Here is a 40,541-nt window from a genome sequence, read left to right as displayed (position 1 = left end):
GATTGAAGAGGACATGCTTTACGACAAGAATGAGGCGTCTTCGCCTCTGCCACTGGCCACACCCCTCCCGCCTGCGGGAGGGGTGTGGCCAGTGGCAGAGGCGAAGACGCCTCATTCTTGTCGTAAAGCATGTCCTCTTCAATCCTCCCCATCGTCAGATGGGGAGGGGGACCATGCGTAGCATGGTGGAGGGGCAGGCAACGCTGGTGAGGACACCTGCCCCTCCACCACCGGGCTGCGCCCGGCGGTCCCCCTCCCCAAGCCGAGCTTGGGGAGGAATGGGACTCAATTCTTGTACAGCGCGTCCAGTCGCTCGCCGTAAACCTCGCGCAGGACGTGCCGCCGGATCTTCAGCGACGGCGTCAGCTGCTGGTTCTCGATCGCGAAGGGTTCGTCGGCGATGATGAAGCGGCGGATGCGCTCGGTCACCGACAGGTCGCGATTGACCCGGTCGATCGCCGCCGAGATCGCGCCCCGGAAATCCAGATCGTCGTCCAGCGCCGCGCGGTTGCAGCCCGTGCCGGACTTCGCGCACCATTCGGCGGTCCACTCCGCATCGGGCACGATCAGCGCGACCATATAGGGGCGGCGGTCGCCCGCGATCATCGCCTGGCCGATCTCGGGCTGGAGGGTCAGCATCCCCTCGACCTTCTGCGGGGCGACATTCTCGCCCTTGTCGTTGATGATCAGGTCTTTCTTGCGGTCGGTGATGCGCAGGCGGCCGGCGGCGTCGAACTCGCCGATATCGCCGGTGTGCAGCCAGCCGTCCTTCAGCACCCGGTCGGTCTCGACCGGATTGCGCCAGTAACCGTGCATGACCAGCTCGCCGCGGACCAGGATCTCGCCATCCTCGGCGATCTGTACCTCGGTGTCGGGCAGGGGCGGCCCGACCGTGTCCATCCGCACGCCCGTCTTGGGGCGGTTGCAGGCGATGACCGGCGCGGCCTCGGTCTGGCCATAGCCCTGGAGCAGGGTGAGGCCGATCGAGTGGAAGAACAGCCCGATTTCCGGGTTCAGCGGCGCACCGCCCGACACCATCGCCTTCAACCGCCCGCCGAAGCGCTTGGCGATCTTGGGCTTGAACAGCGTCTTGACCGCCAGCTGCGCCGGGCGGTCGATCAGGCGCAGGCGGCCGTCATAGCTGCGGCGGCCCAGCACCAGCGCCTGGTCGAGCAGCTTGGCTCCCAGCCCGCCCTTCTTCTCGATCGCCTTGGCGATACGGGTGTGCAGCACCTCGAACAGGCGGGGCACGACGAACATGATCGTCGGCCCGACTTCCTCCATATTGGCGGCGAGCTTGTCGAGTCCCTCGGCATAATAGATCTGCCCGCCCAGCGAGATGGGGAAATGCTGGCCGCCGGTATGCTCATAGGCGTGGGAGAGGGGGAGGAAGGACAGGAACACCTCGTCCCCCCAGCCGAAATCCTCCTCGATGATCGCGCTGCATCCGGCGCAATTGTGCAGGATCGCACCGTGATGCTGCATCACCCCGCGCGGTGCGCCGCCGGTGCCCGAGGTGTAGATGATGCAGGCCAAGTCCTCGCGGGTGAAGTCGGCCTGTGCCGCGATCGACTCCGGCGGGGTCGGATGCTCGGCGATCAGCGTGTCGTAATGGCGACAGTCGATCTGGGACGGGCCGAGCCTCAGCGGCTCGAACCCGATCACCGTCTGGACATGGTTGGAGCGCAGCGCGGCGGGCATCAGCGTCGTCGCCAGCTTCTGGGTCGACACGATGATCGCGCGGGCACCCGAATTCTCGATGATATGGGTGTGATCGCGCTCGGTATTCGTCGTGTAGGTCGGCACGGTGACGCAGCCCGCCGCCATGATCGCCAGGTCGGCGATGCACCATTCCGGCCGGTTCTCCGACACCAGCATCACCCGGTCGCCGCGCTGCAGGCCGGTCGCCTTCAACCCTGCCGCCAGGGCCGCGACGCGGCGTGCGGTGTCGGCCCAGCTGATCGCGCGCCAGGCGCCGTCCTGCTTGCGCCAAAGGAAGGGGGCGTGGCCCTTCTCTGCGGCGCGGGTGAAGAACATGGTGACGAGATTGGGGAAATATTCGAGCGTACGCATGGTGCCTCTCCCACCGGCCCGTGTTGCGCGACGTAACGCGCGACCGGGCTCTTTGTTTTCGTGTCGTCCGGGGGCGGCCTTTATTCGGCGGGCCGTCCGGGCTTGTCGCCGACGCGGCGGATAGCGGTCGTCCGGCCGCTTACGTCGATCGCCACGCCCTCGCTGCGGGGATCGGCCGCGCCGACCCAGTGGCCGCCGACACGCTCGATGGCATTGGCTTTCAGCCCCAGCGGCGCGACGACCACCGTCTCGCCCAGCGCCTGAAGGCCGGGGACGAGGTCGACCAGCGACGTGCCCTGTTCGACCGTCGCCACCTTGTACGGCGCGAAGAGCAGGCCTTGCGCGATCGCATCCTGCGCACTCATCTTCCAGTCGATCACGCCGATGATCGCCTTGGCGACCTGGGCGATGATGGTCGAGCCGCCCGCCGCGCCGATCGCCAGGTGGACCTGGCCGTCGGGACCATAGACGATGGTCGGCGACATGGAGCTGCGCGGGCGCTTGCCGCCCTCGACCCGGTTGGCGACCAGATCGCCGTCCTTGACCGGCACGATGTCGAAATCGGTCAGCTCGTTGTTCAGCATCGTGCCGTCGACCGACAGGCCGGAGCCGAACGACCCCTCGATGGTGGTCGTCACCTCGGCGACGTTACCGGCGGCGTCGACGGTGACGAGGTCGGTGGTGCCGGGCACCTCGCTGACCGGCGCGCGCACCCGCGCCGGCGCGCCGGGCGGCGTGCCGGGCGTGACCGTCGCCATCGTGCTGTCAGGCGAAATCAGCGCGGAGCGGCTGGCGATATAGGCCGGGTCGAACAACCCCTTCAGCGGCACGCGGACATAATCGGGATCGCCCAGATACGCGTCGCGGTCGGCATAGGCCAGGCGCGAGGCCTCGGCGAACAGGTGCCAGGCCTGTGGGGAATCTTTGCCCAGCTTACCCATGTCAAAGCGTTCGAGCAGCTTCAGGATCGACAACATGGTCGAGCCGCCACCCGAGGACGGGCCCATGCTGCAAATCCTGTAGCCGCGATAGGTCGCGCACAGCGGCGGGCGCGGCTTGGCCGAGTAGGATGCGAGATCGCCCATCGCCATCTTCGACGGATTGCGCGTCGCGCCGTTGACCGTCGTCACCAGCTTCTGCGCCTGCGGGCCGACATAGAAGCTGTCGGGGCCGAGCCTGGCGATCCGTTCCAGCAGGGCGGCCTGTTCCGGGTTGCGGATGGTGCTGCCCAGGGGGAGCACCTGTCCATCGAGTCCGGTCAGCCGCGCGCGGGTGGCGGCGTCGACATGGCCGCCATAGCGGGTCAGCGCGGTCTGGAGGCGCGGGGTCAGCTGGAACCCGTCGCGCGCCAGCCGGATCGCGGGCTGGAACAGCCGCGCCCAGGGCAGCTTGCCGCCCTGGGCATGCGCCATCGCCATCCCGCGCAACGCGCCGGGCACGCCGACACTGCGTCCGCCCGGCACGGCATCGGCATGGCTGAGCGGGCGGCCATCGGGGCCGTAGAACCAGTTCGGCGTCGCTGCCATCGGCGCGGCCTCGCGCGCGTCGATCGTGGTCGTGGCGCCGCCCTGCGCCTCATGGCGTACCCAGTAGCTGCCGCCGCCGATGCCGGAGCTTTGCGGCTCGACCACGTTCAGCGCCAGCATGGTGGCGATGGCGGCGTCGGTCGCGCTGCCCCCGGCGCGCAATATCTCCACCCCGGCGGCGGCCGCGCGTGGGTCGGCGGCGCTGACCATCCCTTCGCTTGGTGCAGCCTTGGGGGCGGGGCCGCGCGCTTGGGCGGATGCGACGAGCGGCAGCGCAAGCGCCGCGACGGACAGGAGCCAGTGCTTCATAACGCCAACCCTAGCGGCAAGCCTTGCCCCACGCCAAGCCGTAACGTCAGGCGCCGACCGCCTCCGCGACGCTGGCAAAGCCGTCACGTGCGAGCAGCGCGTCGAGATCGGCCAGGATGCGGGCGGCGAGGCCGGGCCCTTCATAGACCAGCGCGGAGTAAAGCTGGACCAGGCTCGCCCCAGCCCGGATGCGGGCATAGGCCTCCGCACCGGAGTCGATGCCGCCCGCCGCGATCAGCGTCATCGCCGCCCCGGTGGCTTTCCGGAAATCGGCCAGCCGCGCCCGCGCCAGCGGGGCGAGCGGGCGTCCCGACAGCCCGCCGGTCTCGGCGGCGTTCGCGCTCTTCACCGCCGGGCGGGTGATGGTGGTGTTGCCGATGATGATCGCGTCCAGCCGGTGGTCGATCGCCGCACGCGCGATCTCGTCGATCTGGGCGGGCTCCAGGTCGGGGGCGACCTTCAGGAACAGCGGCACCGTCCCCGCCGCCTCGCGCGAGGCGGCCAGCAGCTCGGCGAGCGCCGGCCCGTGCTGAAGGTCGCGCAGGCCCGGTGTGTTGGGGCTGGAGATGTTGATCGTGACGTAATCGGCGATCGGCGCAGCCTGGGTCACGCCGTGGCGATAATCGGCGATCCGGTCGGCGGCGTCCTTGTTGGCGCCGACATTGATGCCCAACACGCCCTTGCGCCTGGCGGCCTTCGCGCGCGCCAGCCCGGCGTCCAGCCCGCCATTGTTGAAGCCATAGCGATTGACCACGCCCTTGTCCTCGACCAGCCGGAACAGGCGGGGCTTCGGGTTGCCGGGCTGGGGCTTGGGCGTCAGCGTGCCGATCTCAACCAGGCCGAAGCCCAGGCCGAAAAAGCCGTCGATCGCCTCGCCATTCTTGTCGACCCCCGCCGCGAGCCCCATCGGATTGGCGAAGTCGATCCCCGCCACCTTCGTGGCCAGGCGCGGATAGCGTGCCGGATCGCCCCCCAGCGGCGCCCCCAGCGATCCCCAGCGCGACAGCATCGCGACCGTCAGACCATGGGCGCGCTCGGCATCGAGGGCGAATAGGAGTGGGTGATAAAAGGCCATGTCGGCCCGGTTAGCGGATTGATGGGGGAGGGGGAAGCGGGGCGGGTGCCTCCGTCTGCCTCCCTTCCGCTTTCTCTGCTCCCCCTCCCGCAGGCGGGCGGGGCGTGCGTGGGGCGGGCCGCCAGCGCCATCGCGGGGAACGCTATCACCCAACATGGGTTGGTGGGGCTTGCAGGGAGAGCCCCAATGAAACCCCCCGTCCATTTCACCCCCCAGGTCGAAGACGTGAAGCCCGAGGAAGGCGAAACCGTCGACCAGATGAAAGAATCCTTCGCACATATTCTCGACACCACGTCTAAGGACTATGGCCACGGCGTCCGCGCCGTCCATGCCAAGGCGCATGGCATCATCCGCGGCAAGCTGACGGTCCATGACAATCTCCCGCCTGAGCTGGCGCAGGGGCTTTTCGCGACGCCGGGCGACTATGACGCGGTGGCACGCATCTCGACCAATCCGGGCGATATATTGGACGACGCCATCGCCCTACCGCGTGGGCTGGCGCTGAAGGTCATCGGGGTCGAGGGCGAGCGCTTGCCGGGCTCGGAAGGCGACGCGACGCAGGATTTCGTCATGGCCAATGCGCCGGTCTTCACCGCGCCCACCGCCGACGCCTTTGCCAAGAACCTGAAGATGCTGGCCTCCACGACCGACAGGTTCGAGGGCGGCAAGAAGCTGCTGTCCGGAATCCTGCGCGGAATCGAGGCGACGCTGGAGACGGTCGGGGTAGAGAGCGCGACGCTCAAGACGCTGGGCGGGTCGAAGCAGGTGCACCCCTTAGGCGAGACCTATTACAGCCAGACGCCGTTCCGCTACGGCGACCATATCGCCAAGTTCGGCCTGTTCCCGGTCAGCCCTGCGCTGACCCAGCTGACCGGCGACACGGTCGACACCCACGACCGCCCCGACGCGCTGCGCGAGGTGGTGCGCGAGGTGATGATCGAGCAGGGCGGCGCGTGGGAGCTGCGAGTCCAGCTGAACCGCGATCTGGACGCCATGCCGATCGAGGACGCGACCGCCGAATGGAGCGAAGCGGACAGCCCGTACATCACCGTCGCGACCTTTACGGCCGAACCGCAGATCAGCTGGCAAGACGGCCAGACCAATGCGATCGACGATGCGCTGTCCTACAGCATCTGGCACGGCCTGGCCGCGCACCGGCCGCTGGGCAATATCAACCGGGCCCGCAAGGATACCTATCGCTTCTCGGCCGAGTATCGCGGCCGGGTGAATGGCTGTCCGCTGCACGAGCCGCGTGCGATGGCCGAGTTGCCGTGAGGCGGATGGGCAGTTTAGGACGGGCGGCATGATCCGCCTGTTTCATGTCAGCGACGTGCATTTCGGTGCCGAGGACCCCGCCGCGCTCGCCTGGTTCGCCGAGCGGGTCGCGGCGGAAAGGCCGCATGCGGTCATCATGACCGGCGACCTGACGATGCGTGCGACCAAGCGCGAGTTTCAGGCCGGGGGTGCCTGGCTGCAATCGCTGGGCGTGCCGGTGACGGTCGAGGTCGGCAATCACGACATCCCCTATTATTTGGATCCGTTCCGGCGGCTGTTCGCGCCGTACCAGCGTTATGCCGCGATCGAGCGGATGATCGAAAAGCCGCTCGACCTGCCCGGTGTGACGGTGGTGCCGCTGAAGACCACCGCGCGCGCCCAGTGGCGGTGGAACTGGTCCAAGGGGCGGGTCAGCTCCGGCTCGCTCCGCCGGGCGCTGGCGCTGATCGCGGAGGCGCCCAAGGACCATCTGATCCTGGTCGCCGCGCATCATCCGCTGATCGAGGGGCCGACCAAGGGCACCGCCAAGACCCGCAACGGCGATGCCGCGTTGACCCAGCTGGCGGCGGCGGGCGCCCATGCGGTGCTGAGCGGCCATGTCCATGACCCGTTCGACGTGCCGGTCGACCGCGATGGCCGGATCATCCGCATGATCGGTGCGGGCACGCTGTCCAAGCGGACGCGCAAGACGCCGCCCGCGTTCAACGAGTTGCGGATCGAGGGCAAGGGATTCCAGACGCTGGTCCGCACGTTCGGCGAAACCGCGCCGCATGTGATTACCGAGGATATGCGGGCGGGGTGATCGGATAGCGCGGGGCGTGGCCTTCGACTTCGCTCAGGCTGAACGGAGGTAGGGGCCGTTCCTATACAAACAGCCGTTCAGGCTGAGCGAAGTCGAAGCCCACGCCCCGGACTTACCCCCGCATCACATGCGGACGCGCGGCGACCTGGTCGTACATCCGCCCCGGCTGGTCAAGCCAGATCGGCGACAGCTTGGTCGAATCGACGCGTTCCAGGCCGACCGCATAGGCGCAGCGCGCGACGCCCCAGTCGGTATGTGCGGCAGCGGACAGGATCGGTACGAACATCGGCCGACCGGCCGCGTCGATGACATGGATCGCTTCGCGCGGCAGGGCGGTGACGCCGCGCACGGTGCGGCTTTCGCCCGGTGCCAGCGCGAAGGCCGGAACGATCGGACGGCCCTGCGGCTGGCGCGCCAGGTCGATCAGCTCGCCGTCCAGCCCGGCATGAGCGCTCAGCAGGCGCAGGTCGACCGCGACCCGGCCGATCGGCGTCGCGCCGGTGTTGTGCACCGTCACCTCGGCCTCGATCGTCGCGGTCAGCATGTTCAGTCCGACCCGCAGCGGGCGTGCGTCGACCGACAGGAAGCTGGGCTCCGGCGGCAGCGCCGGTGCGGCGGGCTGTGGCGCGGCGGCGGGCGTGGTCGCGCGGGTCCCGGCCTCGGGCATGGCGGTCGGCGTCGGCTCCGGCGTTGCGCCACCCTCGGTCGGGCGGGGCGAGGGCGCTGGCAGCGCAGGCATGCGGCGGCTTCGACGGCCCAGCCAGATGCCGACCGCCAGCGCCGCCAGGCCGGTGCCGATCAGCAGCGGCCAGAAGGGCAGGCCCCGATCGCCCTCGTCCTGGACCTCGGGTGCGGTCGTGCCAGGGGCGGCGATCGCCGGATTGGCGCCCTGACCATTGGTGATGGTCATGCCGTCCACCCCGACCTCAGACGGGGCGGGGACCGCCGGCTCGCGATCGGGCAGGCGCGTCGCGGGCGGCTCGGGCGAGGCCATGGGCGTCGGCTCGGCGACGGACGTCGGACTGGGCGTCGGCGTGGGCGTCGCACGCGGGGTGGGGCGCGGCGTCGGGCTGGGCCGGGGCGTCGGAGCGGGGGTCGGCGTCGCGGCGGCAGGCGTGCTCTGGCCGGGCAGGACGATGCGCGGTGCAGGCGGCGTCGGCACCGGCGTCTGCGACCCTTGCGGGGTGGCGGCGCGCGGGCTCAGGCTGAATCCGTCCAGTCCGCTCGTCGTGGGACGGGCGGCATCGTTATCCTGCGACGAGGTCTGGAACGGCACCGCGACCGCAGGCATCGGCGCGAGCACCGGCGCCAGCGTCAGGGCGAGAAGGCGCGCGACGCGGCGCGGCCCGGACGATGTCATGAAATCCATTCCTCGCGGTAACTATACTCTTCCGGCCGTTCGGACCACCGGCCCGAACACCCCAGCCGTGCCCGGTGGCCGGAAGGGATGCAACCCCTTGTGTAACGCCATATGCGGCCAATATATGGCAGACATGACCGGAAGAGGAACTTTCCCGTCATGTGCGCGTGGCGCTGTTTGACACCGGTGCCTCGCGTGCTTATATCGCTTTCGCTCACCAGGATCTTCGGGAAATGATGCGCCTTCGCGCAGCGTGTCGGTCGAATGGAAGATTGCTGGTTCAACGGACGCCGAATGCCGCCGCATATTGATGCGAGCGGCCTTTCGGCGTCTGTCGTTGCGTCTGGTCCGGAGGCATCCGGGCAGTGATTTACGGCTGACGAGGCAGATAGACCCATGGCAACCAAGGCGATCGACAGCGGCTCCGCCCCGCGCAAGGGCGATGGCGGCACCGCCAAGCGGCGTATCCGCAAGGTATTCGGCGACATCCACGAAGTGGTGCAGATGCCGAACCTGATCGAGGTTCAGCGCGAAAGCTACGAGCAGTTCCTGCGCTCGGACAAGTCCACGGGCCATGTCTCGGGGCTGGAAAAGACGCTGCGCAGCGTCTTCCCGATCCAGGATTTCGCGGGCACCGCCTATCTCGACTTCGACGATTACGTCCTCGAGGACCCGAAGTTCGACGTCGAGGAATGCCGCCAGCGGGGCATCACCTATGCCGCGCCGATGCGCGTCACGCTGCGCCTGACCGCGTTCGAGGTCGATCCCGATACCGAAGCCAAGTCGGTCATCGATATCAAGGAGCAGGACGTCTACATGGGCGACATGCCCCTGATGACGGAGAACGGCACCTTCTTCATCAACGGCACCGAGCGCGTCATCGTCAGCCAGATGCACCGTTCGCCGGGCGTGCTGTTCGACCATGACCGCGGCAAGACCCATGCCTCGGGCAAGTATCTATTCGCCGCGCGCGTGATCCCGTATCGCGGCTCATGGCTGGACTTCGAGTTCGACGCCAAGGACATCGTCAACGTCCGTATCGACCGCAAGCGCAAGCTGCCGGTGACGGCGCTGCTCTATGCGCTGGGCATGAACTCGGAAGAGGTCCTCAACTATTTCTACAACCGCCTGACCTTCGTTCGCGGCGATGGCGGCTGGAAGATCCCGTTCCAGGCCGAGAACTGGCGCGGTGCCAAGCCGATGTTCGACATCGTCGACGCCAGCTCGGGCGAGGTGGTGTTCCCGGCCGGTCAGAAGATCAGCCCCCGCGCTGCCAACAAGGCGGCCAAGGACGGCCTGTCGCAGCTGTTGATCCCGACCGAGGAAATCTTCGGTCGCTATTCGGCCTATGACCTCATCAACGAGCAGACCGGCGAAATCTACGTCGAAGCCGGTGACGAGATCAGCGCCGAGAATCTTGAAGCGCTGGACAAGGCGGGCGTCGACACGATCGAGCTGCTCGACATCGACCATGTCGCGACCGGTCCGTGGATCCGCAACACGCTGAAGGCCGACAAGGCCGAAGAGCGCGAGCAGGCGCTGTCGGACATTTATCGCGTCATGCGCCCCGGCGAGCCGCCGACGCTGGAGACGGCGGAGTCGCTGTTCGCGGGCCTGTTCTTCGATCCCGATCGCTATGACCTGTCGGCCGTGGGTCGCGTCAAGCTGAACATGCGCCTCGACCTCGATTGCCCGGACACGGTGACGACGCTGCGCACCGAGGACATCCTCTCGGTCGTCAAGACGCTGGTCGACCTGAAGGACGGCAAGGGCGAGATCGACGATATCGACAATCTCGGCAACCGCCGCGTCCGTTCGGTGGGCGAGCTGCTGGAGAACCAGTATCGCGTCGGCCTGCTGCGCATGGAGCGTGCGGTCAAGGAGCGCATGTCGTCGGTCGACGTGTCGACCGTGATGCCGAACGACCTGATCAACGCCAAGCCCGCGGTCGCCGCGGTGCGCGAGTTCTTCGGTTCGTCGCAGCTGTCGCAGTTCATGGACCAGACCAACCCGCTGTCCGAAGTGACGCACAAGCGTCGCGTCTCGGCGCTCGGGCCGGGCGGTCTGACGCGTGAGCGTGCGGGCTTCGAAGTCCGCGACGTTCACCCGACGCACTATGGCCGCATCTGCCCGATCGAAACGCCGGAAGGCCCGAACATCGGTCTGATCAACTCGCTGTCGACCTTCGCCCGCGTCAACAAGTACGGCTTCATCGAGACGCCGTACCGCAAGGTGATCGACGGCCGCGTCACCGACGAGGTCGTGTACCTGTCGGCGATGGAGGAACAGAAGCACACCGTCGCCCAGGCTTCGGCCGCGACGGATGCGGACAATCGCTTCACCGAGGATCTGGTCTCGGCGCGTCAGGCGGGCGAATTCCTGATGGCGCTGCCCGATCAGATCACCCTGATGGACGTCAGCCCCAAGCAGCTCGTCTCGGTCGCCGCCTCGCTCATTCCGTTCCTGGAAAACGACGACGCCAACCGCGCGCTCATGGGCTCGAACATGCAGCGTCAGGCCGTGCCGCTGGTGAAGGCGGAAGCGCCCTTCGTCGGCACCGGCATGGAAGAGACCGTCGCGCGCGATTCGGGCGCGGCGATCGCCGCCAAGCGTGCAGGTATCGTCGACCAGGTCGACGCCAGCCGTATCGTCGTGCGCGCCACCGGTGACGTGGACGCGGGCAAGTCGGGCGTCGACATCTACACGCTGATGAAGTTCCAGCGTTCGAACCAGTCGACCTGCATCAACCAGCGTCCGCTGGTGAAGGTGGGCGACGTCGTGAAGGCGGGCGACGTGATCGCCGACGGCCCCTCGACCGAGTTCGGCGAGCTGGCGCTGGGCCGCAACGCGCTCGTCGCGTTCATGCCCTGGAACGGCTACAACTATGAGGACTCGATCCTCATCTCCGAGCGGATCGTGAAGGACGACGTGTTCACGTCGATCCATATCGACGAGTTCGAAGTCATGGCGCGCGACACCAAGCTCGGGCCGGAAGACATCACCCGCGACATCCCGAACGTGGGTGAAGAGGCGCTGCGCAACCTCGACGAGGCGGGCATCGTCTATGTCGGGGCCGAGGTGGAGCCGGGCGACATCCTGGTCGGCAAGATCACGCCGAAGGGCGAATCGCCGATGACGCCGGAGGAAAAGCTGCTCCGCGCGATCTTCGGTGAAAAGGCCAGCGACGTGCGCGATACCTCGCTGCGTCTGCCGCCGGGCGTGGCCGGTACGATCGTCGACGTGCGCGTCTTCAATCGTCACGGCATCGACAAGGACGAGCGCGCGATGGCGATCGAGCGCGAGGAGATCGAGCGTCTGAAGAAGGACGCCGACGACGAGCGCACGATCCTCAACCGGGCGACCTGGAGCCGCCTGCGCGAGATGCTGCTCGACCAGACCGCCACCGCCGCGCCCAAGGGCGTGAAGAAGGGCATCGTCATCGATGCCGAGGTGCTGGAATCGGTCGATCGTCACGAATGGTGGAAGTTCGCCGTTGCCGACGACGCGCGCCAGAGCGATCTGGAAGCGGTCAAGGCCCAATATGACGAAGCCGCCAAGCGGATCACGGACAAGTTCCATGACCGCCGCGACAAGCTGGAGCGTGGCGACGAGCTGCCGCCGGGCGTGCTGAAGATGGTCAAGGTCTTCGTTGCGGTGAAGCGCAAGCTGCAGCCGGGCGACAAGATGGCCGGCCGTCACGGCAACAAGGGCGTCATCAGCCGCATCCTGCCGCAGGAGGATATGCCCTTCCTCGCGGACGGTACGCCGGTCGATCTCGTGCTGAACCCGCTGGGCGTGCCGTCGCGCATGAACGTCGGTCAGATCTTCGAGACGCATCTGGGCTGGGCGGCGCGCAACCTGGGTATGCAGGTCGCGGCGCAGCTGGAGGATTGGCGCGAAGCCAATCCTGACGCCAAGCCGGGCGCGGTGCCGGAAGCGGTGAAGTCGCGGCTCGTGGAGATCTACGGCGATCATTATGCCGAAGACATCCAGAACCGTGACGACGAGGAAGTGGCCGAGCTGGTCCAGAACATCCGCACCGGCGTGCCGATGGGGACCCCGGTGTTCGACGGCGCGCGCGAGAGCGACGTGTCGGAGATGCTGGAACTGGCGGGCCTCCACACCTCGGGCCAGTCGGACCTGTTCGACGGGCGCACCGGCGATCAGTTCGACCGCAAGGTGACCGTCGGCATCATCTACATGCTGAAGCTCCACCACCTGGTCGACGACAAGATCCACGCGCGTTCGATCGGGCCGTACTCGCTCGTTACCCAGCAGCCGCTGGGCGGTAAGGCGCAGTTCGGTGGCCAGCGCTTCGGGGAAATGGAAGTGTGGGCGCTGCAGGCTTATGGCGCGGCGTACACGCTCCAGGAAATGCTGACGGTGAAGTCGGACGACGTGGTCGGCCGCACCAAGGTCTACGAAGCGATCGTCAAGGGCGACGACACCTTCGAGGCGGGCATCCCGGAGAGCTTCAACGTGCTGGTCAAGGAAATGCGCTCGCTGGGTCTCAACGTCGATCTCAAGTCGATGGAAGAGAGCCAGGACGACGGTCTGGCCGAGGCGGCGGAGTAAGACAGGTCAAGCCGGTGGGGCAATCTGCCTCACCGGCACCTTCCTTCTCGCCCGATGAATTTTCCCTCCCTGTGAGGAAAGCAAAATGAACGAACTGACCAACTTCGCCAATCCGGTGGCCAAGCCGGAAACCTTCGACCAGATTCAGATCGGTATCGCGTCGCCCGACAAGATCCGTTCCTGGTCGTTCGGCGAGATCAAGAAGCCCGAGACGATCAACTACCGCACGTTCAAGCCGGAACGTGACGGCCTGTTCTGCGCGCGCATCTTCGGTCCGATCAAGGATTACGAATGCTTGTGCGGCAAGTACAAGCGCATGAAGTACAAGGGCATCGTCTGCGAAAAGTGCGGTGTCGAAGTCACGGTGTCGAAGGTCCGCCGCGAGCGGATGGGCCATATCGAACTGGCCGCGCCGGTCGCGCACATCTGGTTCCTGAAGTCGCTGCCGTCGCGCATCGGCTTGCTGCTCGACATGCAGCTGAAGCAGCTCGAGCGCGTGCTGTACTTCGAAGCCTATATCGTCATCGAGCCGGGCCTGACCCCGCTGGAGAAGTATCAGCTTCTCACCGAGGACGAACTGCTCGACGCGCAGGATGAATATGGCGAGGACGCCTTCTCGGCCGGGATCGGCGCCGAGGCGGTCCGCATCATGCTCGAGAATCTCGACCTGGAAGGCGAGAAGGTCGCGCTGCTCGAAGAGCTGGCCACGACCAAGTCGGAGCTGAAGCCCAAGAAGATCATCAAGCGCCTGAAGGTCGTCGAGAGCTTCCTGGAATCGGGCAACCGTCCCGAATGGATGATCCTGGAAGTCATTCCGGTCATCCCGCCCGAGCTGCGCCCGCTGGTGCCGCTGGACGGCGGTCGCTTCGCGACCTCGGACCTGAACGACCTGTATCGCCGCGTCATCAACCGCAACAATCGCCTGAAGCGCCTGATGGAGCTACGTGCGCCGGACATCATCGTCCGCAACGAAAAGCGCATGTTGCAGGAAGCGGTCGACGCGCTGTTCGATAACGGCCGTCGTGGTCGCACGATCACGGGTGCCAACAAGCGTCCGCTGAAGTCGCTGTCCGACATGCTGAAGGGCAAGCAGGGCCGCTTCCGTCAGAACCTGCTCGGCAAGCGCGTCGACTATTCGGGCCGCTCGGTCATCGTGACCGGCCCGGAGCTGAAGCTGCACCAGTGCGGCCTGCCGAAGAAGATGGCGCTCGAGTTGTTCAAGCCGTTCATCTATGCCCGTCTGGACGCCAAGGGTCTGTCGATGACCCTGAAGCAGGCCAAGAAGTGGGTCGAGAAGGAGCGCAAGGAAGTCTGGGACATCCTGGACGAGGTGATCCGCGAGCACCCGGTTATGCTGAACCGTGCGCCGACGCTTCACCGTCTGGGCATCCAGGCGTTCGAGCCGGTGCTGATCGAGGGCAAGGCGATCCAGCTTCACCCGCTGGTCTGCTCGGCGTTCAACGCCGACTTCGACGGCGACCAGATGGCCGTGCACGTTCCGCTGTCGCTCGAAGCGCAGCTGGAAGCGCGCGTCCTGATGATGTCGACCAACAACATCCTGTCGCCCGCCAACGGCAAGCCGATCATCGTGCCGTCGCAGGACATGGTGCTGGGCCTGTATTACCTGTCGCTCCAGAAGGAGAAGGAACCGGGCGAGGGCATGATGCTGGCGGACATGGAGGAGGTCCATCAGGCCCTCTTCGCCGGTGCCGTCACGCTGCATACCAAGATCATCAGCCGCGTTCCGCAGACCGATGAGCAGGGCAACCAGTACCTGAAGCGCTTCGAAACGACCCCGGGCCGCATGCTGCTGGGCGAGACTTTGCCGAAGAGCCACAAGGTGCCCTTCGACATCGTCAACCGCGTCCTGACCAAGAAGGACGTCGGCGAGGTCATCGACGAGGTGTATCGTCACACCGGCCAGAAGGAGACCGTGCTGTTCGCCGACGCGATCATGGCGCTGGGCTTCCGTCACGCGTTCCGCGCCGGCATCTCGTTCGGCAAGGACGACATGATCATCGCGCCGGACAAGGATCGTCTGGTCGACGAGACGCGCGAGCAGGTGAAGGACTTCGAGCAGCAGTATCAGGACGGCCTGATCACGCAGCAGGAGAAGTACAACAAGGTGATCGACGCGTGGAGCCGTTGCGGCGACCAGGTCGCGAACTCGATGATGAACGAGATCAAGGCGGTCCGGCATTACGAGGACGGCCCGATGGTCGGCCGCGAAAAGCCGATCAACTCGATCTACATGATGGCCCACTCGGGTGCGCGTGGTAGCCCCGCGCAGATCAAGCAGCTTGCGGGCATGCGCGGCCTGATGGCCAAGCCGTCGGGCGAGATCATCGAAACGCCGATCATCTCGAACTTCAAGGAAGGTCTGACCGTTCTTGAATACTTCAACTCGACCCACGGCGCGCGTAAGGGCCTGGCCGACACGGCACTGAAGACGGCGAACTCGGGTTACCTGACCCGCCGTCTGGTCGACGTCAGCCAGGACTGCGTCATCATCGAAGAGGATTGCGGCACGACCCGCGCCCTGGAGATGAAGGCGATCGTGCAGGGCGGCTCGACCATCGCGTCGCTCGGCGAGCGTATCCTGGGCCGCACCACGGCCGAGGACATCGTCAACGCCAAGACCGGCGAAGTCATCATCGCATCGGGCGTCCTGCTCGACGAGCCGATGGTGGCCAAGATCGAGGCGGCGAACACCCAGTCGGTCAAGATCCGCAGCCCGCTGGTCTGCGAATCGAAGGTCGGTGTCTGCGGCAAGTGCTATGGCCGTGACCTCGCCCGTGGTACGCCGGTGAACATCGGCGAAGCAGTCGGCGTCATCGCGGCGCAGTCGATCGGTGAGCCGGGTACGCAGCTGACCATGCGTACCTTCCACATCGGTGGTGCGGCGCAGCTGAACGAGCAGTCGAACCTGGAAGCGGCGGTGGACGGTGTCGTCCAGTTCCGCGACCTGCGCCTGATCACCGACCAGCGTGGCCGCCGCGTGGTGCTGAGCCGTTCGGGTGAGATCGCGATCGTCGACATGGACGGCCGCGAGCTGTCGGTCGACCGTATCCCTTACGGTGCGTACGTCCTGTTCGACGATGGTCACATCGTGTCGAAGGGCGACCGCATGGCCGAGTGGGATCCGTTCACCATGCCGGTGATCACCGAAAACCCCGGTACGGTGAAGTTCCAGGACCTGATCGAGGGCAAGACCCTGACCGAGCAGGTCGACGAAGCGACGGGTATCGCCCAGCGCGTCGTCACCGAATATCGCGCCTCGACCAAGTCGAAGGAGGATCTGCGTCCGCGCATGACCCTGCTCGACGACAATTCGGGCGAGGCCGGCCGCTACATGCTGGCGCCGGGTGCGACGCTCTCGGTCGAGGACGGGGCGCAGGTGCAGGGCGGTGACGTTCTGGCCCGTGTCGCGCGCGAATCGGCCAAGACCCGCGACATCACCGGCGGTCTGCCGCGCGTCGCCGAGCTGTTCGAAGCGCGCGTTCCCAAGGACTCGGCGATCATCGCCAAGGTCTCGGGCCGTGTCGTGTTCGGCAAGGATTACAAGGCGAAGCGCAAGATCGGCATCCAGCCCGAGGATGGCGGCGAGGTCGTCGAGTATCTGGTGCCCAAGTCGAAGGTGATCGACGTTCAGGAAGGCGACTACGTCAAGCGTGGCGACAACCTGATCGGCGGTTCGCCCGATCCGCACGACATTCTGGAAACGATGGGCGTGGAGCCGCTGGCCGAATATCTGGTCAGCGAAATCCAGGAAGTCTATCGTCTCCAGGGCGTGAAGATCAACGACAAGCACATCGAGACGATCGTTCGTCAGATGCTGCAGAAGGTCGAGATCACCGACGGCGGCGACACCACGCTGCTGAAGGGCGAGCAGGTCGATCGCGAGGAAATGGACGCGATCAACGACAAGCTCGACGCGAACCAGGTCCGTGCGCAGGGCAAGCCCGTCCTGCTCGGCATCACCAAGGCGTCGCTGCAGACCCGCAGCTTCATCTCGGCGGCGTCGTTCCAGGAAACCACCCGCGTCCTCACCGAGGCAGCGGTCCAGGGCAAGCAGGACACGCTGATGGGCCTGAAGGAGAATGTCATCGTCGGCCGCCTGATCCCGGCGGGTACGGGCGCTGGCATGAACCGCCTGCGCGTGGCGGCTTCCAGCCGCGACGCCGCGCTCCGCGCGCAGCAGCGCAAGCTGGCCGAGGCGATCATCGCACCGGTCAGCGCCGCCGAAGAGCGGGCCGCCGAGCAGGCGCGTTCGGTGCGTGATGCGGGCGGTGTCGGCAACGATCCGCTGGCCGAGGTCGCACCCTCCGGCCACGGCACCGACGCCGATGCCGGTGAGTATCTGAACGACTGATCCGTCTGACGGATTGGAATCAAAGAGCCGCCGTCCGGGCAACCGGGCGGCGGTTTTTTGCGAACGGCGCTTTGTCCTTTGAAGTAGACGTGATGCCTTGCCTGCGGGCAGGGGGGCGTTGCGACGAAAACAACGGATTTGCGTCGAATGGAGGGGGCTCAGGGCCGTCCGGCGGGAACCGAACCACCTTCCCAACCATATACGAACATTGGAGAAGATCCCGGATGCGCGCGGGTTGTTGGCGCGCCGATGGGACCCCGGAGACCTGAAATGACGTCGCCTGAGATTGACGAAGACTATTTCTACCAGCGTGCCGAAACCGAACTCGAACTGGCCCAGAAGGCGACCCATCCCGCAGCCGTCCGAGCGCATTACATCATCGCCAACCACTATCTCGATCGTGTCTACAGCCAGTCCGAAGACGGAGGCGTGATCGAGGCGGCGGAATAGATCGCGGCTCGAAGATATTGGGGGCTGACGTGCAGGCTCGGCGCCTGAACGGACTGTGTTGCAAGCCCCCTGCCTTCCGGAAAGCGAGCGGGTTCAGCCCTTATCCCGTTATGACTGCCGGAGCCCTAGGACGGATCGACATTCAGCCTATTCCTCCCCTGCAAGGGGAGGTGGCAGGCCGAAGGCCTGACGGAGGGGTGTCCCGGTTAGAGAATTTGGACCTACCTTCGCCACCGGGGACACCCCTCCACCATGCTACGCATGGTCCCCCTCCCCTTGCAGGGGAGGAATAGGCTGAATGCCGATCGGCCCTAGAGATCCGAGAACAACTGTCGTGTCTGATGCGGCGTGATACCCGGTATCGTGGCGGTAAAGGCGAGCAGGTCGCGTTCGAACCGCGCTCTCGCTGCGATCGTCTGATGGCCATTGGTCTCGTAGAGCGCCCGCTCGTCCGGGGGCAGTTGCCGCATGAACTGGGCCCATCCGGCGGCATCGGTGGCAGCGTTGCTACGCTCCGCCAGTGGCGGCACGGCAGGTGACGGGTTTTGCCCGAGCAGCGCGCCGATCTTGGCCGTGAAGCGGGTGAGATCGCTTTCGACGCCGTCGATCGTGCATTGCGTCGCCGCCGTTCCACCATGGCAATCGAGCGTGTGCGCGGCCTCGGCATAGGCGGTCATGCTGGCCAGCACTGTGTCGAACGCCGCACGCCGGGCGGGCGACCAGCTCCGTTTCCAACGGGCGACGATGTGGGCGCGATCCTGGTCGCGAAACGACGCCGCATGCGCCGCGCAGACGCCGCCGCTCATCCCGCTGGAGATGTCGTCGCAGATGCGGAACGGCTTGCGTCCGGGGCCATTGCGGGCGAGCGCCCGAAGATGATCGATCCGCGCCTGCATCGCGGCAGGCGCGTCGTCGATCCCGCACGCCATATGAATTGCCATATCCATGTCGCGTGGTCCGCCCCAGCCATTGGCATAGGCGACGGCGAGAATGCCCGCGCCCCGGAAATAGTCGAGCGGCGGTCCGTCATCGCTCTGCGCGATCGCATATTCGCGCCATGCGCAACGCCGTGCCGCGACAGGATCCGCCGGGTGCCCGATCCCGTATAGCAGCGCCTCGCTACTACAACGCTCCAGGGCCTTGGCCTGTCTGGTGTCGGCGATGTCGGCGGGCGGCGGCCTCAGGGCGATCAGGCGGGCGCAGAGGGCCCGCGATGCGGCCGCACCACGCAGCGCCGCCACGCCGCCGACATAGGAGAGATCGGCGGTCGACCAGTCGTAACGCGGCGCGGAGGCAGCCGTCAGCATCGCGGCAAGAGTCACGATGCCCAGACACCAGAGGCGATTGCGCGGCATTCGCGGGCGACAATGCTGGTCCATCGGTTCCTCGTGCCACGGTCGGTTTGCGCCATGATGACCGGAGCGCGGCAACGGGTTCAAGTGACATTCACGACCATGTTGCAGGTGCTTTGGCAGTCATATCGCCTTGGGGCGTGACGCTCGACAGCCTCTTTCGCTGTCCCTACGGCACGGCCATGGAAGCCGTCGTCCGCTCCTCGAAGACCTTGCCCGCCGTGCCTGCCCGGCTCTGGACGACCGTCCTTCCGTTCGCGCTGACCTATGCCGTCGCCATGCTGCTGGTCTTCCGCGTGCCGATCGCCAGCGGCTTCGACCTCGCTTTCGGCGAGCGGGGGGATGCGCTGATCGAAATGACCATCCTCGAACATTGGCGCAATGTCTGGACGGGCGTGTCGCCGTGGAACAGCGGTTTCTACTTCCATCCCTATCGCGGCACGCTGGGCTATAATGACGGCTATTTCCTTTATGGCCTGTCCTATTCGGCTTGGCGGATGGTCGCCGATCCCTTCCACGCCGATACGCTGAACATCCTGACCTTCAAGACGATCGGCTTTGCCGTCGCCTATCATCTCGTGACGCGCACGCTCGGCTGGGGGCGGGGGAGCGCCCTGCTGGTCGCCTTGCTGTGGAGCATCGCCAGCAACATCCATCTCCAGGCGGTCCATGCCCAGTTGCAGAGCGTCGCGCTGCTGCCGGTGGCGATGATCCTGGCGATCGACACCGTCCGGGCCGAGCTGCGCGGCGAGCGGGCAGGGGCAAGGGGGCGTGCGGTGGCGCTGGCCGCGTTGATGGCGGCTTGGCTGATGACCTCTTATTACATGGCCTGGTTCACCATCTTCTCGGCCTGTCTGTTCGCCTGTTGCTGGATGATTCTCAGCGGGAATCTGGCCCCGGCCGCGCTGATCGGGCTGGTGCGGCGTCATGCCGGGACGCTGGCCTGGGGGGGCGGGGCCTTTGCCGTCCTGATCCTGCCTTTTCTCGCCGTTTATCTGCCCAAGCTGCGCGAGACGGGTGGCGAGGGCTATTATGAGATGCTCGGCTATCTGGTGACGCCGGGGATCGACATGATCAATGTTGGGCCGGGCAATTATCTATGGGGCTGGATCTTCCGCCCGCTGTTCGCGCTGGTCCATATGGTCTTGCCGGAGGACCCGTTGCTGCCCGGTCGCGTGCTGGGGGGTGAGCATCAAGCGGGGTTCCCGCCGATCCTGTGCGTCCTCCTGCTGATCGCGGCGTGGCGCATCGTCGTGCGGCGGCGGATCGGGATCGACCGGACCGCGCCCGTCGAGTGGCGCGCCTTTGCGCTGGCGATGATCGTCGCCTGGGCGCTGACGCTGCAATTCTGGGTGGCCTCGCCCTGGAACCTCGTCTTCTGGCTGGTGCCAGGGGCCAAGGGGTTGCGCACCGTGTCGCGCTACCAGCTCTGGCTGACCCTGCCGTTCCTGCTGGTCGTCGCGGCGGCGTGGCGCGAGCAGGCCGCGCGGCTGGCGGGCAGGCGGCCCTGGTGGCTGGCGGGGATCGTCACGCTGCTGGTCGCCGAGAATCTGAGCGCCGAAACGCCCGCGCAACTCAGCCGCACCGCCCAGCGGACCGCCTTGTCGGCGATCCCGGCGCCGCCACGCGACTGTGCGGTCTTCTATGTCGTCGCGACGCGGGTGAATGAGCCGCTCTATATCAATGCCGAGCTTCACGCGCTCTATCCGCACAATGTCGATGCGATGTTCCTGGCCGAGCAGTGGCGGGTGCCGACGTTCAACGGCTTCTCGACCTTCAATCCGCCCGACTGGCATTTCAGCGATCCGCTGGCGGCGGATTATGATGCGCGCGCGCTGACCTATATCCGTGCGCATGGCCTGCGCCATGTCTGTCGGCTGGACATGCGTGCCGCCCGGCCGTGGAGCCGGGTCGCGGGGTAAATTCCTGACCTCGCCAGCCGGGACACCCCTCCGTCAGGCCTTCGGCCTGCCACCTCCCATGGCAGGGGTGGAAGGGAATAAGAGCCGATCGGTCGGCCCATAAGAAAAGGGCGACCCCCGCTAAGGGGCCGCCCTTTCTTTAGCTCGCCAAGCGAACGGGTGCGGGGTTGCCCCCGCAGCCGATTACTTGAGCTCGACGGTCGCGCCGGCTTCTTCGAGCTGCTTCTTGATCTTCTCGGCCTCGTCCTTGGCAATGCCTTCCTTGACGGGCTTCGGAGCGCCTTCGACCAGCGCCTTGGCTTCGGTCAGGCCCAGGCCGGTGATCGCGCGGACTTCCTTGATGACGTTGATCTTCTTGCCACCGTCGCCGGTGAGGATCACGTCGAATTCGGTCTTCTCTTCAGCGGCCGGAGCAGCAGCGCCGCCAGCAGCAGGAGCCGCGGCAACAGCAGCGGCGGCCGAGACGCCCCACTTCTCTTCAAGCATCTTCGAGAGCTCAGCGGCCTCGAGGACGGTCAGCTCGCTCAGCTGGTCAACCAGCGCGTTCAGGTCTGCCATGTTCTTATCTCCAATACGGGCCGGGTAAAATGGCCCGAGTGTGTCAGTTCAAATCGTCGTATTCGCCCGAAGATCAGGCGGCTTCCTTGTCCTTGTCGGCATAAGCCGCGAGGACGCGGGCGATCTGCGCCGCGGGAGCCTGGGTGATGGTGGCCAGCTTCGTGGCAGGCGCCACGATGAGACCAACCAGCTTCGCCCGGAGCTCGTCCAGCGAGGGCAGAGTCGCCAGCGCCTGCACGCCTGCGACATCAAGGACGTTCGCACCCATCGATCCGCCGACGATCTCGAACTTGTCGGTCGTCTTGGCGAATTCCACGGCCACCTTGGCGGCGGCCACGGGATCGATCGAGCTGGCAATGCCGACGGGACCCGTCAGCATGTCAGCGACACCGGCATAGTCGGTGCCCTGGGCTGCGATCTTGGCAAGCCGGTTCTTCGAGACCTTGTAGGTCGCGCCGGCTTCCCGCATCTTCGTGCGCAGGGCCGTCGACTGGGCGACGGTCATGCCGTGGTTGCGGGTGATGACCACCACGCCAACCTCGTTGAAGTTGCGGTTCAGTTCGGCGACGGCCTGGCTCTTTTGATCGCGATCCATGCCATTCTCCATGGTTGGAACGACCGCGAACGGTCATCCCGGTTGCTTGACCGGGGGGTGTGACCACCCCTCGGGGTGTCCAGCGATGGGGAATGGGCAACCGACGCGTGAGAAACGCGGGGCAGACCGGGCGGGACCAGCAAGTGGTACGACCGGCAAAATCCTTTTCCCCGTCTCGGCAGGAGATTAAGCCAGGGCATATTCCCCGGCACCTGCTGTCTAGGACGGAATCCGAACGGGCAAGCCCATCCGGATGCGGGGACGCCCTTAGGCGTATGGCGGGGGCGAGTCAAGCATCGCCAAAGAATGACGTGAGTGTCATCCAATGGTCATGCAAGGGTCATTCGGATGACGCCGAAATGACGCCTGTGTGACTTGGTCGGGCGGCAAAGCATCGCCCACAGACCGCGCAGCTCCTCGCGCGGCGCCGGGGGATTTTCCATGTCGGATATCAACAGCCTGGTCGCCTATGACGATGGCGACATCGACACCAATCGTTCGACCAACACCCATATGAGCGACCTGATCGCCACCCGCCTGTCACGCCGCCAGACGCTGCGCCACGGCGTGTCGGCGATGACCACCGCGCTGTTCGGCGGCATGTTGCTCAGCGGTTGCGACGACGAGAATCCGCAGGCCGTGCAGGCGACTGCGGCGGGCAGCACCGCCAGCGTCGCGGCGGGCCGTGCCGTCACCCTGACCGGTACCGTCGCCAGCGGCCAGGTCGCGAACGTCAACTGGAGCCAGACGGCAGGGCCTTCGGTCACGCTGACCAACGCCAACCAGCTGGTCGCGTCGTTCCGCGCGCCTGCGGTGGCGACCGCGACTCAGCTGGGCTTCAACCTGGAGATCACCAGCCGCGACGGCCTGGTCACCAACAACAGCGTGACCGTGACCGTCACGCCGATCACGCTCGACTTCACCGCCGTGCCGCACAGCCTGGCGGACATCGTCACGGTGCCCTCGGGCTATAGCGTCACCGTGCTCTATCGCCTGGGCGATCCGATCAGCGGTAGCGTGCCCGCCTTTGCCAATAACGGCACCGACACCAACTATGCCCAGCGCGCGGGCGACCATCATGACGGCATGAGCTATTTCGGCCTTGCCGCCAGCGGGGCCAGCCCCGATCCGACGAGCAGCACGCGCGGCCTGCTAGTGCTGAACCACGAGAACATCACCCAGCTCTATCTCCACGCCAACGGCCCGTCGCCGTCGCCGCGCCCCGAATCGGAGGCGATCAAGGAAATCGAGTGCCACGGCGTCTCGGTGGTCGAGGTATCGCGCTCGGGCGGCGCCTGGGCCTATGTCCAGGGTTCGTCGCTGAATCGCCGCATCACGCCGAACACGCCGATGGCATTCAGCGGCCCGGTCAAGGGCAATGCCTGGCTGAAGACCGCCTATTCGACCGATGGCAGCATGGGGCGCGGCACGATCAACAACTGCGCCAACGGCACGATGGCGTGGAACACGTACCTGACCAACGAAGAGAATTGGGCAGGCTATTTCCGGCGCACCTCGGGCGATGCGGCGGTGCGGGCCACGACGACGGCCACGCAGAACACCTCGCTCGCCCGTTACGGCATCACCGAGGGGCGCTCGGGCAATTATGGCTGGACGACGGTGACGCCGTCCGATGCGTCGAGCACGGTCTTCCGCCGCTGGAACGCGACCGCCAATGCCGCACTGGCCGCAGACGGCACCGCCGATTTCCGGCACGAGCCGTTCCAGTTCGGCTGGGTGGTCGAGATCGACCCGTTCAACCCCAATTCCACCCCGCGCAAGCGCACCGCGCTCGGCCGTATGAACCATGAAGGTTGCCAGAGCGGCCGGATGATCGCGGGGGTTCGTCCGGCCTTCTACATGGGCGACGACGCGCAGAACGAATATATCTACAAATTCGTGTCGGCGACGCCGTGGAGCGCTTCGGATGCGTCCGCCAGCGACCGCCTGGCGGTGGGCGACAAATATCTCGATAACGGCACGCTTTATGTCGCCAAGTTCAACGCCGACGGCACCGGCATGTGGATGCCGTTGGTGTTCGGTCAGAACGGGCTGACCGCCTCGAACAGCAGCTATGCTTTCGCCGACCAGGCTGACGTCCTGATCAACACGCGCCTCGCCGCCGACGTGCTGGGCGCGACCAAGATGGACCGGCCGGAATGGACCGCCGTGAACCCGGCGACCGGCGAGATGTATTGCACGCTGACCAACAACGCCTCGCGCCGCCCGGTCGCCTCGGGCAGCCTGACCGGCGTCGATGCGGCCAATCCGCGCGCCTATGTCGATCCGCCCTCGACCTCGGTCGGCAACCGCAACGGCCATATCATCCGCCTGCGCGAGACGAACGACACGACCGAGGCGACCAGCTTCACCTGGGACGTCTATGCCTTTGGCGCGGGCGCGGACCTCGATCCGACCAACATCAACCTGTCGGGGCTGGACGCGACCAACGACTTCTCGTCGCCCGACGGCCTGTGGTTCAGCCTGCCAAGCAATGTCGCCGGGCAGCAGACGCCGGTGATGTGGATCCAGACCGATGACGGCGCCTTCACCGACGTCACCAACTGCATGATGCTGGCCGCGATTCCCGGCCGGGTCGGCGATGGCGGCACCCGTTCGGTGACGAGCAGTGCAGGGAGCGCGTCGGCGACCGTCACCACCCGCATCGGCAAGGCGCCGGGCGTGACGCTGAAGCGCTTCCTGGTCGGCCCGAAGCAGTGCGAGATCACCGGCATCCACTCGACGCCGGACGGCACCTCGGTCTTCGTCAACATCCAGCATCCGGGCGAGGATGCCAGCGGCGTCGCCGCCCCGACCAGCAACTGGCCCGCCAGCCAGTCGGGCAGTGCGGCCGCGACCGTGCGCCCGCGTTCGGCGACGATCGTCATCACCAAGAATGACGGCGGCGTGGTCGCGATCTGATCGACTGATCGTATCGCATGCGCCTGGGGGGCGGGAAGGTCATTGCCTTCCCGCCCCCTTTCGCGTTCAACGGCCGCCAAAGGAGAGGGCGGCATGACGACGACACGGCGCGAGGTGATGGCGGGGGCGGTAGCGGTCGGGCTGGGTGCCGCGACGCCCGCTCTGGCGCGGACGCCGGGGCGCGATCGGCTGATCGCGGGCACCTATGCCAACGAAGGCGGCAAGGGCCTCTATCCGATCGTCGATGGCCGGGTGGCCACGCCCGTAACGGGGATCGTCAACGCCTCTTATGGTGTCGGCAACGGACCGGGCGGCGCCTTCTACCTGTTGCGCGAACAGGCCGAGGGGCGGGTGACGGGCTATGGTCCCGGCTGGAAGGTCCGGGGCGGCGCATCGACCGGCGGCGCCGACCCGTGCCATGTCGCGCTGGACCGGTCCTCGGCGTGCCTGGCGGTCGCCAATTATTCCAGCGGCTCGGTCGCCTTCTACCGGCTCGACCGCAAGACCGGTGCGCCGGGCGAGGCGCAGGTCTTTCAGCATCACGGCCACGGCCCGAACACCGCGCGGCAAGCGGGGCCGCACGCCCATTGGGTGGGGTTCAGCCCGGACCGGCGCTGGCTGCATTCGGTCGATCTGGGGGCGGATGCGATCTTCGCCTATCGCTTCGATCCCGCAGCCCGGACGCTGGCCGAGCCGGTGGTCGCCTGGCAAGCGCCGGCGGGGGTGGGGCCGCGGCACATGGTCCACCATCCGACCCTGCCGCGTGCCTATGTCGCCTGCGAGTTGCAGACGCGGCTGTTCGTCCTCGACGCGCTGCCCGACGGCCTGTTCCGTGACGCAGGCGAGCGGACTCTGGTGCCCGAGGGTGGTCCTGCTTCCTATGCCGGGCATATCGCGATCGACCGGGCGGGGCGGACGCTCTACGTCTCCAATCGCGGGGCGAACAGCATCACCGTGTTCCGCCTCGACGCGAAGGGCGAGCCCGAGGCGGTGCAGCATGTACCGACCGGCGGCAACTGGCCGCGCTTCTTCCTGCTGCGCGAGGGACGGGGGGAGATGCTGGTGGCGAACGAGCGGTCGGGGACGGTGAATGCGTTCCGGGTCGGTCCGGATGGGCGGTTGATCGCGACCGGGCGGAGTGTTGCGATTCCGGGGGTGGTGTTTTTGGCGGACGTTTGAGGCGGAGACGAGACTGCACCTCTTGCGGCTCCCCTCCCGCAGGCGGGAGGGGATGGGGGAGGGCCTGGCCACGAGCTACATCGCCTGTGGCCGCGCCCCCACCCCAAACCAGTTTCAGGTAAACGATGCCCCGCATCGTTTAGGTCATGCCGGTGGCATGACCGACCTGAAACTCCCCTGCCGGGAGGAGGGACTTAAATGCGGCTCGCTGGTCGTTTGGCCCCAGCGCCGCCGCTCATACTGGACGGACGACGGGCAACAAAAAGCCCGCCCCTCACACGGAGGGACGGGCCTTCTCATCAATCGATCACCCGATCAGCGATACTTGCCGCTGAACGACACACCGATGATGCGCGGTTCGTTGAACACGGCCGCCATATAGTTCTCGATCACGCCCTTCAGATTTTTCTGGTTCGTGATGTTGCGGGCGAAGACCGACAGGCTCCAGTCGTCGTTGGGCGCCGAATAGCCGATGCTCAGGCCGCCTTCGAAATTGCCGTTCGAGGTGAACTCCTTGGTCCGGTACAGGACGAAGTTCGTATAGCCCTGCAGGTTCCAGTCAGTGGAAATGAACGCCTTGCCCTGGTTGGCCAGAGGGATGTCGTACTTGGCCGCCAGGTTGACGTTATATTCCGGCGCGTTGGGCAGCGGGTTGCCGTTGATCGGCACGAAGAAGGTCGCGCGCGTGCCCGTGCCGAGCTGCGCCACCGGGCCGTTCAGCACGGTGCAGACCATCACGCCGTTCAGGCCGCAGGTCTGGACCCGGACGTTGCGGTCGCGGATTTCCGAGTGGAGCAGGCTGACGCCCGCCGACAGGGTCAGGTTGCGCACCGGCAGCCACTGCGCATCGGCTTCCAGGCCGTATGCCACCGCCTTGTTCGCGTTCAGCAGCACGCCGTTGCCGTCCGTGTCGTTGCCGTTCAGCTGGATGTTCTTCACGCGATACGCAAAGGCGGCGGCGTTCAGGCGCAGCGTGTTGTCGAACAGCTTCGACTTGACGCCCGTCTCGAACGACAGGTTGGTTTCCGACGTGGCGGTCGAGAAGCGCGAACCGAACACGGCCGAGCGCGCCTGGATCGTCGGGCCACGGAAGCCCTGAGCCGCGCGGACATAGACGTTCACGTTCGGATCGACCGCATAGAGCGCCGACACGTCCCAGCTGGGCTGGGTATCCGACAGGCGCACGTAGCGCGGGTTGTTGCCGAAGGTGCTGACGCCCGCGGCCGACGCCGGGTCCTTGATCAGCGTGGTGTGCTTCGTATCCTGGCTGACGCGGCCACCCGCGGTCAGGGTCAGGCGATCGGTCGCCTGATAGCTGACCTGGCCGAACACGCCCCACGAGGTGTTGACGTCGTGCAGGCGCGCCCAGTTGTTGGGGTTGGTGCCGGTGAAATAGGCGCGCTGGTAGAAGTCGGTGATGTCGCGGCTGTCGAAATAGATGCCGCCGAGCTGCCACTTGAAGGCGCCCGTGCCGGTCGAGGCCAGGCGGACTTCCTGCGACCACTGGTCGAGCCCGCGCACCTGACCCATGCTCAGGCCATAGCCGTTCGCCACGCCGTTGAACGGATAGTTCGTCGCGGCGCCGCCATCGGTGTCGCCCTTGCTGTACCCGGCCGTCGTCTCATAGGCGGTGATCGAGCTCAGCTCGGCGCCACCCAGATCCCAGCTGGCGCGCAGCGAGGTGCCCTGCGTGTCGTAGGCCTGCGGGTTGTTCTGGCCCTCGTCATAGGCGACGCGGTCGCGCGGCTCGGCCGAGGCGTCGTTCGAGCCCTTCTTCAGCGCGGCGCGGTGGAACAGCGTCGAGGTGCCGTCATACCAGCGGGCATGGCCGGACAGGTTGAACGACAGCGTGTCGGTCGGCGTGAGGAGCAGCTGGAGCCGCACGTCGCGCTCGGTGAAGCCGCCCATCGCGTCGTTCTTCGGGGTCAGGGTGCGGTCCAGGCTGGTGCCCGAATAGGTGTTGTCGACCCAGTTGTCGCGGTGCTGGACCAGCGCCGACAGGCGGAAGGACAGCAGGTCGCGGATCAGCGGACCGCCGACACCGGCGTCCAGGCTCATCGTGTTATAGCTGCCGATCGACGCCGTGGCGCGGCTCTGGAAGCTCTGCGTCGGCTTGATCGTGTCGAACTTGATGATGCCGGCGGTCGTGTTGCGGCCGAACAGCGAACCCTGCGGCCCGCGCAGCACCTCGACCTGGTCGACGTCGAACACCGGGTTCGACTTCAGCACGACATGCTCCAGCACGACATCGTCCTGGATGATCGACACGGGCTGCGACGCGCCCAGATAGAAGTCGATATTGCCCAGGCCGCGAATATAGAAGCGCGGGAAGATGCGGCCCGTGGTGGTTTCCGCATACAGGCCGGGGACGCGGCCCGACAGCGCCAGGATGTCCTCGCCGCCCTGCTGGAAGGTGCGCAGGTTCGATCCGCTGACCACGCCGACCGACACCGGCACGCGGTTCAGATTCTCCGAACGACGCTCGGCGGTGACGGTGATTTCGCCCAGGCCCTGATCGGGGCCGTTGTCGGCCGGGGTGACGGCACCCTGCTCGGCAGTAGCGGTGGTCTGCGCAATCGCCGGCACGGCCGCCAGCGTCCCCCACGCGGCGCCCAGCAGCGCCGCGGTCTTGATAACGGATTTCATATGTTCCCCACGTTCCGAGGGGCGGTTCGCGCCGCCCGACTGATTAATTTCTCCCGGTGCGAGCGGCGGTTAGTGATGCATTATGGCGCTCGCGTGACAGAGGTGATGCGCAAAAACCACAATGGCGCCTGAATTTACGGGCAGGCGATGCCCATGGCCCGACCCCTCCGGCGGGGTCGCTCTGGACCCCTGTGTCATGGAGTTGTAACCCGGTTTTGCTTGACGGAGGGCCTGCGTCTGGTCAGGGGGGCGGCGTTCGTGCCATCCTCGGTTCCTGACCCCTTGACGGTCCGGCGTTTCGCCGTGGCCCGATCGGTCATGGCCTGAAGACGTGTACGTTATCGGATCACTATCGGGGTTTACCGACTGATGTTCGCCTGGTTCCAACGCCTCCTGCCGAAGACGGGGAATTTCTTCGAGCTGTTCGAGGCGCAAGCCGCCACCATCCTGGCGGGGGCCGAAGCCACCGTCCGGCTGTTCGACACACAGGGCAATACCGCCGACGAGACCGCCGCGGTCGCCGCGCGCGAGCATGACGCTGATGAGATCACGCGACAGGTGCTGACCTCGGTCCGCTCGACCTTCCTGACGCCGTTCGACCGCGCCTCGATCACCTCGCTGATCGGCTCGCTGGACGACACGATCGACGAGATGAACGCGGCGGCCACCGCGATCGGCCTCTATCGCCTGACCAACTTCGCGCCCGAAATGCGCGAGATGGCGGCGGTCGCGGCCGAGGCGGCCAAGCTGACCGTCGAGGCGATGCCGTTGATGCGCGACGTCGCGCGCAACGGCGACCGCCTGCACGCGCTGACCGAGGAACTGGTCCGGCTGGAGGGGCGCGCAGACGACATCCATGCGGCGGGCCTGAAGCGCACGCTGGACGAATGCGGCGAGCGCGACACGCTGCGCTTCGTGATCGAGAAGGAAGTGTACAAGCATCTGGAGCGCATCCTCGACGCGTTCGAGGATGTCGCCGACGAGATCGACGGCATCGTCATCGATCACGCCTGAGGCGCGGATCATGCACGAACTCGCCTTTCCGCTCCTGGCCGGCCTGATCCTGGTCGCGCTGGCGTTCGACTATCTCAACGGGCTGCACGACGCGGCCAATTCGATCGCGACGGTGGTCGCGACCCGGCTGTTGTCGCCGGTCGCGGCGGTCGGTTTTGCGGCCTTCTTCAACTTCGCGGCCTATTTCCTGACCGTCGCCTTTCCCAGCCTGCACAAGGTGGCGGAGACGGTCGGCAAGGGCCTGATCGCGCAGGACGTGGTGACGCCCGCCGTCATCTTCGGCGCGCTGGGCGGGGCGATGGCGTGGAACGTCATCACCTGGCTGCGCGGCATCCCGTCGTCCTCCAGCCATGCGCTGGTCGGCGGGCTGGTCGGTGCGGGCATCGCCCATGCGGGCATGGGTGCGGTCCAGTGGGCGGGTCTCAACAAGACGCTGATCGCGATCGTGCTGTCGCCGATGCTGGGCATGATGCTGGCCATGCTGGTCATGCTGCTGAGCAGCTGGGCTTTGCGCCGGTCGACGGCGGGGCAGGCGGAGCGCAGCTTCCGCGCGCTGCACCTCGTCTCCTCGGCGGCCTATTCGCTCAGCCACGGCCTGAACGATGCGCAGAAGACGATGGGGATCATCACCGTCCTCCTCTATTCGACCGGGCGGCTGACCGGCCCGTTCGAGGTGCCGCACTGGGTCGCCATCTCCTGCTATGTCGCGATGGCGCTGGGCACGATGACCGGCGGCTGGAAGATCATCGAGACGATGGGCAGCCGCATCACCAAGCTGTCGCAGCATCAGGGGTTCAGCGCCTCGACCGCCGGCTCGATCGTGATCTTCTGCGCCTCGGCGCTGGGGATTCCGGTGTCGACCACGCACACCATCACCGGCTCGATCATCGGCGCGGGTGTGGCGCGGCGGGCGTCGGCGGTGCGATGGGGCGTGGCAGGGAATGTGGTGATCGCCTGGATCATCACCATTCCGGCTTCGGCCGTGATGGGGGCGGGGTTCTACCTGCTGACCAGGTTGTTCTGACGAAGGGGAGGGCGAAGGTCCTCCCCTTTTTCGTTGGGCGAAATCCCACCCTCCGTTCGGCCTGAGCGAAGTCGAAGGCCACGGGATTCGGTTCGCGCAGAGAGAGCCTTCTCCAGAGCGGCCCCTCAACATTCTTCTGTTCCCCGGCGAAGGCCGGGGCCCAGTTGCGATGCGCCGTCGACGACGGGCGGGTCTTGCCTCCCACGCACCGACGCAGCGCGCCTTCAAGTCTATGACAACTGGGCCCCGGCCTTCGCCGGGGAACAGAGCAGTATTTGGGGCGGCGTTATCTCAAAGAACGCGATCTCTGCGCCTTCCGCGCCTCCGCGCGAAGCGAGGCCCATGGCCTTCGACTTCGCTCAGGCGGAACGGAGGTGAGGGATGAGCGGTGTCAGCCCAGCCCCGTAACCCCTCAAGACCCCGTAACCGGCCCCCCGGCGGCCTGGAACAGCGCAACCGTGTCGGTCATCCGCGCGGCCTTCGCCTGGATCAGCTGCGACCGTGCCTGCGCGTCCGTCGCGGTCGCGTTGAGCAGTTGCAACGTCCCCACATCGCCCAGCGCCAGCTGTCGCCGGGCGAAGGTCAGCGCCTGGCCCGCCGCGTTGCTGGCCCGCTGCGCGGCGTCCAGTGCCTGCGCGTCGGTGGACAGGCCGGTCAGCGAATCCGCGACATTGCCGAACGCCTGGAGCACCGCCGCGCGATACTGCGCCTTGGCGCCTTCCAGCGCGGCTTCCGCCGCCTTTTGCTGGTGGCGCAGCGCATTGGCGTGGAAGATCGGCTGAGTGATCCCGCCGAGCAGCGCCCAGAAGGGATTGCCGCTCTTGAACATGTCGCCGAAATTCTGCGCTGAGCCGCCGGCATTGGCCGACAGCTGGATGCTGGGCAGGCGCGCAGCTATGGCGGCGCCGACATCTGCCCCTGCGCCCTGCAACTGCGCCTGTGCCGCCAGAACATCGGGGCGACGCTGGACCAGCTCGGATGGCACGATGGCGGGCAGTTCGGTCGGCAGGGTCAGCTGCGCCAGCTCGGGCAGGGGCGGCAGCCCCGATCCCGCCGGGCGGCCGATCAGCGTCGCGATGACGGTGCGCTGGGCGGCCTCGGCGCGGACGAGCGGGGGCAGGGCGCCCTCGGCGGTCGCCAGCGCGGCCTGTTGCGTCGACACATCCGATGCACCCACCGCGCCTAGCCGCTGCCGCTGTTGCAGCGCACCCAGGATGTCGCGGTTGACCTGCACCGCCGTCTGCGCGGCGGCGATCTGGTCGGCCAAGCTCGCCCGCTCGATCAGTGCGGTGACGAGGTTCGCCGCCACCGTCATCCGCGCGGCATCCAGCTGGTGTCGCTCCACTTCGGCGCGCGCTGCGGCGGAGCGGACCTGCGCCCGGTTGCCGCCGAACGCGTCGACGTCATAGGAGACGCTGACCTGGGCGGTGTGCAGCGTGTAGAGCTGCTGGTTCTGGTCGGCGACCGCCGGGGACAGCGCGTTGGACACGCGGGTCCGCTGCGCCTGGTAGTTCACGCCCCCTTGCGGGAACAGCAGCGAGCCACGCGTCGCGCGCGCCTGTTCCTGCGCCTGACGCAGCGAGGCCTCGGCCACCGCGACGTCGTTGTTATGCGCCAGCGCCTCGGCGACCAGCGCGTCGAGTTGAGCATTGCCGAAGGCGTGCCACCACTCGGGCGCGATGGTGGCGGACACCGTCTGCGCCGGGCCGCTGGTGGGCGCGATCACCGGCGCCGGGGTCAGCGGCGGCAGGCTGGCATGGGCGTCCAGGTCATGCGGGCCGACTGCGCAGGCCGAAACGCACGCCAGCAGCGGCAGGGTCAGGAAACGCTTCATGCCGGGACCCCAGAGTCGGAGACAGTGTCAGAGGTGGTATCGCCCTGGTCGTCGACCATCGGGTCATGCTTCTTCTTGCGCTGCGACAGGGGCAGGCGGGTCGAATAGCGGCTGATCAGCACCGGCAGGACCAGCAGGATCAGCAGCGGGGCCAACGTCATACCGCCGACCACGACCAGCGCCAGCGGCTTCTGCACCTGGCTGCCGATGCCGTGCGAGAGCGCGGCGGGCAACAGGCCGATGGCGGCCACCAGACAGGTCATGACGACCGGGCGCAGGCTGTTCTTGACGGTGGTCGCGAGCGCATTCTCGCGCGGCGCACCCTCGTCGATCGCATTGTTGAACGTGGTGACGACCAGAATCCCGTCCATCACCGCGATGCCGAACAAGGCCACGAAGCCGATCGCCGCCGAGATGCTGAACGCCGTGCCGGTCAGGGCCAGGGCCAGCACGCCGCCCACGATCGCCATCGGGATCGCGGAGAAGGCAAGCAGGCTGTCGCGCATCGATCCGAAATTGGCGTAGAGCAGCAGCAGGATGAGCACGAGGCTGATCGGCACCACGATCTCCAGCCGGGCGATGGCGTTCTTCAGGTTGTCGAGCTCTCCCGCCCATTCCAGGTGATAACCCGGCGGCAGGTGGACATTCTGGTTGATCCGCGCGCGCGCCTCCTCGACCGCGCCGCCCAGGTCGCGGCCGCGCACCGAGAACTTGATCGGGACGTAGCGTTCCTGATGCTCGCGATAGATGAACGAGGCACCGCTGGTCAGCTTGACGTTGGCGACCTCGGACAGCGGCACCTGGATGGTCCCGTTGCCGTCGGGCGAAGGCGCGCCGATGGTGATGTTGCGCACCGATTCCAGCGAGTCGCGCTGGGCGGGCTGCAACCGCACGATGATCGGGAAGTGGCGGTCGGTGCCGGGTTCGTACAGATCGGCGGACGACTGGCCACCGATGGCGGCGGCCACCGTCTGGTTGATGTCGTCGGGCGTCAGGCCATAGCGGGCGGCCTTGGCGCGATCGACGTCGATGCGCACGGTCGGCTGGCCCAGGATCTCGAACACGCCGAGATCCTCGATGCCCTTCACCTTGGCCATCTGCGCCTTGATCTGGTTGGCCAGCTTTTCCAGCGTGACCAGATCGGGGCCGAACAGCTTGATCGAATTGGCGCCTTTCACGCCCGAAGCGGCTTCCTCGACGTTATCCTCGATGATCTGCGAGAAGGAGAAGTCGACGCCTGGATATTTTTTGGCGAGCTTGGTCGACAGTTCGTCGATCAGCTTCTCCTTGGTCATGCCCGACGGCCAGGTGTCGAACGGCTTCAGCGGGACAAAGAATTCGACGTTGAAGAAGCCGGTCGCGTCGGTGCCGTCGTCCGGGCGGCCATGGGCGGACAGCACCGCCGTGGTCTCCGGATAGGACGCGATGATCTTGCGCACCTCGTTGGTCACCTTCTCGCCCGCCTCGAGGCTGATCGAGGAGGGGAGGGTGGCGCGGATATACATATTGCCTTCTTCAAGGTGCGGCAGGAACTCGATGCCCAGCGACCGCACGCCGACGAATGCCAGGCCCATCATCAGCACTGCGCCGCCGATCGTCACGATCTTGTTGCGCAGCGCAAAGGACGCAGCGGGTTCATAGACGCGGCGCAAGCGGCCGACGATGAACGTCTCGGTCTCGGCCAGCTTGTCCGGCAGCAGCAGCGTCGACAGGACCGGCGCGACGGTGAAGGTCGCCAGCAGGCCGCCGGTGATGGCATAGGCGTAGGTCTTGGCCATCGGGCCGAAGATGTGACCTTCCACCCCGGTTAGGGTGAATAGCGGCAGGAAACTTGCGATGATGATGGCAGCGGCGAAGAAGATGCCGCGGCTGACCTCGGACGAGGCGCCCAGCACCGCGCCGAAGCGGCTGGCCATGGTGTAGCGGCCCTGGCCGTTCTCCACGGCCGCCGAACGCTCGACCATGTGGCGGAAGATATTCTCCACCATGATGACGCACGCATCGACGACCAGACCGAAGTCGAGCGCACCGACCGACAACAGGTTCGCACTCTCGCCCTGGAGCACCAGGATCAGGATCGCGAAGGCCAGGGCGAACGGGATGGTCGCCGCCACGATGATCGCCGAGCGCAGATTGCCGAGGAACAGCCACTGTAGCGCGAAGATCAGCAGGATGCCCACCACCATGTTTTCCATGACGGTGTGGATGGTCAGGTTGATCAGGTCCGAGCGGTCATAGATCCGCTCCAGATGCACGCCCGGCGGCAGGATGCCCGAATTGTTGATGTTGGCGACCTCGGCCTGCACGGCCTTGATCGTCGGCATCGACTGGGCACCGCGCTGCATCAGGACGATGCCCTGCACGATGTCATCGTCGTTGTTGTACCCGGCGATGCCCATGCGCGGCGCATTGCCGACCTTGACGGTCGCCACGTCCTTGATGAGCACGGGCGCGCCGCCCGCCTCGCCGACCAAGACATTCTGGATCGCGTCGGGCGACTGGATCAGGCCGATGCCGCGCACGATCGCGGCCTGTTCGCCGAAGTTGATCGTCTGGCCGCCGACATTGCCGTCGCTCTTGGACAGCGCCGCCAGCACCTGCGCCACGGTCACGCCATGGGCGTTCAGGCGATTCTGGTCGATGACCACGTCATAGGCGCGCAGCTTGCCGCCCCAGCCGGTCACGTCGATCACGCCCGGAATCCGCTTGAAGCGGCGCTGGAGCACCCAGTCCTGCAGCGTCTTCAGGTCCATCACCGAATAGCCCTTGGGCGCGGCGATGCGATAGCGATAGATCTCGCCCACCGGCGAGGTCGGCGACAGCGTCGGCTGCGCGCCACCGGCCAGCGGCGGCAACTGCGACAGGCGGTTGATGACCTGCTGGCGTGCCTGTTCGTTGGTGTAATCGTAGGTGAACTGGATCTTGATGTCCGACAGACCGAACAGGCTGATCGCACGGATCGCGGTCAGATGCGGGATGCCCGCCATCTGGACCTCGATCGGGATGGTGACGTTGCGCTCCATCTCCTCGGCCGACAGACCTTGGGTCTGGGTGATGACCTCGACCATCGGCGGGACGGGGTCGGGATAAGCTTCGATGTTGAGGTTGATGAAGCCGATGACGCCAGCGACGATCATCGCGAAGAACAGGCCGACGATCAGCAGTCGCTGACGCAGCGCAAAGTCGACGATGCGGTTCATTATTCGCCGATCCCCGCTTCGTTGACGAACAGCGCGCCCGAGGTGACGATCTTCTCGCCCGGCTTAAGGCCGGAGGTGATGGTGACGAGGCCGTTCGCGGAGTCGCCGGTCTGCACGTCGCGCGCGACCAGCAGACCGTCGGGACGCATGATCCAGACGCGCGCATTGTCGCCTTCATGGATGACGGCGGCGGCGGGGACGCGGATCGCCTCGCCTGCGTTCATGTGCTTGATCGCGAAGCTGGCGAACATTTGCGGCTTCAGCGCCTTGTCCGGGTTAGGAATTGAGGCGCGGACGGGCAGGCGGTGGGTCTGCGGGTCGAGCGCGGCGCCGACCAGGTCGATGGTCGCGTGGAAGACGCGGCCGGGAATGGCGGGCGTCGTCACCTCGACGGGATCGCCGACGCGGACATTCTCGGCATCGCTCTCGGCCACCTGCGCGACCAGCCAGACGCGCGACGGGTCGGTGATCGTCATCACCGGCTTGTCGCCGCCCTGCGACACATATTGGCCGGGCGCGACATCGCGCGAGGCGACGACGCCGCTGATCGGCGCGTGCAGCGTGGTGATGTCATGGATGCCGGAAACCTCGCCGACATTCTCCAGCCGGTTGATCTCGCCCTGCGACTTGCCGAGGATGGCCAGCTTGTCGCGTGCCGCGCCCAGCGAGGCGGCGGCGGTGCGTGCGGTCGCCTGCGCGGCGGCGAGGTCGGCCTTGGCCTGCTGATAATCCTTCAGCGCGCCGCCGGCGGTCTCATAGATCTGCTGCTGGCGGTCGGCGTTGCGCTGCGCCGCGATCAGCTGCGCCTGCGCATTCTGATAGGCCGCGCGCGCCGAGAACAGCCCCGCACGGGCATCCACGAAGTCGCTGGTCTTGATCAGGAGCAGCGGCTGGCCCTGGCGCACCACCTGGCCCGCATCGGCGAGTACGCGGACGACCTGGCCCGCATAGGGCATCAGCACCGGCGTGGAGCGGGTGGCATCGACCGTGATCGCCCCGGTCGCCATCGTCTGGTCACCCGATGCGCCCAGCCCGACGCGCATCGTCGGCATCGCATCCAGCTGATCCTTGGACAGGCGCAGCGTGCCCGGCGGGGGCGGGGGCGGGGGAACCTCTTCCTTGTGGGTCAGCTTGCCGATGACCGTGATGAGGATCAGCACGCCGATCACCACGGCGGCCGCCATCCCTACCCAGCGCCATTGCTGTGCGGAGGACAGGCGGCGGGTTTCGGGTAGCGTTTCGTCGGCAGGATTGACGTGCATCGTCTTCTTTCGGCGCGAAGGGCTGAATGTATCTTCGGCCGATAGGAGGAAATCCCTGACGCATCCCTTACGGGAACCTTACGAGACGTTCATGATCGAGGCGGATCGGCAGGGGGCGAGCGCCCTTGGATGCGGGACGATCCATGCATTTCAACGGCTTGCCGGCAGCGGGCGGCTATGACCGGACTGTCACGTGTTTTGGAACAAAAGTCACGGTTCGTCGTTCGATTCGAACGGTTCGACAGAGGGAGGGTGTTTTATGGCCAGTCACATGCCGCCACCGCGGATTTCGGACATGCCGCGCGAACAGCGGCTGGACGCCCTTTATCGCCGGGCGGCCGAGGATCGGGCGCGCTATATGGCCATGCGGTCGCGGCGCCCTGGCCTGCTGGACCGGCTGATGCACCTGTTCTGACGGACGGATAGGGAGTTCCGAAGGCCTCTCGAAATCTGTCACAGCCTTGCTTTTCCCTCTCCCTTTGGGAGGGGGACAAAGATTCACTGAAGTTCGATCCGACCTACCGGCCGGTTTGGCGGGATCGCGGATGAGGTGTGTGCGCAGGTGATTGCTTGGTGCGCGCCGTCCGGGGACGAAGGCGTCGTTCCCGCCGGAGGTCGCTATGCCCGATCGCGATCAGGACGATGAGCAACGAGGACAGCGCCGAGACGGTCAGCCAGATTTCCACCAGAGCACCCGCCATTCCGCTTTCCCATCCCATGCTCGTCCGACCACGTGCCCAATCATGAGCCGCCCCAACGCCCCGCCGCGCGCTCCGATCCCGCCAAGATGATTTTTATGGCGCACTCGCCGAGCCATGACGGTGGCCATGGCGACGACCTGCGTGATAGACCGATGCCATGATCCGATCCGACCGACGCACCTGGCCGCTGGCGGCGGGGCTCGCCATGATGGCGGGTTATGTTGACGCGATCGGCTTTCAGCATCTGGGTGGCTATTTTGTCTCGTTCATGAGCGGGAACGGCACGATGCTGGCCGTCCGCCTGATCTCGCCCTTTGGCGACATGCCGGGCGGGGCCGCGATCCTGGCGACCTTGCTCCTCCTGTTCGTCGGCGGAGTCGTGGTCGGAACGCTGATCCGGCTGATCCTGCCCGTCGCAGGCCAGGCGGTGGTCCTGTTGTTCGTCGCGATCCTGCTGGGCGGCGTCGCGTTCTGGGGCGGGGCGACCGCGCCTGCCATGGTCGTGGCCATGGGGGCAGCCAACGCCACGTTCGAACGCGGCGGAGAGGTCAGCATCGGCGTCACCTATATGACCGGCACGCTGGTCAAGATCGGCCAGCATCTGGCGCAGGCGATCGCCGGGCGACAGGCCTGGGACTGGGTGCCCTATCTGGTTTTGTGGAGCGGTTTCCTGGTCGGCGCGGGACTCGGCGCCTGGGTATTTCCGCTCTGGGGCACGCGCGCCCTGCTGATGGCATCGGTGGCGGCGCTGGTCGCGTCGGGCGTCGCCTGGCGGTGGCGTCCGGCGGTCTGACGTAGCGGCGGGCGGCTTGGTCGCTTTTCTGAGGACCCATCTTGGATTTCAATGCAGAGCAATATAATTACAATGTCGAGAGTCGGGCATCAGACCCGGGACAGGAGAGATTATGCGCGTGATCGACCATCTGGTCGCTGGCGGCGAGACCGCAATCGACACCTCGAACGCCCGTCTGGGCGATGTCTTCGACCCCAATAGCGGCCAGGTCCAGGCCCGGGTTGCGCTTGGCGATGCCGCTTTGCTGGACCGCGCCGTCTCTGCCGCGCAAGCCGCGCAACCCGGCTGGGCCGCGACCAATCCGCAACGCCGGGCGCGCGTGCTGTTCCGGTTCAAGGAACTGGTCGAGCAGAATATGGACGCGCTGGCGCACCTGCTCTCTTCCGAACATGGCAAGGTGATCGCCGATGCCAAGGGCGACATCCAGCGCGGGCTGGAGGTGATCGAGTTCGCCTGCGGCATCCCCCATGCGCTGAAGGGCGAATATACCCAAGGGGCCGGGCCCGGCATCGACGTCTATTCGATGCGGATGCCGGTCGGCATCGGGGCGGGGATCACCCCGTTCAACTTCCCCGCGATGATCCCGATGTGGATGTTCGGCGTCGCCATCGCCTGCGGCAACGCCTTCATTCTGAAGCCGTCCGAGCGCGACCCGTCCGTCCCGGTGCGCCTCGCCGAACTGATGCGCGAAGCGGGGGCGCCCGAGGGTATCCTGCAGGTCGTGCACGGCGACAAGGCGATGGTCGACGCGATCCTCGATCATCCGGCGATCGGCGCGGTCAGCTTTGTCGGATCGTCCGACATCGCGCACTATGTCTACAGCCGCGGGGTCGCGGCGGGCAAACGCGTCCAGGCGATGGGCGGGGCCAAGAACCACGGCATCGTCATGCCCGACGCCGATCTGGACCAGGTGGTCGCCGACCTGTCTGGCGCGGCCTTCGGCTCGGCGGGCGAGCGGTGCATGGCGCTGCCGGTCGTGGTGCCGGTGGGCGACAAGACGGCGGATGCCTTGCGCGAAAAGCTGATCCCGGCGATCGACGCGCTGCGGGTCGGCGTCTCGACCGATGCGCAGGCGCATTATGGTCCGGTGGTGAATGCCGCGCACAAACGCCGTGTCGAGGACTGGATCCAGACCGGCGTCGATGAAGGCGCGGAGCTAGTCGTAGACGGGCGGGGCTTCAAGCTGCAAGGCTATGAGGAGGGCTTCTTCATCGGCCCGTCGCTGTTCGACCGGGTGACGCCCGCCATGCAGAGCTATCGCGAGGAAATCTTCGGTCCGGTCCTGCAGATCGTCCGCGCGCCCGACTTCGAGACGGCGGTGCGCCTGCCGAGCGAGCATCAATATGGCAATGGCGTCGCCATCTTCACCCGCAACGGCCACGCCGCGCGCGAATTCGCGGCGCGGGTCGAGGTGGGGATGGTGGGCATCAACGTGCCGATCCCGGTGCCGGTGGCCTATCACAGCTTCGGCGGCTGGAAGCGATCCGCGTTCGGCGACGTGAACCAGCACGGCATGGAGGGCGTCCGCTTCTGGACCAAGGTGAAGACCGTGACGCAGCGCTGGCCCGATGGCTCCGCCACGGGCGAGAACGCGTTCGTGATTCCGACGATGGCCTAACAGCACGCCCCTCCCGCAGGCGGGAGGGGATGGGGGAGGGAAGGGAGTCTCACCGAGACCATCGCCTGCGGCAGGGGGCCCCCCCCCCACCCCCCCCCCCCCCC

At 66.5% G+C, this 40,541-nt stretch carries 24 protein-coding genes; 13 read left to right on the top strand and 11 right to left on the bottom strand.

Going from position 1 to position 40,541, the window contains the following annotated elements; all coding sequences use genetic code 11:
- Positions 1 to 285: 285 nt before the first annotated feature.
- The 3 genes from QZ546_RS16665 to QZ546_RS16655 all read right to left on the bottom strand — a co-directional run bounded on the left by QZ546_RS16665 (position 286) and on the right by QZ546_RS16655 (position 4,983).
- Positions 286 to 2,073: a long-chain fatty acid--CoA ligase gene (locus QZ546_RS16665; protein ID WP_294240048.1), complete on the bottom strand. Its 1,788-nt coding sequence runs from the start codon at positions 2,071 to 2,073 to the stop codon at positions 286 to 288.
- An 80-nt stretch (positions 2,074 to 2,153) separates the two neighbouring features.
- Positions 2,154 to 3,908 carry a gamma-glutamyltransferase gene (ggt, locus tag QZ546_RS16660; protein WP_367113545.1) on the bottom strand — a complete coding sequence of 585 codons (1,755 nt, stop codon included), beginning with the start codon at positions 3,906 to 3,908 and terminating at the stop codon, positions 2,154 to 2,156.
- A 46-nt stretch (positions 3,909 to 3,954) separates the two neighbouring features.
- Entirely contained in the window at positions 3,955 to 4,983 is a 1,029-nt protein-coding gene (locus QZ546_RS16655; protein ID WP_294240045.1) for a quinone-dependent dihydroorotate dehydrogenase, read from the bottom strand.
- Positions 4,984 to 5,169: 186 nt separating this feature from the next.
- On the opposite strand from QZ546_RS16655, the gene QZ546_RS16650 reads away from it, so the two are divergent.
- On the top strand, positions 5,170 to 6,258 hold the full coding sequence (locus QZ546_RS16650; RefSeq protein ID WP_294240044.1) for a catalase family protein: 1,089 nt from the start codon (positions 5,170 to 5,172) through the stop codon (positions 6,256 to 6,258).
- A gap of 28 nt (positions 6,259 to 6,286) precedes the next feature.
- The gene (locus QZ546_RS16645) at positions 6,287 to 7,060 is read left to right on the top strand and encodes a metallophosphoesterase (protein ID WP_294240041.1); all 774 of its coding nucleotides are present in this window, start codon (positions 6,287 to 6,289) and stop codon (positions 7,058 to 7,060) included.
- A 112-nt stretch (positions 7,061 to 7,172) separates the two neighbouring features.
- On the opposite strand, the gene QZ546_RS16640 is transcribed toward QZ546_RS16645, so the two are convergent.
- On the bottom strand, positions 7,173 to 8,420 hold the full coding sequence (locus QZ546_RS16640; RefSeq protein WP_294240040.1) for a hypothetical protein: 1,248 nt from the start codon (positions 8,418 to 8,420) through the stop codon (positions 7,173 to 7,175).
- Positions 8,421 to 8,816: 396 nt separating this feature from the next.
- Here QZ546_RS16640 and rpoB point away from each other — a divergent pair, with 396 nt between their 5' ends.
- The 3 genes from rpoB to QZ546_RS16625 all read left to right on the top strand — a co-directional run bounded on the left by rpoB (position 8,817) and on the right by QZ546_RS16625 (position 17,817).
- Positions 8,817 to 12,995, top strand: a complete 4,179-nt coding sequence (rpoB, locus tag QZ546_RS16635) for a DNA-directed RNA polymerase subunit beta (protein WP_294240038.1) — start codon at positions 8,817 to 8,819, stop codon at positions 12,993 to 12,995.
- A gap of 85 nt (positions 12,996 to 13,080) precedes the next feature.
- Positions 13,081 to 17,367 carry a DNA-directed RNA polymerase subunit beta' gene (gene rpoC, locus QZ546_RS16630; RefSeq protein ID WP_294240034.1) on the top strand — a complete coding sequence of 1,429 codons (4,287 nt, stop codon included), beginning with the start codon at positions 13,081 to 13,083 and terminating at the stop codon, positions 17,365 to 17,367.
- A 270-nt stretch (positions 17,368 to 17,637) separates the two neighbouring features.
- Positions 17,638 to 17,817, top strand: a complete 180-nt coding sequence (locus tag QZ546_RS16625; protein WP_294240032.1) for a hypothetical protein — start codon at positions 17,638 to 17,640, stop codon at positions 17,815 to 17,817.
- Between the two features lie 311 nt (positions 17,818 to 18,128).
- Here QZ546_RS16625 and QZ546_RS16620 read toward each other — a convergent pair whose 3' ends face one another.
- Positions 18,129 to 19,196, bottom strand: a complete 1,068-nt coding sequence (locus QZ546_RS16620) for a hypothetical protein (protein WP_294240031.1) — start codon at positions 19,194 to 19,196, stop codon at positions 18,129 to 18,131.
- 155 nt (positions 19,197 to 19,351) lie between these two features.
- Between QZ546_RS16620 and QZ546_RS16615 the strand changes: the two genes are divergently transcribed.
- On the top strand, positions 19,352 to 21,091 hold the full coding sequence (locus tag QZ546_RS16615) for a hypothetical protein (RefSeq protein WP_294240030.1): 1,740 nt from the start codon (positions 19,352 to 19,354) through the stop codon (positions 21,089 to 21,091).
- 183 nt (positions 21,092 to 21,274) lie between these two features.
- Here the strand turns inward: QZ546_RS16615 and rplL are convergent, their stop codons facing one another.
- Positions 21,275 to 21,649, bottom strand: coding sequence for a 50S ribosomal protein L7/L12 (gene rplL / locus QZ546_RS16610; protein ID WP_007403895.1), 375 nt, complete (start codon positions 21,647 to 21,649; stop codon positions 21,275 to 21,277).
- A 73-nt stretch (positions 21,650 to 21,722) separates the two neighbouring features.
- Complete coding sequence (rplJ, locus tag QZ546_RS16605; protein ID WP_294240028.1) at positions 21,723 to 22,244, bottom strand: 50S ribosomal protein L10; 522 nt, start codon at positions 22,242 to 22,244, stop codon at positions 21,723 to 21,725.
- A gap of 441 nt (positions 22,245 to 22,685) precedes the next feature.
- Here rplJ and QZ546_RS16600 point away from each other — a divergent pair, with 441 nt between their 5' ends.
- A complete protein-coding gene (locus tag QZ546_RS16600) occupies positions 22,686 to 25,166 on the top strand; it encodes an alkaline phosphatase PhoX (protein ID WP_294240026.1) in 2,481 nt (826 codons plus the stop codon).
- Between the two features lie 93 nt (positions 25,167 to 25,259).
- On the top strand, positions 25,260 to 26,345 hold the full coding sequence (locus QZ546_RS16595; RefSeq protein WP_294240024.1) for a lactonase family protein: 1,086 nt from the start codon (positions 25,260 to 25,262) through the stop codon (positions 26,343 to 26,345).
- Between the two features lie 315 nt (positions 26,346 to 26,660).
- Here QZ546_RS16595 and QZ546_RS16590 read toward each other — a convergent pair whose 3' ends face one another.
- Positions 26,661 to 28,991 carry a TonB-dependent receptor gene (locus QZ546_RS16590; RefSeq protein WP_294240022.1) on the bottom strand — a complete coding sequence of 777 codons (2,331 nt, stop codon included), beginning with the start codon at positions 28,989 to 28,991 and terminating at the stop codon, positions 26,661 to 26,663.
- A gap of 369 nt (positions 28,992 to 29,360) precedes the next feature.
- Between QZ546_RS16590 and QZ546_RS16585 the strand changes: the two genes are divergently transcribed.
- Together QZ546_RS16585 and QZ546_RS16580 are read left to right on the top strand one after the other, a co-directional pair.
- The gene (locus tag QZ546_RS16585; protein WP_294240018.1) at positions 29,361 to 30,005 is read left to right on the top strand and encodes a DUF47 domain-containing protein; all 645 of its coding nucleotides are present in this window, start codon (positions 29,361 to 29,363) and stop codon (positions 30,003 to 30,005) included.
- A gap of 10 nt (positions 30,006 to 30,015) precedes the next feature.
- Positions 30,016 to 31,029: an inorganic phosphate transporter gene (locus QZ546_RS16580; protein WP_294240016.1), complete on the top strand. Its 1,014-nt coding sequence runs from the start codon at positions 30,016 to 30,018 to the stop codon at positions 31,027 to 31,029.
- A gap of 412 nt (positions 31,030 to 31,441) precedes the next feature.
- Here the strand turns inward: QZ546_RS16580 and QZ546_RS16575 are convergent, their stop codons facing one another.
- The 3 genes from QZ546_RS16575 to QZ546_RS16565 are packed head-to-tail and all read right to left on the bottom strand — an operon-like array spanning position 31,442 to position 37,325.
- Positions 31,442 to 32,863: an efflux transporter outer membrane subunit gene (locus tag QZ546_RS16575; RefSeq protein WP_294240013.1), complete on the bottom strand. Its 1,422-nt coding sequence runs from the start codon at positions 32,861 to 32,863 to the stop codon at positions 31,442 to 31,444.
- Positions 32,860 to 36,063, bottom strand: coding sequence for a CusA/CzcA family heavy metal efflux RND transporter (locus QZ546_RS16570; protein WP_294240009.1), 3,204 nt, complete (start codon positions 36,061 to 36,063; stop codon positions 32,860 to 32,862). Before QZ546_RS16570 ends, QZ546_RS16575 begins: the two co-directional genes overlap by 4 nt.
- Positions 36,063 to 37,325: an efflux RND transporter periplasmic adaptor subunit gene (locus QZ546_RS16565; RefSeq protein ID WP_294240007.1), complete on the bottom strand. Its 1,263-nt coding sequence runs from the start codon at positions 37,323 to 37,325 to the stop codon at positions 36,063 to 36,065. The genes QZ546_RS16570 and QZ546_RS16565 overlap by 1 nt, the downstream gene beginning before the upstream one ends.
- A 259-nt stretch (positions 37,326 to 37,584) precedes the next feature.
- Between QZ546_RS16565 and QZ546_RS16560 the strand changes: the two genes are divergently transcribed.
- From QZ546_RS16560 to QZ546_RS16550, 3 genes are all read left to right on the top strand, one after another.
- Positions 37,585 to 37,740 carry a hypothetical protein gene (locus tag QZ546_RS16560; RefSeq protein WP_294240004.1) on the top strand — a complete coding sequence of 52 codons (156 nt, stop codon included), beginning with the start codon at positions 37,585 to 37,587 and terminating at the stop codon, positions 37,738 to 37,740.
- A gap of 443 nt (positions 37,741 to 38,183) precedes the next feature.
- Positions 38,184 to 38,819: a YoaK family protein gene (locus QZ546_RS16555; RefSeq protein WP_294239999.1), complete on the top strand. Its 636-nt coding sequence runs from the start codon at positions 38,184 to 38,186 to the stop codon at positions 38,817 to 38,819.
- Positions 38,820 to 38,931: 112 nt separating this feature from the next.
- The gene (locus QZ546_RS16550) at positions 38,932 to 40,437 is read left to right on the top strand and encodes a CoA-acylating methylmalonate-semialdehyde dehydrogenase (protein ID WP_294239996.1); all 1,506 of its coding nucleotides are present in this window, start codon (positions 38,932 to 38,934) and stop codon (positions 40,435 to 40,437) included.
- Positions 40,438 to 40,541 lie beyond the last annotated feature (104 nt).

It is taken from the genome of uncultured Sphingomonas sp., assembly GCF_913062585.1.
Classification (GTDB): domain Bacteria; phylum Pseudomonadota; class Alphaproteobacteria; order Sphingomonadales; family Sphingomonadaceae; genus Sphingomonas.
Note: the sequence above shows the minus strand (reverse complement) of the source record. Positions and strands in the feature narration are given on the sequence as shown.

What these genes read in the sequence shown, in the direction of transcription:
- QZ546_RS16575 (WP_294240013.1), bottom strand. Translation starts at nt 32,863, where the DNA reads ATGAAGCGTTTCCTGACCCTGCCGCTGCTGGCGTGCGTTTCGGCCTGC.
- QZ546_RS16665 (WP_294240048.1), bottom strand. Translation starts at nt 2,073, where the DNA reads ATGCGTACGCTCGAATATTTCCCCAATCTCGTCACCATGTTCTTCACC.
- QZ546_RS16565 (WP_294240007.1), bottom strand. Translation starts at nt 37,325, where the DNA reads ATGCACGTCAATCCTGCCGACGAAACGCTACCCGAAACCCGCCGCCTG.
- QZ546_RS16580 (WP_294240016.1), top strand. Translation starts at nt 30,016, where the DNA reads ATGCACGAACTCGCCTTTCCGCTCCTGGCCGGCCTGATCCTGGTCGCG.
- QZ546_RS16555 (WP_294239999.1), top strand. Translation starts at nt 38,184, where the DNA reads ATGATCCGATCCGACCGACGCACCTGGCCGCTGGCGGCGGGGCTCGCC.
- QZ546_RS16595 (WP_294240024.1), top strand. Translation starts at nt 25,260, where the DNA reads ATGACGACGACACGGCGCGAGGTGATGGCGGGGGCGGTAGCGGTCGGG.
- ggt (WP_367113545.1), bottom strand. Translation starts at nt 3,908, where the DNA reads ATGAAGCACTGGCTCCTGTCCGTCGCGGCGCTTGCGCTGCCGCTCGTC.
- QZ546_RS16570 (WP_294240009.1), bottom strand. Translation starts at nt 36,063, where the DNA reads ATGAACCGCATCGTCGACTTTGCGCTGCGTCAGCGACTGCTGATCGTC.
- rpoC (WP_294240034.1), top strand. Translation starts at nt 13,081, where the DNA reads ATGAACGAACTGACCAACTTCGCCAATCCGGTGGCCAAGCCGGAAACC.
- QZ546_RS16655 (WP_294240045.1), bottom strand. Translation starts at nt 4,983, where the DNA reads ATGGCCTTTTATCACCCACTCCTATTCGCCCTCGATGCCGAGCGCGCC.
- QZ546_RS16550 (WP_294239996.1), top strand. Translation starts at nt 38,932, where the DNA reads ATGCGCGTGATCGACCATCTGGTCGCTGGCGGCGAGACCGCAATCGAC.
- QZ546_RS16620 (WP_294240031.1), bottom strand. Translation starts at nt 19,196, where the DNA reads ATGGACCAGCATTGTCGCCCGCGAATGCCGCGCAATCGCCTCTGGTGT.
- QZ546_RS16615 (WP_294240030.1), top strand. Translation starts at nt 19,352, where the DNA reads ATGGAAGCCGTCGTCCGCTCCTCGAAGACCTTGCCCGCCGTGCCTGCC.
- QZ546_RS16560 (WP_294240004.1), top strand. Translation starts at nt 37,585, where the DNA reads ATGGCCAGTCACATGCCGCCACCGCGGATTTCGGACATGCCGCGCGAA.
- QZ546_RS16585 (WP_294240018.1), top strand. Translation starts at nt 29,361, where the DNA reads ATGTTCGCCTGGTTCCAACGCCTCCTGCCGAAGACGGGGAATTTCTTC.
- rplL (WP_007403895.1), bottom strand. Translation starts at nt 21,649, where the DNA reads ATGGCAGACCTGAACGCGCTGGTTGACCAGCTGAGCGAGCTGACCGTC.
- rpoB (WP_294240038.1), top strand. Translation starts at nt 8,817, where the DNA reads ATGGCAACCAAGGCGATCGACAGCGGCTCCGCCCCGCGCAAGGGCGAT.
- rplJ (WP_294240028.1), bottom strand. Translation starts at nt 22,244, where the DNA reads ATGGATCGCGATCAAAAGAGCCAGGCCGTCGCCGAACTGAACCGCAAC.
- QZ546_RS16640 (WP_294240040.1), bottom strand. Translation starts at nt 8,420, where the DNA reads ATGACATCGTCCGGGCCGCGCCGCGTCGCGCGCCTTCTCGCCCTGACG.
- QZ546_RS16645 (WP_294240041.1), top strand. Translation starts at nt 6,287, where the DNA reads ATGATCCGCCTGTTTCATGTCAGCGACGTGCATTTCGGTGCCGAGGAC.
- QZ546_RS16625 (WP_294240032.1), top strand. Translation starts at nt 17,638, where the DNA reads ATGACGTCGCCTGAGATTGACGAAGACTATTTCTACCAGCGTGCCGAA.
- QZ546_RS16600 (WP_294240026.1), top strand. Translation starts at nt 22,686, where the DNA reads ATGTCGGATATCAACAGCCTGGTCGCCTATGACGATGGCGACATCGAC.
- QZ546_RS16650 (WP_294240044.1), top strand. Translation starts at nt 5,170, where the DNA reads ATGAAACCCCCCGTCCATTTCACCCCCCAGGTCGAAGACGTGAAGCCC.
- QZ546_RS16590 (WP_294240022.1), bottom strand. Translation starts at nt 28,991, where the DNA reads ATGAAATCCGTTATCAAGACCGCGGCGCTGCTGGGCGCCGCGTGGGGG.